The 57671-nt window shown below is 59.1% G+C and carries 36 protein-coding genes, 1 tRNA gene and 2 pseudogenes (1 of these 39 running past the window's edge); 15 read left to right on the plus strand and 24 right to left on the minus strand.

Features of this window, described 5'->3' with window-relative positions:
- Positions 1-119: 119 nt before the first annotated feature.
- Both RO069_RS01200 and RO069_RS01205 read right to left on the minus strand, forming a co-directional pair.
- Positions 120-1334, minus strand: coding sequence for an aspartate aminotransferase family protein (locus RO069_RS01200; protein WP_328184761.1), 1215 nt, complete (start codon positions 1332-1334; stop codon positions 120-122).
- Positions 1335-1420: 86 nt separating this feature from the next.
- Positions 1421-2899 (minus strand): exonuclease domain-containing protein, encoded by a 1479-nt coding sequence (locus RO069_RS01205; protein ID WP_328184763.1) that lies wholly within the window; start codon positions 2897-2899, stop codon positions 1421-1423.
- 240 nt (positions 2900-3139) lie between these two features.
- Here RO069_RS01205 and RO069_RS01210 point away from each other — a divergent pair, with 240 nt between their 5' ends.
- On the plus strand, positions 3140-4240 hold the full coding sequence (locus RO069_RS01210; protein ID WP_328184765.1) for a DcaP family trimeric outer membrane transporter: 1101 nt from the start codon (positions 3140-3142) through the stop codon (positions 4238-4240).
- A 76-nt stretch (positions 4241-4316) separates the two neighbouring features.
- Here the strand turns inward: RO069_RS01210 and aceF are convergent, their stop codons facing one another.
- Positions 4317-6038: a dihydrolipoyllysine-residue acetyltransferase gene (gene aceF / locus RO069_RS01215; protein WP_328184767.1), complete on the minus strand. Its 1722-nt coding sequence runs from the start codon at positions 6036-6038 to the stop codon at positions 4317-4319.
- A 10-nt stretch (positions 6039-6048) separates the two neighbouring features.
- Entirely contained in the window at positions 6049-8718 is a 2670-nt protein-coding gene (aceE, locus tag RO069_RS01220; RefSeq protein WP_328184769.1) for a pyruvate dehydrogenase (acetyl-transferring), homodimeric type, read from the minus strand.
- Between the two features lie 590 nt (positions 8719-9308).
- On the opposite strand from aceE, the gene RO069_RS01225 reads away from it, so the two are divergent.
- Entirely contained in the window at positions 9309-10673 is a 1365-nt protein-coding gene (locus tag RO069_RS01225; RefSeq protein ID WP_328184771.1) for a KamA family radical SAM protein, read from the plus strand.
- 129 nt (positions 10674-10802) lie between these two features.
- On the opposite strand, the gene pnp is transcribed toward RO069_RS01225, so the two are convergent.
- From pnp to rlmE, 14 genes are all read right to left on the minus strand, one after another.
- Positions 10803-12920: a polyribonucleotide nucleotidyltransferase gene (gene pnp / locus RO069_RS01230; RefSeq protein ID WP_442915318.1), complete on the minus strand. Its 2118-nt coding sequence runs from the start codon at positions 12918-12920 to the stop codon at positions 10803-10805.
- Between the two features lie 306 nt (positions 12921-13226).
- Positions 13227-13496 (minus strand): 30S ribosomal protein S15, encoded by a 270-nt coding sequence (gene rpsO, locus RO069_RS01235; protein ID WP_328184773.1) that lies wholly within the window; start codon positions 13494-13496, stop codon positions 13227-13229.
- Positions 13497-13582: 86 nt separating this feature from the next.
- Entirely contained in the window at positions 13583-14509 is a 927-nt protein-coding gene (gene truB / locus RO069_RS01240; protein WP_328184775.1) for a tRNA pseudouridine(55) synthase TruB, read from the minus strand.
- Positions 14510-14512: 3 nt separating this feature from the next.
- Positions 14513-14923, minus strand: coding sequence for a 30S ribosome-binding factor RbfA (gene rbfA / locus RO069_RS01245; RefSeq protein ID WP_328184777.1), 411 nt, complete (start codon positions 14921-14923; stop codon positions 14513-14515).
- Entirely contained in the window at positions 14924-17500 is a 2577-nt protein-coding gene (infB, locus tag RO069_RS01250) for a translation initiation factor IF-2 (protein WP_328184779.1), read from the minus strand.
- 17 nt (positions 17501-17517) lie between these two features.
- Positions 17518-19011 (minus strand): transcription termination factor NusA, encoded by a 1494-nt coding sequence (gene nusA / locus RO069_RS01255; protein WP_328184781.1) that lies wholly within the window; start codon positions 19009-19011, stop codon positions 17518-17520.
- 46 nt (positions 19012-19057) lie between these two features.
- Positions 19058-19519: a ribosome maturation factor RimP gene (gene rimP, locus RO069_RS01260; protein WP_328184783.1), complete on the minus strand. Its 462-nt coding sequence runs from the start codon at positions 19517-19519 to the stop codon at positions 19058-19060.
- Positions 19520-19909: 390 nt separating this feature from the next.
- Positions 19910-19994: transfer RNA gene (locus RO069_RS01265), tRNA-Leu, on the minus strand.
- Positions 19995-20000: 6 nt separating this feature from the next.
- Positions 20001-20402, minus strand: coding sequence for a preprotein translocase subunit SecG (secG, locus tag RO069_RS01270; protein WP_328184784.1), 402 nt, complete (start codon positions 20400-20402; stop codon positions 20001-20003).
- Positions 20403-20467: 65 nt separating this feature from the next.
- On the minus strand, positions 20468-21223 hold the full coding sequence (gene tpiA / locus RO069_RS01275; RefSeq protein ID WP_328184786.1) for a triose-phosphate isomerase: 756 nt from the start codon (positions 21221-21223) through the stop codon (positions 20468-20470).
- A gap of 468 nt (positions 21224-21691) precedes the next feature.
- A complete protein-coding gene (gene glmM / locus RO069_RS01280) occupies positions 21692-23032 on the minus strand; it encodes a phosphoglucosamine mutase (protein ID WP_328184870.1) in 1341 nt (446 codons plus the stop codon).
- A gap of 112 nt (positions 23033-23144) precedes the next feature.
- Complete coding sequence (gene folP, locus RO069_RS01285; protein ID WP_328184788.1) at positions 23145-23978, minus strand: dihydropteroate synthase; 834 nt, start codon at positions 23976-23978, stop codon at positions 23145-23147.
- A gap of 121 nt (positions 23979-24099) precedes the next feature.
- On the minus strand, positions 24100-26040 hold the full coding sequence (gene ftsH / locus RO069_RS01290; RefSeq protein ID WP_328184790.1) for an ATP-dependent zinc metalloprotease FtsH: 1941 nt from the start codon (positions 26038-26040) through the stop codon (positions 24100-24102).
- 101 nt (positions 26041-26141) lie between these two features.
- A complete protein-coding gene (gene rlmE, locus RO069_RS01295) occupies positions 26142-26762 on the minus strand; it encodes a 23S rRNA (uridine(2552)-2'-O)-methyltransferase RlmE (protein WP_328184791.1) in 621 nt (206 codons plus the stop codon).
- A 159-nt stretch (positions 26763-26921) separates the two neighbouring features.
- Here rlmE and yhbY point away from each other — a divergent pair, with 159 nt between their 5' ends.
- The 11 genes and pseudogenes from yhbY to RO069_RS01350 all read left to right on the plus strand — a co-directional run bounded on the left by yhbY (position 26922) and on the right by RO069_RS01350 (position 40974).
- On the plus strand, positions 26922-27224 hold the full coding sequence (yhbY, locus tag RO069_RS01300) for a ribosome assembly RNA-binding protein YhbY (RefSeq protein ID WP_328184793.1): 303 nt from the start codon (positions 26922-26924) through the stop codon (positions 27222-27224).
- 188 nt (positions 27225-27412) lie between these two features.
- Positions 27413-30034 carry a tetratricopeptide repeat protein gene (locus RO069_RS01305; protein ID WP_328184794.1) on the plus strand — a complete coding sequence of 874 codons (2622 nt, stop codon included), beginning with the start codon at positions 27413-27415 and terminating at the stop codon, positions 30032-30034.
- Positions 30035-30858: 824 nt separating this feature from the next.
- A pseudogene (locus RO069_RS22075) lies at positions 30859-30939 on the plus strand (PEP-CTERM sorting domain-containing protein); the annotation flags it as partial.
- 662 nt (positions 30940-31601) lie between these two features.
- Positions 31602-31685: pseudogene (locus tag RO069_RS22080) on the plus strand (PEP-CTERM sorting domain-containing protein); the annotation flags it as partial.
- 160 nt (positions 31686-31845) lie between these two features.
- Positions 31846-33279 (plus strand): exosortase/archaeosortase family protein, encoded by a 1434-nt coding sequence (locus RO069_RS01320; RefSeq protein ID WP_328184800.1) that lies wholly within the window; start codon positions 31846-31848, stop codon positions 33277-33279.
- A gap of 56 nt (positions 33280-33335) precedes the next feature.
- On the plus strand, positions 33336-34091 hold the full coding sequence (locus tag RO069_RS01325; protein ID WP_328184802.1) for an SGNH/GDSL hydrolase family protein: 756 nt from the start codon (positions 33336-33338) through the stop codon (positions 34089-34091).
- Positions 34092-34125: 34 nt separating this feature from the next.
- Positions 34126-35271 carry an acyltransferase family protein gene (locus RO069_RS01330; protein ID WP_328184804.1) on the plus strand — a complete coding sequence of 382 codons (1146 nt, stop codon included), beginning with the start codon at positions 34126-34128 and terminating at the stop codon, positions 35269-35271.
- Between the two features lie 116 nt (positions 35272-35387).
- Positions 35388-38006, plus strand: coding sequence for a hypothetical protein (locus RO069_RS01335; RefSeq protein WP_328184806.1), 2619 nt, complete (start codon positions 35388-35390; stop codon positions 38004-38006).
- The gene (locus tag RO069_RS01340; protein WP_328184807.1) at positions 38003-38602 is read left to right on the plus strand and encodes an acyltransferase; all 600 of its coding nucleotides are present in this window, start codon (positions 38003-38005) and stop codon (positions 38600-38602) included. Before RO069_RS01335 ends, RO069_RS01340 begins: the two co-directional genes overlap by 4 nt.
- Before the next feature lie 9 nt (positions 38603-38611).
- Entirely contained in the window at positions 38612-39988 is a 1377-nt protein-coding gene (locus RO069_RS01345) for a phenylacetate--CoA ligase family protein (RefSeq protein ID WP_328184809.1), read from the plus strand.
- Between the two features lie 14 nt (positions 39989-40002).
- A complete protein-coding gene (locus tag RO069_RS01350) occupies positions 40003-40974 on the plus strand; it encodes a glycosyltransferase (RefSeq protein ID WP_328184811.1) in 972 nt (323 codons plus the stop codon).
- 29 nt (positions 40975-41003) lie between these two features.
- Here RO069_RS01350 and RO069_RS01355 read toward each other — a convergent pair whose 3' ends face one another.
- The 5 genes from RO069_RS01355 to RO069_RS01375 all read right to left on the minus strand — a co-directional run bounded on the left by RO069_RS01355 (position 41004) and on the right by RO069_RS01375 (position 54697).
- Entirely contained in the window at positions 41004-42128 is a 1125-nt protein-coding gene (locus RO069_RS01355; protein ID WP_328184813.1) for a hypothetical protein, read from the minus strand.
- Positions 42129-42273: 145 nt separating this feature from the next.
- Positions 42274-44232 carry a PA14 domain-containing protein gene (locus RO069_RS01360; RefSeq protein WP_328184815.1) on the minus strand — a complete coding sequence of 653 codons (1959 nt, stop codon included), beginning with the start codon at positions 44230-44232 and terminating at the stop codon, positions 42274-42276.
- Between the two features lie 133 nt (positions 44233-44365).
- The gene (locus RO069_RS01365) at positions 44366-45598 is read right to left on the minus strand and encodes a cytochrome-c peroxidase (protein WP_328184817.1); all 1233 of its coding nucleotides are present in this window, start codon (positions 45596-45598) and stop codon (positions 44366-44368) included.
- Positions 45598-46044 carry a FixH family protein gene (locus tag RO069_RS01370; RefSeq protein ID WP_328184818.1) on the minus strand — a complete coding sequence of 149 codons (447 nt, stop codon included), beginning with the start codon at positions 46042-46044 and terminating at the stop codon, positions 45598-45600. The genes RO069_RS01365 and RO069_RS01370 overlap by 1 nt, the downstream gene beginning before the upstream one ends.
- Before the next feature lie 55 nt (positions 46045-46099).
- Positions 46100-54697, minus strand: coding sequence for a malectin domain-containing carbohydrate-binding protein (locus RO069_RS01375; RefSeq protein WP_328184819.1), 8598 nt, complete (start codon positions 54695-54697; stop codon positions 46100-46102).
- Positions 54698-55030: 333 nt separating this feature from the next.
- On the opposite strand from RO069_RS01375, the gene RO069_RS01380 reads away from it, so the two are divergent.
- Both RO069_RS01380 and RO069_RS01385 read left to right on the plus strand, forming a co-directional pair.
- A complete protein-coding gene (locus RO069_RS01380) occupies positions 55031-55993 on the plus strand; it encodes a glycosyltransferase family 2 protein (protein ID WP_328184820.1) in 963 nt (320 codons plus the stop codon).
- 82 nt (positions 55994-56075) lie between these two features.
- Positions 56076-57560 carry an oligosaccharide flippase family protein gene (locus RO069_RS01385; protein WP_328184821.1) on the plus strand — a complete coding sequence of 495 codons (1485 nt, stop codon included), beginning with the start codon at positions 56076-56078 and terminating at the stop codon, positions 57558-57560.
- Positions 57561-57565: 5 nt separating this feature from the next.
- Here the strand turns inward: RO069_RS01385 and RO069_RS01390 are convergent, their stop codons facing one another.
- Positions 57566-57671, minus strand: partial view of a glycosyltransferase gene (locus RO069_RS01390; RefSeq protein WP_328184822.1) — the 3' portion only. 1268 nt of this gene lie beyond the right edge of the window; the window shows 106 of its 1374 coding nt (coding positions 1269-1374); its start codon lies beyond the right edge, outside the window; the stop codon is at positions 57566-57568.

The raw sequence follows: 57671 nt of genomic DNA on the forward strand, positions 1-57671 counted from the left end.
CGGGACACGCCGTAGATACGTCCATGTAGGCTCTTCAAAAACGTCCCTGTTTTTGAAGGTCCCGGAAAGCAGTACCAGACCACCCACCGCGACATCCTGCAATTCGCCACAGGATCCTTCTATGTTGTCAGTGTAGCCACCGCTTTCTCAAATCGCTCAAGCCCTTCCTCGATATCCTGGTCCGGGATTATCAGGGACGGGGCCAGCCGGACCACGTCGGCGCCGGCGACCAGGATCATCAGACCCTCCGCCTGGGATGCCGCCAGGAATTCCTTGGCCTTGCCTTTCCACTGCTCGGTCAGCACACAGCCCAGCAACAGGCCCTCGCCGCGGACGTGGCTGAAGATGCCGTATTTCTCGCCGATGGCCATCATGCCCTTACGCAGTTTTTCGGAACGGGCCTTAACGCCCTTGAGGATGTCCGGCTGGCTGATGGTATCGACGACTTTCTGGGCTACGGCGCAGGCCAGCGGGTTGCCGCCGTAGGTGCTGCCGTGGGTGCCAACGCCGAGACTTTCGGCCACGGTCGCGGTGGTCAGCATGGCCGCCACCGGGAAGCCGCCGCCCAGGCCCTTGGCGGTGGTCAGGATGTCCGGTGTGACGCCGTAGTGCTGGTAGGCATAGAGGTGGCCGGTGCGGCCGGCGCCGCTCTGGACTTCGTCGAAGACCAGCAGGGCGTCGTGGTCGTCGCACAGTTTCCGCAGGCCTTCCAGAAATTCCGGTTCAGCCGGCATCACGCCGCCTTCGCCCTGGATGGGTTCGACCACCACGGCACAGGTCTTTTCCTTCGAGATCCGTTCCTTGACCGAATTCAGGTCGTTGTAGGTGGCGTGGTGGATGCCGCCCGGGGCCGGTTCGAAGCCTTCCAGGTACTTGGGCTGGCCGCCGACGCTCACGGTGAACAGGGTGCGGCCGTGGAAGGAGTTGGTGAACGAGATGATTTCGTGCTTTTCCGGGCCATGGTGCTGCCAGCCATGGCGACGGGCGAGTTTGAAGGCGGCTTCGTTGGCTTCCCCGCCGGAGTTGGCGAAGAACACCCGCTCGGCGAAGGTGAGTTCGCACAGGGTGCGGGCCAGGCGCAGGGCCGGTTCGTTGGTGAGTACGTTGGAGACGTGCCAGAGCTTTTCCGCCTGTTCATACAGGGCGCTGATCAGCCCCGGATGGGCATGTCCCAGGCTGTTGACGGCAATGCCGCCGGCGAAGTCGACGTACTCGCGGTCGTCCTGGTCCCAGACTCGTGAGCCCTCACCTCGCACGGGGATCATGGCACCGGGGGCGTAGTTGGGGACCATGACGTCGTTGAAGAGTTCGCGGGTGACGGGTTCTCTGTTCATAAGTTCCTCTCTGACCTTCCCGGGACCGGCCAACGGACCGGCGTGTAAAGCCCTATCATACGTCAGAGGGGCAGGTGCAGGAAAACTCAGGCGTCTCCGGGATCCACCCCCAGTATGTCCGGCTCCCCCACTGGCGGCAGTTCCAGGATGGTCAGCCCCTTCACCCCCTTCCCGGAGAGCGCCTTGACCACCAGTTTGTAGGAATCCATATCGAAGGTGACGGCGGTGCCACGAAGGCTGAGGTCCTGCAGTTTTTCATCGGAATGCAGGGTGGCCACGTGCATCCAGTTGTAGATCACCAGGATCTCCGTGCGACCGGTACCGGGGTGGTGTTCCCGCACGCCCACCGGCCCCTGCCAGGGCCAGGTTTTCAGGCGCAGGCTGTGGAAGGCGATCTGTACCCGCAGGTTGTAACGGGTGACGTCCTCAAGGCCTTCACAGGCGCCCTTGCATCGCCCCAGGGTGCGCTGGAAACACGGGCCCTCCTGGTCCGACGGCTCCAGGTCCAGTAGTCGGTTGCACAGCTCATTCTTGCCAGCGATGCCGGTCAGGGCCCGCTGGGCGTCGCGCTTGCTGCGGAACAGGCCGTAGTAGTCGCCCAGGCGGTGGGGTTCGATCTTCTGTATCAGCCGGGCCTGCAGGTACCCCCGGTCGCTGGCCGTCAACTCGATGCTCCAGAGGGTCTTGGCCGGGCGCGAGCGGCGGTTGTACATGGGCCGCAGGGTCTTGATCTGGCGCAGCTCCAGCAATAGGGCACCCAGCTCGCCGGCGGTTTCCGTCCACTCGACACGGCGCATGCTCTCGGACAACCGTACGCCCTTGCTGGAGTTGTGATCGCCGGAGAAATGGGAGGCCACCCGCTGGGCGATGTTCGTGCTCTTGCCCACGTACAGCAGTACATTGTTCTCTCCATAGAAACGGTAAACGCCGGGCACCGCCGGTATCTCATCAAGGATATCCGGCGGCATGTGGGAGGGCACACTGGGGCGCTGGAGCAGGGTGCGGACAGCCTGCTCCACGGTGTCCACGCCCTTGTCTTCCAGGGCATGGGTGAAGAAGTCCATCATCGCGGCGACATCCCCCATGGCCCGGTGCCGTTGCACCTGGGCCAGGCCATGGCGCTGGATCAGGGCATCCATGTTGTGGCGACGGTGTTCGGGGTAGAGCCGCCGTGACAGCTTGACGGTGCAGAGCACCCGGGCCGAGAACGGCTGCACCAGGCGCCGGAACTCCGCCTTGATAAAGCCGTAATCGAAGCGGGCGTTGTGGGCAACGAAGATGCAGCCCTCCAGGCGTTCCCGGAGTTCATCCGCAATGGCCCCGAACACCGGCGCATCGGCAACCATGTCATTGGTGATACCCGTGAAACGTTCGATGTAGGAGGGAATCCGGGTCTGGGGATTGACCAGGGTCTGCCATTCGTCCACCACCCTGCCGTCGCGCCAGAAGCGGATGCCGACTTCCGTGATCCGGTCGTGGCCGGCAGAGCCGCCCGTGGTTTCCAGGTCCAGGAAGGCGAGGGTTGCGGAGCCCAGGAAGGCTATCAAAGGGGTGCCGTCTTTCATTCCCGCATTATACGGAGCCCGTGGCGCAATGGGTTAATGTAGTCAAAACCGACATATTCTCCCAAGTCTCTCCATAATTAGTCTAAAAAATCGTACATAATCGCCTATCAACATTGCAGTTTCGTTACTTATTTGCCACGTTAGTGAAGTGTTCTACCCGAACAAGAGGAAGACAGAACAACACACACGTAACGCGACAAAAGAGAGGACGAACATAATGTACTCGCCAAGGCAATTGGCTTGACATCCGCTGCAATGGCACTGGGCATCGCGTCCGGTCAGGCGGCCGCCGTCGAGTTCGAAGCAGGTGACGTCATGCTCGATCTGTACGGCTATGCTCAGATGAACGCGGTTTACGATTTTGATCAGGATATCGGCAGCACAACCCAGGCCGGTAGTTTCCCCGCCCTTTTCACCAACGCAGAGGAAGGTGACGGTCATTTCGATGCCGACGCAGAGCAGTCCCGGCTTGGTGTCTCGGCCACTCACTCCAGCGGTGTCAGCGTTACTCTGGAAGGTGACTTCCGCGGCGGCGATTTCCGTCTGCGTCACGCCTACGGTGAATACGGCAACTGGCTGGCCGGTCGCACCTGGTCCAACTACACCAGCTTTGTCGGCTGGACCCCCACCCTGGACTTCGACAGCGTCGTCGGTTCGGCTGGCGTCCAGGACCGCGTGGCCCAGGTCCGGTACTCAACAGGTGCCTGGTCATTCTCTCTGGAGGACCCACGGTTCCAGAACGTCGGCGGCGACGAGAAGCAAAGCGCCCCGGTGGTGACCGCCCGTTTCGAACGGGCCCTGGCTCCGAACGTCCAGTTCAGTGCCGGTGCCCTGCTGCAGTACCTCTCCTATGATGAAGGGGATGCTGGCGAAGACGATAACGCCGCAGGCATGGCGGGCTATGTTGCCACCGACGTCTCCCTGACTGACGCCTTGACCCTGCACGCCGTGCTTAACGCCACTGAGGGCGCCAACGGTTACCTCTATCGTTCCGGTGATAGTGGCTTCGGCGGCCAGGATGCCTACCGTGACGGCGACAGCCTGGAGACCATCCAGGGTTATGGCGGCACCATCGGCGCCTCTGCTGAGGTCGGTGTTGGTACGCTGAACCTCACCTATGGCATGGTCAAGATGGACTGGGATGACTATGAAAGCGACGTGGGCGCTGCAGCAGCGGATGCCCGGGTTGAAACCAACAGCAACGCCTTCGTGAACTATCAATGGAGCCCCATTGAGCACGTGATGCTTGGCGTTGAATACGGTTACTTCAAGTCCGAGCTCTACAGTGGCGACAGCGAAGATGCCCAGCGGGTGATGTTCGCATCCCGCTACAGCTTCTGATAGTCCCACCTGAAATCAGCGTCCCCCGCTCCGGGGGACGCCTCTTCCTACCGACCTTCGTCGATCAGGCGACCCACTACAGCAACAACTGCCGGATATCCCCCAGCACCTGCGCCAGGTAGTTGGTAAACCGCGCCGCATCGGCACCATTCACCGCCCGGTGGTCGTAGGACAGGGACAGCGGCAGCATCAACCGGGGCTGGAAGGCCTCGCCGTCCCACACCGGCTTCATGGCCGCCTTGGATACCCCCAGGATCGCCACTTCCGGCGTGTTCACAATGGGCGTGAAAGCCGTGCCGCCAATACCACCCAGGCTGGTGATGGAGAAGCAGGCACCCTGCATCTCCGCCGGTTTGAGCTTCTTGTCCCGGGCCTTGTCCGCCAGTTCCTGGGCCTCTTCCGCAAGTTGCCACAGGCCCTTCTGGTCCACATCCCGGATCACCGGGACCATCAGCCCGTGGGGTGTGTCCACAGCGATGCCAATGTGGATGTACTTCTTGCGCACCACCTCCTTGCGATCCATGTCCAGGGACACATTGAACTGGGGCAGTTCCGCCAGGGCCGCAGCGCAGGCCTTGAGGATAAATGGCAGCGGCGTGAGCTTGACGCCCTTTTTCTCGCCCGCCTGTTTCTGGCCCTTGCGGAAGGCCTCCATCTCGGTGATGTCGGCATCGTCGAACTGGGTCACGTGGGGCACGTTGAGCCAGCTCTTCTGCATGTTGGTGGCGGTAGCCGTCATCATGCGGGACATGGCTTCCCGCTCCACCTCGCCGAACTGGCTGAAGTCCGGCAGCTTGATGCCCGGGATGCCTGCACCTTCCACGGAGCCGCCCTCCTGGGCCTTCTTCAGGTTCTGGCGGATGTAGGCTTCCACGTCCTCCTTGAGGATGCGGTGTTTCGGGCCGCTCGGTTTGACCTTGGTGAGATCGGCGCCCAGCTCCCGGGCCACCTTACGCACCGCAGGACCCGCGTGGACCTTGCTGCCGGGGGTGGGCGGCTGATAGGTGCTGTCGCCCTGCCCTTCATCCGAAGTGGAGGCTTCCTCCTTGCCGTCATCCTTCTCGCCCCTGGCAGGCTTGCGTTCCCTGTCGCTGTCGGATTCCTCGGAATTGCCCCTGTCGTCCGCGTCATCGGCCTCGTCACCGCCGGCCTCTTCGACGGTCATCTCCAGCAGGTCATCGCCTTCGGAGAGCTTGTCCCCCTCCTTCACCAGGATCTTGTCGACCTTGCCGGCGTAGGGGGACGGGATTTCCATGGTGGCCTTGTCGGACTCGACGGTGACCAGCGGGTCCTCCTCGCCGACGGTATCGCCTTCGCTGACATTGATCTCGATGACCGGGACATTCTCGAAGCCATCCAGGGCCGGCACCTTGACGGTTTCCTTGCGGCTGCCGCCAGCCTTCTTGCCCGAGCTTTTCGACTTGCCGGAGTCGCTGTCGTCTTTCGATGCCTTCTCCTTATCATCACCGGAGTCCGCGTCCGTTTCCTTCGACTCGTCAGCGTCCTTTTCAGCTTTTTCCGGTTCTTCGTCGCTGTCCTCGCTGCTGCCATCACCGGCATCATCAGCCTCGATGGTACCGACCACATCGCCCTCGCTGAGCTTGTCGCCCACCTTGACGGACAGTTTGGTGATCTTGCCGGCGTACGGGGCCGGCAGCTCAACGGAGGCCTTGTCGGACTCCACGGTCAGGATGGGATCCTCCTCTGCAACCGTGTCACCCTCGCTGACCAGCACTTCGATCACCTCAACCTCGTCCGCGCCACCGAGGTCGGGAACCTTGATCTCCTGTTCACTCATGGCTACCTCCTCAGCTCAGCACCGGATTGGGTTTGTTGCGGTCGATGCCGTACTTGCGCATGGCCTCCAGGACCTGGTCACCCTTGATGTCGCCGTCCTTCGCCAGGGCGGACAGGGCACTGACGGTCACGTAGTACCGGTCCACCTCGAAGAAGTGGCGCAGCTTCTCTCGGGTATCACTGCGGCCGAAGCCGTCGGTGCCCAGGGTGAAGTAGGTCTTGGGAATGTAGGCCCGCAGCTGTTCGGAGTGCAGCTTGATGTAATCGGTGGAGGACACCACCGGCCCCTGCTGCTTCTCCAGGCACTGGGTGACGTAGGCCTTCCTCTGGGTGTCGTCTGGATGCAGGTGGTTCCAGCGCTCCACGTGCATGCCGTCCCGGGCCAGTTCGTTGTAGCTGGTGACGCTCCAGACGTCGCTGGCCACGCCCCAGTCGTCCTTCAGCAACTGTGCCGCCGCCCGCACCTCGTTGAGGATGGCACCGGAGCCCAGCAACTGGACCCGGGGCGTCTTCTTGCGGCCCTTGGTTTCCACCGATTCGAACTTGTACATGCCCTTGATGATCTGCTCGGCCAGGCCTTTGGTCTTGGGCATGGCGGGCTGGTGGTAGTTCTCGTTCTCGATGGTCAGGTAGTAGAAGACATGGCGGTTGTCCTCGAACATCTCCTTGATGCCATGCTGCACCACCACGGCCATTTCGTAGCCGAAGGCAGGGTCGTAGCTGCGGCAGTTGGGCACGGCGTTGAACAGCACGTGGCTGTGGCCGTCCTGGTGTTGCAGGCCTTCGCCGTTCAGCGTGGTGCGCCCGGCGGTGCCACCGATCAGGAAGCCCTTGGCCTGCATGTCACCGGAAGCCCAGACCAGGTCCCCCACACGCTGGTAGCCGAACATGGAGTAGAAGATATAGAACGGGATCAGCGGGAAGTTGTTGTGGCTGTAGGAGGTGGCGGCGGCCATCCAGGCAGCCATGGAGCCATCCTCGTTGATGCCCTCCTGCATGATCTGACCCTTCTTGTCCTCCCGGTAGTACATGATCTGGTCCCGGTCCTGGGGCACGTACTTCTGACCTTCGGAGGTGTAGATACCCAACTGGCGGAACATGCCTTCCATGCCGAAGGTACGGGCCTCATCCGGAACGATGGGCACCACCCGCTTGCCGACACGCTTGTCCTTGACCAGGGCGTTGAGCAGCCGCACGAAGGTCATGGTGGAGGACACTTCCCGGTCACCGGAGCCGTCCAGCACGGATTTGAAGATATCCAGCTCCGGTACCTTCAGGGGCTGACTGTCCTTGCGGCGCTTGGGATAGAAGCCGCCCAGTTCCTGCCGGCGCTTGTTCATGTAGACGATTTCCGGGCTGTCCGGGGCCGGACGATAATAGGGAACGTCTTCCAATTCGTCGTCCTTCAGGGGGATACCGAAGCGGTCGCGGAAGGCCTTGAGGGCGTCCTTGTCCAGCTTCTTCAGGGAGTGGGCGGTGTTCTGGGCCTCGCCCGCCGCACCAAAGCCATAGCCCTTGATGGTATGGGCCAGGATCACCGTGGGCTTGCCGTTGGCCTCGGTGGCGGCCTTCTGGTAGGCGGCGTAGACCTTGTAGGGGTCGTGGCCGCCCCGGTTGAGCTTCTTGATGTCCTCATCGGACAGGCCTTCGGCGAGCTTGGCCAGTTCCGGGTACTTGCCGAAGAATTCCTTGCGGGTGTAGGCCGGGCCCTGGCTGATGTAGTTCTGCAACTCACCATCAACGGACTCGTCCATGGCCCGTTGCATGACACCGTCTTCGTCCTTCTCGAACAGCGGGTCCCACATGCGGCCCCAGACCACCTTGATGACGTTCCAGCCAGCGCCCCGGAAGATGCCCTCCAGTTCCTGGATGATCTTGCCGTTGCCCCGCACCGGGCCGTCCAGACGCTGCAGGTTGCAGTTGACCACGAAGATGAGGTTATCAAGGTTCTCGCGACCGGCCTTGGAGATGGAGCCCAGGGTCTCGGGCTCGTCGCACTCGCCATCGCCCACGAAGCACCAGACCTTGCGGTCACCCATGTCGATCAGCTCGCGGCTGTGCAGGTACTTCATGACGTGGGCCTGGTAGATGGCCTGGATCGGCCCAAGCCCCATGGACACGGTGGGGAACTGCCAGTAGTCCGGCATCAGCCAGGGATGGGGGTAGGAGGACAGCCCGTTGCCATCCACCTCTTCCCGGTACTTGTCCAGTTGTTCCTCGTCGAAGCGGCCTTCCAGGTAGGAGCGGGCGTAGATGCCCGGGGAGGCATGACCCTGGAAATAGATCAGGTCGCCCTCACGTTTTTCATCACCACCGTGGAAAAAGTAGTTGAAGCCGACGTCGTACAGGGTGGCGGCGGACGAGAAGGTGGACACGTGCCCGCCCAGTTCCCCGGGACGTTTGTTGGCCCGCAGCACCATGGCCAGGGCGTTCCAGCGGATCAGTGAGCGGATGCGCCGCTCCATGAACAGGTCCCCCGGCATTCGGGCCTCATCCCTGAGCGGGATGGTGTTGCGGAACGGCGTGGTGATGGAGTAAGGCAGTTCCGTCCCTTCCCGGCTGGCCCGTTCGGACAACCGTTCGAGGATGTACTTCGCCCGCTCAACGCCTTCGTTCTCGATCAGGGATTCCAGTGCATCCAGCCATTCGCTGGTTTCAGTGGGGTCTTCATCCTGGTACATCGAACCCTCCCATGTTTTGTATGGTGCGGCCAGGGCGCCGCGCGAAGGGGTGTTTCAAGGCCGTGCAAACACACCCGAAGAGAAGAGTCGCCACCACAAGCATAGAACAGCCCCACGGAATTCACCGGCATCGGGACGGTATTGTGGCGATAACCCGGGACGCCGTTGCCGCCGGGATTTTTCAGAGGAACTTCAGGACTATAGTCAACGGAGGACGATGACCACAACCCAACCAAGGTCGAAGGAGGGCCTGCGGCCCGATAGGGGATGTACGTATTACCCGGAGGTCAGGGTGCCTCCATCTGCTCAGGGCCATAAAGCTTTTCACACTAAAGAGTTCCGGCGAACCTGTCGCTTACCAAATATTGCAGTTAAAAGACGCCATTTTTACCAAAGACGCGGGCAAAACATGCAATTTACTGAATTCCCATCGAATTGCACCGGAGTCATTCGCGATGACAGGGGATTCTTTTAATTAGACCTGAAAATGTTGTTCCTTTCCGGTATACTTGCCTGCCCGTTTTTTGAACAGTGGTGACTGATACGATCCGGTCAGTCACCGGCCATTTCACTCAGACAGAGGGCGATTCATGAATTCCATCGTCACCTTTCCGAACCGGATTCCGACCGTCGAGTTTGAAGAGCGTCGTTTTCAGGTTTATACCGACCGCCAGCTCGACAAGATCGAGGTTATCCAGAATCTCCCGGAAGAAACCCTGTTCGAAATGAAAGTGGTGGCCAGTGTGCTGCCGTTCCGGGTCAACGAATACGTGATCAACGAACTGATCAACTGGGACAAGGTTCCCAATGACCCGCTCTACCAGCTCGTATTCCCGCAGAAGGGCATGCTGAAGGACGAGCACTACGAGCGCATGGCCAAGCTGCACCGGGAAGGCGCGGACAAGAAGCTGATCCAGTCCGTGGCCAAGGAAATTCGCGACGAGTTGAACCCACACCCGGCGGGTCAGATGGAAATGAACCAGCCCACGCTGGACGGTGAGCCCCTGGAAGGGCTACAGCACAAGTATCGGGAAACCGTGCTGTTCTTCCCGTCACAGGGTCAGACCTGTCACTCCTACTGCACCTTCTGTTTCCGCTGGGCGCAGTTTGTCGGTGACAAGGACCTGAAGATGGCCAGCACCGACGCCGACAAACTGCACGGCTATCTCAAGGAGCATACCGAGATTTCCGACCTGCTGCTGACCGGCGGCGACCCCATGGTCATGAAGACCAAGCACCTGGTGCAGTACCTGGAACCGCTGCTGGAGCCGGAGTTCGACCACATCCAGACCATCCGCATCGGCACCAAGGCGCTGACCTTCTGGCCGTACCGGTTTGTGACCGACAAGGACGCCGACGAGCTGATCGAACTGTTCGCCAAGCTGGTGGATGCCGGCAAGCACGTGGCCCTGATGGCGCACTACAACCACTGGCAGGAAATCACCACCGAGATTTCGGAAGAGGCCATTCGCCGTATTCGCGCCACCGGTGCCGAGATCCGTGCCCAGGGCCCGCTGATCAGGCACGTCAACAACGATGCCGACGCTTGGGCCAGGCTGTGGAAGAAGCAGGTGAAGCTGGGCATCATCCCCTACTACATGTTTGTGGAGCGGGACACCGGCGCCAAGAACTACTTCGAGGTGCCCCTGGCGGAAGCCTACGAGGTCTACCGGGAAGCCATGAAGCAGGTATCCGGCCTCGGTCGTACCGCCCGCGGCCCCAGCATGAGTGCCGGCCCGGGCAAGGTGGAAATCCAGGGTATCGCCGAGATCAAGGGCGAGAAAGTATTCGTGCTGCGTTTCCTGCAGGGCCGCAACCCGGACTGGGTACAGCGTCCTTTCTTCGCCAAGTACAGCGACACCGCCACCTGGCTGCATGAGCTGGAGCCGGCGTTCGGCGAGGAGAAGTTCTTCTTCGAGGACGAGTACGAGCAGATGCGCAAGGGCAACGGCTGATTCAGCCCCCCCTGACGCCGAGAAGGGCAGCCTGCGGGCTGCCCTTTTTTGTGGGTCGGTTTTCTTCGGACCCATAACGCAAAAAACCGCCCCGGCTTCCCGGGACGGTTTTTCATCACAGCGTGACGCTTAGCTGAAGTCGGTTGGCTGCTCGCCTTCCTTAACTTCCTTCATGGACAGCTTCACGCGGCCACGGTTGTCCACATCCAGCACCTTGACGGTGACTACCTGGCCTTCGCTGAGTACGTCAGTGACGTTCTCGACACGCTGGTCGGAGATCTGGGAGATGTGAACCAGACCATCCTTGCCGGGCAGGATGTTGACGAAGGCACCGAATTCCATGATGCGCTCGACCTTGCCCTTGTAGATGGCGCCCACCTCGATCTCGGCGGTGATCTCCTTCACCCGGTTGACCGCCGCCTGGGCAGCAATCTGGGTGTCGGCGTAGATCTTCACGTTGCCATCGTCGTCCAGGTCGATGGAGGCACCGGTCTCGTCACAGATGGAGCGGATGGTGGCGCCACCCTTGCCGATCACGTCGCGGATCTTGTCCGGATGGATCTTGATGGTGGTAATGCTCGGCGCACGATCGGACAGCTCGGCCCGTGGTGCGGCAATGACCTTGGCCATTTCACCCAGGATGTGCTGGCGCGCTTCGTGGGCCTGCTCCAGGGCGAGCTCCATGATCTCGTCGGTGATGCCGTTGATCTTGATGTCCATCTGCAGGGCGGTAACGCCTTCAGACGTACCGGCCACCTTGAAGTCCATGTCACCCAGGTGATCCTCGTCACCCAGGATATCGGTCAGAACGGCGAACTGCTCACCTTCCTTCACCAGGCCCATGGCGATACCAGCCACCGGTGCCTTGATGGGCACACCCGCGTCCATCAGCGCCAGGGAAGAGCCACACACGGAGGCCATGGAGCTGGAACCGTTGGATTCGGTGATCTCGGATACCGCACGGATGGTGTACGGGAATTCCTCAATCGTCGGCATGACCGCAGCCACACCACGCTTGGCCAGGCGACCGTGGCCCACTTCACGACGACCCGGGGCACCCACTCGACCGGCTTCGCCGACGGAGTACGGCGGGAAGTTGTAGTGGAACAGGAACGGGTCCTTGCGCTCACCTTCCAGGGCATCGATGATCTGCATGTCCCGGGCGGTACCCAGGGTGGTGGTCACGATGGCCTGGGTCTCGCCACGGGTGAACAGGGCGGAGCCGTGGGTGCTGGGCAGCACGCCAACCTCGATGTTGATCGGGCGAACGGTCTTGTTGTCACGACCATCGATACGGGGCTTGCCTTCGATGACCTGCTGGCGAACCACGCTCTTCTCGACCTTGCCGAAGTATTTCTTCACTTCGTCCTCGGCCGGCTGGCCTTCTTCTTCACCGGCCAGCTTCTCAACGGCGGCATCCTTGATTTCCTTCAGCTTCGCGTACCGCTCCATCTTGTCACGGATCGCGTAGGCTTCAGCGATATCACCGCCGAAACCGTCCTTGATCGCATTCAGCAGCTCGGTATTTTCCGGCTCCGGCTGCCAGTCCCAACGGGGTTTACCGACTTCCGCGGCAAACTCCTTGATCGCGGCAACCGCGGACTGCATCTCCTGGTGGGCAAACAGTACGCCACCCAGCATCTGGTCTTCAGTCAGGCCCTTGGCTTCGGATTCAACCATCAGCACCGCATCTTCGGTACCGGCCACCACCATGTCCAGCAGGGAGGTTTCCAGCTCTTCGAAAGTCGGGTTCAGGAAGTAGCCACGCTCATTGGTGAACGCCACACGGGAGGCACCAATGGGTCCCTCGAACGGAATACCGGAGATGGACAGGGCAGCAGAGGCAGCCAGCATGGCGGCAATGTCCGGATCCTGGGTCTTGCTGGAAGACATCACGGTCAGGATCACCTGGGTTTCGTTCATGTACCCGGCAGGGAACAGCGGACGGATCGGGCGGTCGATCAGGCGGGAGGTCAGGGTTTCCTTCTCGGAAGGACGCCCCTCACGCTTGAAGAAGCCACCGGGAATCTTGCCCACGGCGTAGGTCTTCTCGAAATAGTTGACCGTCAGCGGGAAGAAGGGCTGACCGGGCTTGGCCTCTTTGGCGCCAACCACCGTACCCAGTACGGAAATGTCGTCAATGGTCACCAGCACCGAGCCGGTGGCCTGGCGGGCAATACGGCCCGTTTCGAGGGTGACGGTCTTGCCGCCGAGCTCGAAGGTTTTCTTGGTTGCTTGTGGAATCACAATCGCTCCTGATTTCGCTTGAGTATCCAATGCACCAGAGCAGGAAGACGCGGTCCCGAAACCCTGCTACCGGAAAGCGAACAGGCTGTTGCAAAACCCCGGAGCCAGGCACCCGGGCCTTTCAACAACCTGCTATCGGCGCTTTCGGTCATGACAGCAGAAGCACTTCGGTAGTGGCGTAACAACCGGTTCTGGTACCGGTTCGGGTGGAAAAGCATACCCCGATGACAGGTGCGGGCCGAGACCCGTCCCAGCCACCGGAGCACAGGCCGGCACCAGGATGGCACCGGCTGGCAGGTCGTCCGCTTAGCGACGCAGACCCAGACGCTGGATCAGCTCCAGGTAACGGTCGGCGTTCTTGCGCTTCAGGTAGTCCAGCAGCTTACGACGCTGGTTAACCATGCGAATCAGGCCACGGCGGGAATGGTGATCCTGCTTGTTGGCCTTGAAGTGACCCTGCAGCTTGTCGATGTTGGCGCTCAGCAGGGCAACCTGTACTTCAGGAGAACCTGTGTCGCTATCGCCTTGCTGGTAGTCCTTGACGATCTGTGCTTTTTCCTCGGCTGAAAGTGCCATAAATCACCTCATTGTATGCGATGCCTGAAATCATCCGGCCGAACCGCGCATCTCTGCAGCCCGGCTAGGCAGCGGTTTCCCGAAGGCTACCGACTGCTTGAAACCAGACGGCGCGGCACGACTCTGGTCGCATCATCGCCATCCGGCTGCCCTTCCCCGAGGCCGACAAAACGGCTGTCGCCGTAGAGCCTGACCGGTCCGGAGAAAGACTGACCCGATATTCTAACGGGTTGTCCGTTCAATATCGACCGTAAATTTTGCCCTTCCAGGGCCAGCTCCGGGAACATGGTCAGGGCCTTGTCCGGCGCCACCAGCAGGCCATCCAGGGACTCCCCCTGCTCCCGCATCTGCTCGAGATCCGCGACCTGGCGGGTGTCGTCCAGCGTGAACCCCGACGCCAGCGTGCGGCGCAATGCGGACACATGGGCGCCGCAACCCAGGGCTTCGCCGATGTCTTCCACCAGGTTGCGGACATAGGTGCCCTTGGTGCAATGCACCGCCAGGTCCAGCTCCCCGTCGCGAACCGCCAGGAGGGTCAGTTCATGGATGGTCACCGGGCGAGCAGGCCGCTCCACCTCAATGCCCTCCCGGGCGTATTCATAGAGAGGCCGCCCCTGATGCTTGAGGGCCGAATACATGGACGGCACCTGCTCGATATCGCCCCGGAAATCCGCCAGCACCGATTCGATATCACTTTCGGTCAATCCGGACGGCACCGGGCGTTCCGATACCACGGCCCCTTCGCTGTCGGCGGTTTCCGTGCGGATACCCAGGTGGGCAGTGGTGACATAGGCCTTGTCACTGTCGAGCATCAACTGGGAGAACTTGGTGGCCTCGCCAAAGCACAGCGGCAGCACCCCGGTAGCGAGGGGGTCCAGCGCCCCGGTGTGCCCCGCCTTGGCGGCACCGTAGAGACGCTTGACCTGCTGAAGGATACCGTTGGACGTTATCCCCGCCGGTTTGTCGATGACCAGGATGCCGTTGACGTCACGGCCCTTTCGTCTGCGAGCCAAGCGTCAGGACTCCTCGTCGGTATCGTCATCCCGACCCACCGCGGGCTTTTTGCCAACGGCCTGGTCGATCAGGCTGTCGATGTGACGGCTCTGGCCCTGCAGGGTGTCGAAGTGGAAACGGAGCTGCGGAATCACCCGCAGTTTCATGGCGCGACCGAGGTGCCCCCGGAGGAATCCGGAGGCATTGCGCAACACTTTCAGGGAGTCCTGCACCTCGCCGGACTCCTCCGTCAGTTCCTCGGTACTCAGCAGGGACACGTAGATATCGGCATAGCCGAGGTCCCGGCTGACACGCACCGCATTGATGGTCACCATGCCCACGCGGGGGTCCTTGACCTCCCGCATGATCAGATGGGACAGCTCCTTCTGGATCTGGTCACCAATGCGGTCGAGACGACTGAACTCTCTTGGCATTTATGATCCCGTGGATTCCAGCTTGCGTTCGACACGAACCCGATCAAACACCTCGATCTGGTCGCCCACCTTCACATCATAGCCCTTGACGCCGATACCACATTCCATGCCGTTGCGTACTTCCGGCACGTCGTCCTTGTAGCGACGCAGGGATTCCAGCTCACCCTCGAAAATCACCACGTTGTCACGCAGTACGCGGATCGGCTTGTTCCGGTAGACGGTACCTTCCACCACCATACAGCCGGCCACCTGGCCGAACTTCGGTGAGCGGAACACGTCCCGTACTTCGGCGATACCCACGATGTCTTCCCGGAATTCGGGCGCCAGCATGCCGGTCAGGGCCGCTTTCACGTCATCAATCAGGTTGTAGATAATGCTGTAGTAGCGAAGATCAACACCTTCCTGCTCCACCAGACGCTTGGCCGAGGTGTCGGCACGAACGTTGAAGCCAAAGACCACCGCATTGGACGCCACGGCCAGGCTGATATCGGTCTCGGCGATACCACCCACGCCAGAGGAAATGATCTTCACCTGGACCTCGTCGTTGCCCAGGTCCTGCAGCGCCTTGGAAATCGCTTCCAGGGAACCCCGGACGTCGGTCTTGAGCACCACGTTGAGGGTCTTGACCTCGTCCTTGCCCATATTCTCGAACAGGTTCTCCAGCTTGGCCGCCTGCTGACGCTGCAGCCGCTGCTCCCGCTCACGGGTCTGCCGGAACTCGGCCAGTTCCTTCGCCTTGCGCTCATCGGCCACGGCGAAGAACTCGTCACCGGCGTCCGGGGTACCGTTGAGGCCCAGGATCTCCACGGGAATGGACGGCCCCGCTTCCTTGACCTGCTTGCCGGCTTCGTCGGTCATGGCGCGGACCTTACCGTACCAGGCGCCCGCAACGACCATCTCACCCTGACGAAGCGTACCGTTCTGGACCAGAACCGTGGCGACGGAACCGCGGCCACGCTCCAGTGACGATTCCACCACCACGCCCTTGGCCGGCGCATCCTTGACGGCTTCCAGCTCAAGGATCTCGGCCTGCAGCAGTACCGCTTCAAGCAGGTTCTCGATGCCATCACCGGTATGAGCGGATACCGGCACGAACTGTACGTCGCCGCCCCACTCTTCGGGAATCACGTCCATGCCGGCCAGCTCGTTCTTGATGCGATCCGGGTCGGCCTCTTCCTTGTCCATCTTGTTGATGGCGATAACCAGTGGCACACCGGCGGAGCGGGCATGATCCACGGCTTCCTTGGTCTGCGGCATAACGCCGTCGTCGGCGGCCACCACCAGGATGACGATATCGGTACACTGGGCACCACGGGCACGCATGGCGGTAAAGGCCGCGTGGCCCGGGGTATCCAGGAAGGACACCATGCCGTGGTCGGTTTCCACATGGTAGGCGCCGATATGCTGGGTAATGCCACCGGACTCGCCCGAGGCAACCTTGGTGCGACGGATATAGTCCAGCAGTGAGGTCTTGCCATGATCAACGTGACCCATGACACTGACCACCGGCGCGCGACGGGACTTCTCACCACCGCTCTCGGCGGCGATCTCACTGATCACCTCTTCTTCGAAGGCATCCTCGCTCACGGTCTTGGGCTTGTGTCCCAGTTCCTCGGTAACCAGCACTGCGGTTTCCTGGTCCAGGGCCTGGTTGATGGTGGCCATCACACCCATACCCATCAGGGTTTTGATCACATCGGCTGCCTTGACGGCCATGCGCTGGGCGAGATCACCAACGGTAATCGTTTCGGGGATTTCGACTTCTCTGACCATTGGTTTGGTTGGCTTCTCGAAGCCATGCCTTTTCTCTTTGGGTTTCTTTTTCGCCCGCAGCGGCTTACGCAGCGTGGTGTCCTCCTCGTCTTCCGAGATGACGATGGGCTCTTCCACCGGGCGACTGCGAGGTCCGCGATGACCAGCGGACTTCTTCTTCGGCTTGCCTTCTTCCACCTCGTCGGAGCGCTCGCGGGCCTTCTCTTTCTTCTTCTTGGCCTTGCGTTCCTTGTCCTTCGCGGTTTCAGGGTCCGGCGGCGGCATCGGCATATCCTCTTCCGCTGCCGTGTTGACCGGTTTCACTGCCTTGTTGGTTTCCTCTTTCGCGTCTTCCTCGCCAACGGCAATCGGCCCGGTTTCCGGGGGCTGCTCCGGCTTGGCCGGCTCAGACTCCTGGGTGGGCTGCTCCGGTGCCGCCTCAGCGGTCGGTTGCGGCTGTGGCGCGGATTCCGCCGGCTCTTCCACCGGGGTTTCCGGCTGCTCGGGCTCCGCCTCTGGCTGCAGTTCCGTACGCTTGACGTAGGTACGACGCTTACGCACTTCCACGTTGACGGTCTTGCCGCGGTTACCACCACCGGTCTTCAGGGTCGTGGTTGTCTTCCGCTTGAGGGTTATCTTGCTCGGTTCGGCGGCGGCCTCACCGTGGTTCTTGCGCAGATACGCCAGCAACTGCTGTTTCTCATCGCTGGTCACGGAGTCATTCTCGGAACGGGCCTTGAGGCCGGCTTCCACGATCTGACGCAGCAAACGATCCACGGGAGCGCCTACATCATCGGCCAGTTGTTTAACGGTTACTTCTGCCATACTGGTCCTCCTCCCGGTTAAGCCTGGTCTTCAAACCAGGGTGCACGCGCCGTCATGATCAACTGACCAGCACGCTCTTCATCCATACCTTCGATGTCGAGCAGGTCATCAACAGACTGCTCGGCGAGGTCCTCCATGGTACGAACACCCATACCCGCGAGCTTGAACGCGAGGGTACGGTCCATACCGTCCATGCCCAGGAGGTCGTCTTCCGGTTCGTTGCCCTCCAGGGCTTCTTCACTGGCCAGGGCCTTGTTCAGCAGGACATCCTTCGCCCGGCGACGCAATTCAGTGACGGTTTCCTCATCAAAGCCTTCGATGGCAAGCATCTCCTCCATGGGGACATAGGCCACTTCCTCCAGGGAAGTGAAGCCCTCTTCGATCAGGACGCCGGAAAACTCCTCGTCCACGTCCAGGTTTTCCATAAAGTGGTTCAGCAGGCGGTTGTACTCCTGTTTCTGGCGCTCACCCGCCTCTTCTTCGGTCATCACGTTCAGCGTCCAGCCGGTGAGGTCACTGGCGAGCCGGACGTTCTGGCCGTTACGGCCGATGGCCTGGGCCAGGTTGTCCTCGGCCACGGCCACTTCCATGGTGTGACTGTCTTCGTCCATGACGATGGACGCCACTTCCGCCGGCGCCATGGCGTTGATCACCAACTGCGCCGGGTTGTCGTCCCACAGCACGATATCGACGCGCTCGCCGGCCAGTTCGTTGGACACGGCCTGGACCCGGGAACCACGCATACCGACGCAGGCCCCGACCGGGTCGATCCGGCGGTCGTTGGTCTTGACCGCAATCTTGGCGCGGGAGCCGGGATCACGGGCCGCGCCACGGATCTCGATCAGGTCCTCGGCGATTTCCGGTACCTCGATGCGGAACAGCTCGATCAGCATCTGCGGGTCGGTACGGCTGAGCATCAGCTGCGGGCCACGGTGATCGGTGCGAATGTCCTGGAGCAGGGAGCGAACCCGGTCGCCCATGCGGAAGGTCTCCCGGGGAATCAGCTGATCCCGGGGCAGCAGGGCTTCGGCGTTGTTCCCCAGGTCGATGATGACGTTATCCCGTGTCACCTTCTTGACCGTACCGGAGATCAGCTCGCCCACGCGGTCACGATAGCTGTCCACGATACGCATGCGCTCGGCTTCGCGCACCTTCTGGAAGATGATCTGCTTGGCGGCCTGGGCACCGATCCGGCCAAAGCTCTCGGACTCGGTCTTCTCTTCGTAGATATCACCGGGCTTGAGGCCGGGGTCGATCTCCTCCGCTTCCTGCAGGGTCAGTTCGGTGCCCAGTGCGGGAACGGCATCGTTGTCCACCACCAGCCAGCGGCGGAAGGTCTCGTATTCACCGGTGCGACGGTCGATGGCGACCCGGATATCCGCCTCTTCGTCCTCGAAGCGTTTCTTGGCCGCGGTTGCCAGTGCCAGCTCGATGGCCTCGAAAATGACGTCTTTCTCAACGCCCTTCTCGTTGGAAACAGCCTCAACCACCATCAGGATTTCTTTACTCATTGAAATGCCCTGCCCTTAAAATTCTCAGACTTGCAGTCACCCGGCCTTACTCGAAAACCGGCACAATGTTGGCTTTATCAATACTTTCGAACGGCAGCAGGTACTCGTGGTCATCCACCACAACCACCACGTCACCACCTTCGATGCCCTTCAGGACGCCCTGGAACCTGCGCCGACCCTCAAAGGCCATCCGCAGCCGGATATTGACCTGGTGCCCGGCCCAGTCTTCGAACTGGTCCAGATAGAACAGGGGCCGGTCCATCCCCGGTGACGACACTTCCAGGGTGTACTCGTTGGCGATCGGATCCTCGACATCCAGCACACCGCTGACCTGCCGACTCACCTTCTCGCAATCCTCGACGCTGATGCCATCCTGCGGATCATCAATAAACAGTCGCAGTAACGAGTGGCGACCCTGGGAGCGGAATTCAATCCCCCAGAGTTCGTAACCGAGCCCCTCGACCACCGGCCGGAGGATTTCCTCAAGTTTGTTCAGCTTCGCAGACAAGTCCGTTGAGACTCCTGTTGTAGGCCACCTGCCACAGGCGGCGCGGATTTTCAGGCCACAAAAACAAAAAAAGGGCTGTCTGGCAGCCCTTTCATGCACCAGGGCCCGACGCGCCAGGCCCCTTAATCAAAAAGCCCCGCCTGCTCAGACAGTCCGTGCGCCTTGCACCGGAACTACCTGCCTGTGGGGCTTTTTGTTGCAAGTAATCGCGGAAACCACAGCGGGCATTCCGCCGACAGACACCTGGCCTGTCACCACGACCTGACGGGAAAAAACCCTACGCGCCAGGCCGCTTCAATAATCGCCGGAGTATAAGGATCCGCGCGACCGTGGTCAAGGACTGACCAAAAAAAACGGCTTGGGGTACACGACTCCAAGCCGTTCCTTGTATGGTGCCGAAGGCCGGACTCGAACCGGCACGGCTTACGCCACTACCCCCTCAAGATAGCGTGTCTACCAGTTCCACCACTTCGGCAATAACTCACTCGAGCTCGGGAATGGCATCGCCATCACCGCTCTCTTCTTCGCTGAGGCTCGGGGCTGCCCCCTCCTCACTTCCACCTTCGTCAGCAGCCTGCTCCGCAGGCGCGGACTCCTGCACCTGTTCCACCACGGGAACACCGGCCTGACCGGCCACTTCGGCACGCTGCTTGGCAAAGATCGCCAGCGAAAAACTTGTCACAAAGAATACCAGCGCCAGAATACTGGTCACCCGGGTCAGGAAGCTGCCGCTGCCCTGGCTACCGAAAACCGTCTGGGAGGCACCGCCACCGAAGGCCGCGCCTGCATCAGCACCCTTGCCCTGCTGGATCAGAATCAGACCCACCAGTGCCACGGCAATCACCACGTGCACGACGACAACCAGTGTTTCCATCCAGTCCATAAATGCTCTCTGTCACCTTGCACAGCCAACAACTGGCTGCGGTATTCATATGATTCTGCCTGGTCTTATGCCTTTGCTGCCTGGCAAATCGCGATAAAATCGTTTGCTTTCAATGACGCGCCGCCTATCAGGCCGCCGTCGATATCCGGCTGGGCAAACAGCGCGCCAGCATTATCCGGTTTTACACTGCCGCCGTAAAGCAGTGACATCTCATCCGCGGCAAAACCCAGCGCCGACAGCCTTGTCCGCAAAGCCCGGTGCATGGCCTGGGCATCGTCGGCGGTCGCGGTCTTTCCGGTGCCGATTGCCCATACCGGCTCGTAGGCAATCACAATGCGCCGGGCGTCCGCCGCCGCAACACCTTTCAGGGCGACGTCAGCCTGTCGGCAGACTACCGCCTCGGCGTTACCGGCTTCGCGCTCTTCCAGGGTCTCGCCTACGCAGAGCATCACCTTCAGACCGCTCTCCAGGATCCGGGCCACTTTTTCGGCGATAACCTCGTCGGTCTCACCGAACAGCTGCCGACGCTCGGAGTGCCCGACCAGGGCATAATCACAACCGACATCCGCCGCCATACCGGCAGATACTTCACCGGTGTAGGCGCCCTCCTGCCAGCGGGCAATGTTCTGGATGCCGAGGGACAGACCGGAGCCCGATAGCTCGCTCTTCACCCCGCCCAGGAACAGCGAGGGAGGCATAATAACAACCTCGACGGCATTATCAAGCGCTACCGCAGATTCCCTGATAGCCGGCACCAGCTCCCGAACCAGCTCACTTGAGCCGTTCATCTTCCAGTTAGCTGCAACGATCTGTCTGCGCATGGCATTCCATTATCGAAGTGGCGGTACCGGGGGTCATCCAGAAACGAGCGCGAACTATACAGCAGCGAAAACGGCCGCACAAGTGCCCGCGCTCCTGGCGCCCTGTGGGCGCTCCCCCTCTCCCTGGCCCTCTCCCTCCAGGGGAGAGGGAATGTATGGCGCAGACATCGGGGGAGTTTAGCCCCTATCCCTCGACGGGTGAGGGTGGAGATGTTAACTCCGCAGCCAGACCGCCCCCACTTCCCTCCAGGGGAGAGGGAATGTATGGCGCAGACATCGGGGGAGTTTAGCCCCCCTCCCTCGACGGGTGAGGGTGGAGATGCTAACTCCGCAGCCAGACCGCCCCCACTTCCCTCCAGGGGAGAGGAAATGTATGGTGCAGACATCGGGGGAGTTTAGCCCCTCTCCCTCGACGGGAGAGGGGTTGGGGAGAGGGTGGAGCCGGCGACTCTATAGCGTGACATCACCTCACGCCCTAGAGCCTCGTACCACCTCAGCTAATTCTTCGGCAACCCGCTCAATCACACCCGCATCTTCCCCTTCCGCCATTACGCGGATCAGCGGCTCGGTTCCCGATGCCCGCAACAGGATGCGGCCCGCCGCGCCCAGGTGGTCCTCCGCCTTGCGCACCGCCTCGGCGATATCGGTACGCTCCATCGGATCGAAACGCTCGGCCACCCGCACATTGATCATGGTCTGGGGCAGCTTGGTCATGCCCTGGCGCAGCTCACCGATGGACTGATCCGCCCGCCAGCAGGCCAGCAGCACCTGGAGTGCGGAAACAATGCCATCACCGGTGGTGGTGCAGTCGCGGATCACCAGGTGGCCGGAACCTTCACCGCCCAGCAGCCAGTCCCGCTGCAGGAGACGCTCCATGACATAGCGATCCCCCACCTTAGCCCGCTCAAAGGGAATCCCCTGGTCCTGCAGGGCCAGCTCAACCCCCAGGTTGGTCATCAGGGTACCCACGACCCCGCCATGGAGGGTGCCGGATTTCTTGCGCTGGGAAGCGATCATGTAGATCAGCTCATCGCCATCAATCTCCGTGCCGTCGCGGTCCACCATCAGTACACGGTCACCATCGCCATCGAAGGCGATCCCCAGGTCCGCATGCCGGTGCAGCACGGCTTCCTTCAGGGCCTCCAGGTGCGTGGAGCCAACACCCAGGTTGATATTCAGGCCGTCCGGGTCGCCGCCGATCACGGAAACCCGCGCACCCAGCTCCCGGAACACCTTGGGCGCCACGTGATAGGTGGCACCATGGGCGCAATCCAGCACGATATGCATGCCGTCGAGCACAAACTCGTTGGGCACCGTGCTCTTGCAGAACTCCACGTAACGGCCCGGCGCATCATCCACCCGGGAGGCCTTACCCAGATCGGCGGACTCGCAGACGGTTACCGGCTGCTCCAGCCAGCGCTCGATCTCGGCCTCCAGACCATCGTCCAGCTTGGTACCGTCACCGGAGAAGAACTTGATGCCGTTGTCATAGTGGGGGTTGTGGGAAGCGCTGATCACGATACCGGCGCAGGCCCGGAAGGTCCGGGTCAGGTAGGCAATCGCCGGCGTGGGCATGGGGCCCAGCAGTTTGACATCGACGCCGGCGGCGGACAGGCCCGCCTCCAGCGCGGATTCGAACATATAGCCGGACAGCCGGGTATCCTTGCCGATGATCACGCTGTTGGGCTGGCCATCCTGCTTGAAGGCCTGACCCGCCGCCCAGCCAAGTCGCAGCATGAAATCCGGGGTGATCGGTGCCTCACCCACACGCCCACGAATTCCATCGGTGCCAAAATACCTGCGCCCCATCGGCGGCTTACTGTCCGTCATTTGTCAGCCTGCTCCTGTAATGAACTGTTTGGCCACAGAATCCACGGAAGAACACGGAAAGAAAACGTCGTGGATTCCGTGGCGAAAAATATTAATAATCCTGCGCCCGCATGGCCTCAACCACCTTCACGGCATCCACGGTTTCCCGCACGTCATGCACCCGTAACACCGATACGCCTTTCTGGGCGGATATTGTGGCGGCCGCCAGGCTAGCCGGCAAGCGCTCACCAACCTCCCTGCCGGTGATATTACCAAGCATGGTCTTTCGCGACATGCCGACCAGCAAAGGGTAACCCAGCACCCGGAGCTGCTCCAGTGCCGCTAACAGTTGCAGATTGTGCTCCAGGGTCTTGCCGAACCCGAACCCCGGGTCCAGCAGGATATTCTCCGCCTCGATTCCGGCGGCCTCGCAGGCACGGACCCGGTCCATCAGGTAGGTGGCGACGTCACGGACCACGTGGCGATAGGCCGGGTCGTCCTGCATGGTTCCGGGGGCCCCCTTCATATGCATCAGGCAGACGGGAAGCCCGGTTTCCATGGCCGCTTCGACGGCCCCTGCCCGCTCCAGGGCCCGGACATCGTTAATCAGGCCCGCGCCCAGGCGGGCGGCCTCGCGCATGACCGACGGGGTACTGGTATCCACCGATATAACGGTATCGACCTCCCGGGCGATGGCCTCCACCACCGGGCACACCCGATCCAGCTCCTCCTGCTCCGACACGGGCTCGGCGCCGGGGCGGGTCGACTCGCCACCCACGTCCACGAAGGCGGCGCCGTCCGCCACCATCTGCCTGGCACGCTGTACGGCCAGGTCCACTGTGTTATAGCGCCCGCCATCGGAGAAGGAGTCCGGGGTGACATTCACAATACCCATGACATGGGTACGCCCCATGTCCAGCTCACGTCCCGCAAACGTCATTCGCATTGCAAACCTGCCTGACAAAGAATGTTCGGAAAGGGAAGTTAGGGGAAACCATATACCAGAGGCAAACAAAAACGCCGCCCTTGCAGGCGGCGCTTCGGGCTACAGCCTCAGGCTGCGGCAATCAGTGCTCACCGGCCGGTTGGCCAGAGGCATCGCTGTCTCGACCATCATCGTCGGACAGGGTACCGGTTTCCGGCTGATCGATGGTCACACCACCACCGGGCCGTCCGTCGTCCCAACCCTTGGGCGGGCGGGGCGTGCGACCGTCCATGATGTCGTCGATCTGGAAACGGTCGATGGTTTCATATTTCATCAGCGCTTCCGCCATCATGTCCAGCTTGTCACGGTTCTCGACCAGGATCTCCCGGGCCTTCTCGTAGCAGGTATCGATGATATTGCGCACTTCCTCATCAATACGCTGGGCGGTCTCCGGCGAATAAACGGTATGGCTCTGACCCGCGCTGCGGCCCAGGAAGGGCTCCTCGCTTTCAGTGTCATACTGCAGCGGCCCCAACTTCTCGGACAGGCCCCACTTGGTGACCATATTGCGGGCCAGTTGCGTAGCCCGCTCGATGTCGTTGGAGGCACCGGTAGTTACACCCTCGAAGCCAAGGGTCAGTTCCTCGGCAATACGACCGCCGAACAGGCTGCAGATGGAACTGATCAGGAAGCGTTTGGAGTGACTGTACTTGTCCTCTTCCGGCAGGAACATGGTCACACCCAGGGCCCGACCACGGGGAATGATGCTCACCTTGTAGACCGGATCATGCTCAGGCATCAGCCGACCGACGATGGCGTGGCCCGATTCATGGTACGCCGTATTGAGCTTTTCCTTCTCGTTCATGACCATGGACTTGCGCTCGGCGCCCATCATGATCTTGTCCTTGGCCAGCTCCAGCTCTTCCATGGTCACCAGACGCTGGTTACGGCGCGCGGCGAACAGGGCGGCCTCGTTGACCAGGTTGGCCAGGTCGGCGCCGGAAAAGCCCGGGGTACCACGGGCAATCACAACCGGATCGATACCATCGGCCAGGGGCACCTTCTTGAGGTGTACCTTGAGGATCTGCTCACGACCGATGATATCGGGCAGGCTCACCACTACCTGACGGTCGAAGCGCCCCGGGCGCAGCAGCGCGGGATCCAGCACGTCCGGACGGTTGGTGGCGGCAATGACGATAACGCCTTCGTTACCCTCGAAGCCGTCCATTTCCACCAGCAGCTGGTTCAGGGTCTGCTCACGCTCGTCGTGACCACCACCCATGCCAGCGCCACGATGACGGCCAACGGCGTCGATCTCGTCGATAAAGATGATGCAGGGGCTCTGCTTCTTGGCCTGCTCGAACATGTCACGTACCCGGGAGGCACCCACACCCACGAACATTTCCACGAAATCGGAGCCGGAAATGGTGAAGAACGGCACCTTGGCTTCACCGGCGATCGCCTTGGCGAGCAGGGTCTTACCGGTACCCGGCGGGCCCACCATCAGCACACCCTTGGGAATACGACCACCAAGACGCTGGAACTTGCTGGGATCCCGCAGGAAATCCACCAGCTCCTTGACGTCTTCCTTGGCTTCATCGCAGCCGGCCACGTCACCGAACGTGGTCTTGACCTGGTCCTCGCTCATCAGGCGGGCCTTGGACTTGCCAAAGGACATGGGGCCCTTGCCGCCACCGCCACCCTGCATCTGTCGCATGAAGAACACGAACAGGGCAATGATAATGAGGATCGGGAAGGCCGCCACCAGCAACTGCGTCCACAGGCTCTGGCGCTCCGGCTCCTTACCGATGATCTCCACGTTGTTCTGGAACAGGTCATCCATCAGACGGTTGTCCGGAATTGGCGGACGCACCGTCTCGAACCGGGAGCCATCGCTCTCCTGCCCCTGGATGTTCAGCCCATCAATGGTGACCTGGCGCACCTGGCCATTCTCCACCATCTGGACGAATTCGGTATAGTTGACCTGCTGACCTGTGGTGGTCGGAGAGAAATTCTGGAACACCATCAGCAGTACGGCTGCAATAATCAGCCACAAAACCAGATTTTTAGCCATATCGTTCAAGGATCGTCACCTGTGAATTGCAGGATAACCGGAGTGCGCACCCTCGGCCGCCTGTTACCCGTAACCTTACACTAATTGTACGCCCGACCACCAGAAACCGCTCATCCGCGAAAACCCCTGCACACCTGGTAGATTTCCCTCGAACGGGCACGGGAAGAATCCGGCTTGCGACTGACGACGGATGAGAAAGACTGCTTCATATCCGCCAGCAATGCATCAAACCCCTCTCCCTGGAACACCTTGGTGACCAGGGCGCCTCCGGGACGCAGCACCTGCTGCGCCATATCCAGCGCCAACTCCACCAGCGCCATGGCCCGGGGAATATCCGTGGCGGGATTACCACTCATGTTGGGGGCCATATCTGAAATCACAATGTCTACCGGGCGTCCATCCAGTACGGCCATGAGTTCGTCGAATACCGATTGCTCGGTAAAATCCCCCTGCACGAAGGCCACACCGGCCACCGGATCCATGGGCAGGATGTCGCTGGCAACGACAACACCCTGGCCCCCCACCTTTTCAACCGCCACCTGAGTCCACCCACCGGGCGCGGCACCCAGATCAACCACGGTCTGGCCCGGCCGGAACAGCCGATCCTTGCGATCCAGCTCAATCAGCTTATAGCTGGCCCGGGAGCGGTAGCCATCCTGCTGTGACTTTCTGACCCAAACGTCGTCAAAATGTTCCTTCAGCCAGCGATCACTGGATTTCGAGCGTGCCAACGTGCCTCCCGGATAAAACTGTACGTGCAATCGCCCATCCAACCGACAGGCTTCTCTGTTATCATGCCGCGATTATACGGTCTGGCGAGCGTAATTTCTCCCAACCGTCGCCGCATTCGCCCTACTATCTTTTAATAGCACCGATCAAGAGATTTCATCATGAGCCTTTCCGCCGCCCAGCGTCGCGAATACCGAGCCATTGCCCACAACCTGAAACCGATCATCATTATAGGCGACAAGGGCCTGTCAGAGGGCCTGATGCAGGAACTGGACCGGGCGCTGGACGACCACGAACTGATCAAGGTCAAGGTGGCCAGCACCGACCGGGAAGTCCGCAGTGACGTCATTAACGAGCTTTGCCAGCAGTCCGGCGCCGAGCTGGTCCAGACCATCGGAAAGATCGCGGTTGTGCTGCGCCGTGCAAAGCAGCCAAACCCGAAGCTGAGCAATCTATCGAAGTAGTCACGACGGTATCCTCGCAAGCCCCCAGCCCGCCCTCTCCCACCCAGCGGAGAGGGAAAGACAACGCCCTCCCTTTAAAAGCGACACGTACCAAATCCCACCCAATCCCCAAAAACCCGCTATCCATCACGTTTCAATGGCGCTAGGATACGACTAAAAACCAAACTGCTGTTCGAAGGACCGATACGATGAACACCGCACTCAGGCTCCTTGCCATATCCGCCGCTTCGTCCATGATCCTGCTTGCCGCCGGCTGCAGCAGTTCGGACGATGCCAGTTCAGAGGCTGCGGGCCATATCACCCGGGCCGAAACCTACGCCGACCAGGGCCAGTACCGGTCGGCCATGCTTGAAGTACGGAACGCGGTACAGAAACACCCGGGTAACGTGGAGCACGTGATCCTGCTTGCCGGCATCTACAACGATATCGGAGCCGGCGAGCAGGCCACCGAACTGCTGGCACCATGGCTGGAGGACCAGCACCAGCAAGTGGCGCTCCCCCTGGCGCGGGGTTACATCCTTCAGAACAAACACCTGTCCGCCCGTGAGGCGCTGGAGGGGTTCACCCCACAGACTGATGCCGAAGAACGCCAGTTCCAGCTCCTGCTTGCGGAAAGCAAGCGCCTGGCCGGCAACACCGGCGAAGCCATCAGCGACCTGCGCTCCCTGCAACAGTCCGTCCCCGACAGCCCGCAGGTGACCGCCGCCCTGGGCAAGGCGCTGCTGGCCGCTGGCGAGAGTAATGCCGCCATCAACGAGCTGACCCAATGGACCTCGGAACATGACGAAAACGCCGAGATCCTCTACCTGACCGGTCTGGCCCATTATCGCCTGGGCGAGGTGGACGAAACGACGGAGATTCTCACCAGGGCCACGTCCAGCGTTCCCACCTCCGACATCTTCCTGCCGGTACGACAACAGATCCTGACCCTGCTGTCCCGGAGCCTGACCGAGCAGGGACGCATCACCGAGGCCCAGGTCTACAACAAGATCCTGGCGGAGAACACCAACTCGGAAACCCGGGAACGGGCGGAATCCGCCATCGAAGCCATCAACAGTGGCGATCTCGATACCGCCCGTACCACCCTGGAAGAACTGCTGCAGCAAAACCCGGATAACGAACGGGTGGCCTTGATGCTGGGCGCGCTCAACCTGCAGGAAGGCCGTGCCGAAGACGCCCGGTCGCTCCTGGTGGAGAACATCGACGCGGAGACCACGCCGACCCCCTTACTGCGCGCGGCCACCATCGCCCAGATCGACACCGGCAAGCGCGAGGATGCCCTCAAGACCCTGTCCCGGGCCATAGAAGCACGCCCCAAGGACGTGGAACTGCTGGCCCTCCACGGCCTGCTGGCCCTCTCCCTGCCGGACCGGGCGGATGAAGGCGTGGCAAGCCTGAGCAAGGCACTGGAACTGGACCGCTCCCGCTCACGCCTGAGACTGGCCCTGGCCCGCCATTACATGGAGGACGGCCAGGCCGAGCAGGCCCTTGCCCAGATGCGGGTGGCATTTACAGAGACCCCCACGGACTGGTCGGTCACGCAGTATTACCTGGCCCTGCTGCTGCGCACCGACCGGGAGAAGGAAGCCCGGGAGGTCACTGAATCACTGCTGAATGGCTTTGCCGATGAGCCCCGGGCAGTAACGCTTGCCGCGATGACCGAACACCGCCTGGGAGACACCGACTCCGCTCAGGCCCGCCTGGAGGAACAGGTCGGCGAACGACCGGATGACCTGCTGACCCTGGTGGCGCTGGGTACGGTGTACCAGGGCAAGGACATGAACGGAGAGGCGGTTGAAACCTTCCTGGACGCCGCCCGGGTCCAACCGACCAATATCCGCCTGCTGCAGGCAGCCGGACAGATCTACGCCCGGGACCACAACCCCGACGCGGTGGCGGACTGGCTGAACCGGATCGGACAGGACAACGAAGTCATGGCCCCCAATGCCTACACCCTGGCCGCCCAGATACGCATTCAACAGGGCCGGCTCGACGAGGCACGACAGATCCTGGACCGGATCCCGGAAGCGGAGCAGACCGACCAGTCGCGGACCATCAGGGGACAATTGCTGATTGCCGAAGCCGAGCAGGCCGCCGGCCAGGAAGATTGGCCCACCGCCCGGGCCAAGGCGGCACAGGCGGCTTCCCTGCGCCCGGATAACCTGGCGTTCGCCCTGATCCCGGTGCGCGTGTCCGCCGCCGAAGGCAACTTCCAGGAGGCCCGTACCAGCCTGGATGAACTGGAAGGCACCTTCGGCGAACAGAGCGCCATCGACCTGGCTCGCGCCAGGCTGATCACAGCCACGGATGGCGAGAAAGCCGCCTTTGATTACTTGCGGCAACGGTGGCAGGACACGGCCAACGCCGACCTGTTACCCCCCGTGGTGGGACTGGCCAAACAGCATGCGCCGGACCGTCTGGGGGAACTGACGCAAGCCTGGGTGGAGGCCAGCCCGGACAGCGCCGCCGCGCAACTGACCCGGGCGGAGTACCTGATGACCAGCGGCGACGAGCAGGCGGCTATCACCAGCTATGAGACCGCCCTGGGACTGCGCCCCGACAACCCCGTTGCCATGAACAACCTGGCCTGGCTGCTGAGGGAACGCGATCAGGATCGGGCACTGGTCCTCGCGCGCAACGCCCGGGACCTGGCCCCGGAGAACCCCGCCATACTGGACACCTACGGCTGGCTGCTGCACCTTTCCGGCAATCACCAACAAGCCAAGGCCGTGATGGAAGAGGCCCTGGCACTGGCGCCGGAAAGCCAGGAAATCAAGGACCACCTGGACAGCATCAATCAGGCCCTGTGACCCATAGCGGCCTGGCCAAAAAATAAACGTCAGATCCTTTGACACCTATTTCCCGTCCCTGAACGGCAACCACCGCCCCCAGTCGGTGGTTGCCCGATCTCAGACAGACGGTACTGTCGGAACAATTTACACCCGCCAATCACGAAATTTGTATCTCCTTGTTTTTATTATTTATTCCTTATTGGCTCGATTTTCGCTTGGTATATGGAGTAATGGCAGGGCAACGGCCCCGTCAGCCGCTACCATTCAGCGAGTGACAGCGGCACGTAGTCGCGCTACCCGTTCCAGCCCGGAATGGATGGTGCGTAAAGGAATTCATCGGATTGAGATACGGAGAGAACTACATGAATCGTGCGATCAAGGTTTTGACAGGCTCAGTGTTATTGACCCTGTCCTCCCTGAGCTTTGCGGTACCCACCACGGGCGGTGCCAGCTTTTCCGCCTTCGGTACCGGTGCGGGGTTTGACGACGACGAAGTCTGGTTCGGCACGGGATTTGACGAAACAGCGCCGGAGAAGAACGCTCTGGTGACTGATGTTTCAGACGATTTTGCCAACTACTTTACCGCTGGTGACAAAGTTGAGTTCACCGATTTCCTCTATGACCCGCTCAACTCACCGCAGCTGGTGTGGAGCGGAACCGGTTCCAGTTCCGGTGAAACACTGTCCTTCTTCCTGGAAACCATCAAGGGCGTTGACTATCAGGGCAACAGCCTGAAGCTTGATGGCGTTGGGTACATCACGGACGGTACCGATTCCTCGGAACTGACCTGGGTTTACACCGGTAATACCTCTGGCGGAACCTTCAGCTGGTCTGCCTCGTCGGCCGTGCCTGAGCCCGGCACCCTTGCCCTGCTCGGCCTGGGCCTGCTCGGCCTGGGTGCTGCACGCCGTCGCCAGGCGTAACAGCGGCCATGCCCGGACCTCGGGCAGCACAAAAAGCCGGGAGCTTAACCGCTTCCGGCTTTTTCTTTGCACGTCAATGTACTTTACACAAAATACATCCCGCCTTCGAAGTTATGCCGTAACCCATTGACTGAAAAGACATAAAAAAACTGGCCCGATCCATGCTTATCTAAAAACTGCTGGACATAACCCAACTGAAAAAAGGAAGCGTAGTAATGATCAAGAAACTTGGACTGACCCTTGCCGCAACAGTGCTCTGGGCATCAGCGGCCTCCGCCGGCTCAATCACTGATACGGTTTACCAGAACGAATACATGAACGTTATTTCCAACCCCGTTCACTGGTATCAGCACGATCTCAACGACGATGGTTTCGACCTGGGAAGTGCCATCAGCGGCAACCTGACCATCGACATCTACGATGACAACGAAGGTACCCGCATCGGATGGATCACCATTCCGGATCTGCTGGAAGGCGGGCTGGTTATCGTGGAAGATTTCGACTTTGATACCGGCGGTCCTACAGACGGTAATTCGGACTTCTACAGCGAGCTGCAGCTCGAAGCCCTGGCTTCACTCAATGCTGACGGTTTCCTGGACATCACGGTGAAAGCGCTTGTTGGCGATTTCTACGTCGGCAAATCCGTGCTTGAAGTCACCACTGAGAACGTTCCCGAGCCTGGCACCCTGGCTCTTCTGGGTCTCGGCCTGGTCGGTCTGGGAGCAGCACGCCGCCGCGCAGCCTGATTTTCCATCCGGGTACTGGCGATAGGACCGGGCCCCTGGGCCCGGTCTTTCTTTCTGGAGCGCCCTGGTTCCGCTTGAGGAATAACCCGCGCACCCCTCCCTGTTTTTCGATACACTCATCATCGAACATGCCTTGATCCCAACGAGAAGTCTGGCACCGATGTTAAGGAAAACATTCCAGCAATTCCCGCTCGCCCGCCCGTACCTGATTGCGACTGCCGTCTGCATTCTACTGTTCTGGCCCACGTGGTTCCGGCTCATCCAGGAATGGCTGAAGTGGGAACAGGTGCTGGCTCATGGTCTGCCGACGTTTCTCATCTTCCTGGGACTGCTTGTTGTCCACCCGCCCCGCCCCCGGATATCCGGGCCACGGGGCTCTCCAATCGTGGGAGGCAGCCTGTTGCTATTGGCGGTCGTCGGCTGGGCGTTGCTGGAACTGGTGCGGATCGACACCCTGGCCTACCTGATGCTCCCACCCGGCCTGCTGCTGGTGTGCTGGACCCTGTATGGGCTGAGGGCCGCCGTCGCGTTCCTGCCCCATGTCCTGCTGCTTTCGCTGTCGCTCCCCATCTGGGCGGACATGGTGCCCTTCCTGGTTGAGCTGGCGTCCGTGGTGGTGGGCGACCTGGTGGGCCTCCTGGGTATCACGGCGCTGATCGAAGGCGCCAATATCACCTTGCCCTACGGTCGACTGGTTATCGCTGATGGTTGCTCCGGCATTCGCTACCTGGCGGTGTCTATCCTGCTTGGCATGATAACCGCCATCCTCAATGACTTTCGCTGGAAGGGCTGGCTGGCCGCGATCACCACCAGTGTGCTGCTGGCCCTGATCATAAACTGGGTGCGCATTACTGCCCTGGTCCTGATCGCCTATTACTCGAATATGGAAAGTGACCTGGTAACGGAGCACGAAACCTTCGGCTGGCTGGTGTTTGCCGCGTTCGTCATTCCCGTCATGCTGCTGGCCCCGGTGCACCGGCGGACACCGGCTCCCGTGGGCGCTACCATGCCCACATCCGGAAAGCCCTTTATCTTCATTGTCGCCGGCCTGCTGATTGGCCCACTCGGCATCAGCATCGCCCACTCCGCGGCAACCCAGTCGCCCCCCTGGGCACCCTCCAATAGCGATCTGACGGCGGAGGACCCGGACCGACTGCCGCTGGCGGTTCGCCTGCCAGCCCACATGGAACACGACGTGTGGCGCTCCACGGATGGCCACTGGATCTCGCTGGGCCAAAGCGTACGATCAGCCTCCAATGAAAAGCTGGTGCCCTACCTGCCCAGGCCCCTCGATACCGGCAACTGGTTCCTGGCGGAGGAGCACGGGCAGCCGCCGATCCGGATCTACCAGAACCTGGCCTCCCGACAGCAGGTCGCCGTTTACCAGCACTACCTTGTGGGCCGCTATCGCGCCAACAGCTACTGGACCGCCAAGCTGTTGCAAATACCAGCCACGTTACAGGGCCAGGGGCGTTTCGCCTTCCTGACACTACAGGCGCCCTGCGGACCCCGCGATTGCGCACAGGCCATTGACCGGCTGACGCGACAGATTGAAGGTGGCGTTGTTACCACGGATATTCGAAGTGCTCCGTAGGGGGGCCGTTGGCTCTCTCTAGAGTTGATGCCAGACAATACCCTGGGCGGACAGAAATGGAGGCAGAATTGCTGTCAAAAAAATGGACAATCATCGGCGTGGTTATCTGCCTGCTGGCATTCACCGCTGCCGCCATGGCCTACAGCCCGCTGAAGCGACTCTGGTACAGCTACCTCAACGGGTACGCCACCGAGCACTACGTTCAGCAAATGATGGCTTTCAATGCCCGGAAGGACCGGAACATACCGAACCATTCGGTACTGTTTTACGGCGACAGCCTGGTACAGGGCCTGAGCGTTACGGCGGCGTCGCCCATGGCGGTTAACTACGGAATCGGCCACGCGGGCTCTGCGGAGATTCTCAGTCAACTCGAAAGTCACCATAATCTCGACAGGGCTGCCGCCGTTATCATGGCCTTTGGCATCAACGACATTGCCCGTGGTAACCCCGAGGTGGTCTCATCGGCCTACCGTAAGTCGCTGGAGCTTATTCCATCTTCAATTCCCGTTATTATCAGTTTGATAATGCCTGTCGATGAGGAAAATCTGGGGCGCACAGGTATCTCAGACACCGTGACATCGGTAAACCAGTCCCTCGACGTCCTTTGTTCGGAGAACAAGAGGGTTCTGTGCGTAAACGCTGGCCAATTACTTATGGAAAGCGGCGACCAGCTTTCAGACCAGTATCACGTGGGAGATGGCCTCCACCTCAATGCCAGGGGCAATGCCGTCTGGCTGGAGCAACTGGGTATTGCCGTCGATCAGGCAACGCAAAAGGCCGACGCCGATAACGTACAGACTCCGCCCCGTTGAACTGGACGGTACGGCTTATACGGATGGGTAAGATGTGAGAGCTTCTGAGATAGAATCCTTAACCTGGCTGCGCGGCCTCGCCGCCGGTGTGGTTGTTGTATCCCACAGCGTTCGCGCGCTGGAAGTCGGGTATAACCCACAGGATGAGATACCAGGTTTCAATATCCTGAACGCCTTTGATCTGGGATCACTGGGCGTGGCCCTGTTTTTCGTGCTCAGCGGATGTACCCTGACGCTTAGCAACTATCGGCTCCAGGTTGGCTCCGGCAGGGAACTCACCGGCTTTTATTTCAAGCGATTTTTCCGTATCTGGCCCGCCTATGTTGTCGCCCTGGCCGCGTACCTCGCATTCAGGCCAGTTTTCCAGATGCTCTATGGTCAACCCCTGGGCCACTGGGTTGAACACCAGTTCTTTGCGCCATCGGACTTCAATGATCTGCTGATCTACCTGGGGCTGACCTTTAATATCACCGGCCCCTCGGGGCTCTATAACAACGCCTTCTGGAGTTTGCCTGTCGAATTCCAGTACTACCTGATGTTCCCACTGTTTTTGCTGTCCATTCGTTTCACCTCCATATTCGGACCGGCCATCATAGCGGCAGGCATGTTTTTTCTTGCCCGGTTCGATGTGCTTCCTCTGGATAGCAAGCTGGTCCTTGTTCTGGCCTTTACGTTCGCTGCGGGCATGGCATTGGGGCACCTCTACTCGACTCGGAAACTCCGCCTGAATCGGGCTTTTGCGCTGGTTATGGTTGTTGTAATAGTCGCCCTGGCGTCCCTGATGGCAAATAATATCGTCAGAATAGAGTTCTATCGGATTATCCCAAGCGAGTGGGTTTTCTTCGGCCTATGTGCGGTGGCACTGGTTACGCTGATACTCTTCAGCGACCTTCGATTACCGGGATTCGCGCGGTCGCCTGCCCTGTATCTGGGGAAGATTTCCTACAGCCTCTACCTCTACCACAACCTGCTCATTGCCATTGCCATACTTGGACTGATCCACTTTGGCATTCATAGTGAGTGGGCAAGAATCGCCTGGATCTGTAGCTGGGCCTTTGCCGGGAGTATTGGACTGGCGGCCCTTTCCTATCGCTGGATTGAGTCACCAGGTACTCGCCTTGGAAAAAAATTCGCGCAAATGCTCATGCCGGCGACAAAACCCGGGAAAGAACCCACATGACCACGACATAAACCGGCTCAAAAAATCGGCTGAAACCACGCCCACAACGCACGAATGTTACTTTATGTTACCCGGAAAAGGTCGTATGCTATCGCATACAGGAGTTGGCAGTAGGCATGATCATGGACCCCATCGCCGTTTATCTCAGGGAAGACGCTGGTATCATCCGACAGGATGAGCCGGTCACCATTGGTATTCCCCTAAAACAGGGTGGCCTCCACCCCGGGCAGGTCCCCCAACTGCGGCTTCTTAATCCGGCTACGGGCCACGTCATACCCTGCCAATCCACGCCCCTTGCACACTGGCACGACGGCAGCGTGCGCTGGCTGTCCGTCCAGCTCCTGGCCAGCCTTGCGGCCAATGATAGCGCCGAACTAAGGCTTGAGGCGGCCCCGGCGTCACCACCAGCTCCTGATTCATCACCGGAAATCAATCAGCAGCCAGACGGCACCCTGACTGTGTCCACGGACACCCAAAGCCTGCAGTTCACACCGGACCGGATTGAGTGGACTCGGACGAACCGCCAGGGCGACGGAACAGTGGATAACACAGCGGTCGTCCGACATCAGTTGCGATACACAGATGCCCAAGGCCAGCCCTGTACCCTGACAATGGACAAACCCTGGCAGGTCGTCAGCCGTGGCAATGTCAGCGTTACCCTCGAGTGCCATGGGCAGTGGCTGACGCCGGATCAGGTCCCCCTGGGGAAACTGCAATGCCGGCTGGAGGTCTACCAGGGCAGTGGCCACGTTAAAGTGGACGTGTGCCTGCACAACCCCAACCGGGCCCGTCACTCCGGCGGGCTCTGGGATCTGGGCGATCCCGGGTCCGTCCATTTCCGGTCACTGGAGCTGGTTGTCACATCGCCAAAAACCGGAACCGGCTGGCTTCGCCCGGGAGCAGAGCACCAACCGATTACCGCCGATGAGGGGCAAGAGCTCCACCTGTACCAGGATTCCAGCGGCGGCGACGCCTGGCAGAGTCTCAATCATGTGAATGCCGGCGGGCAACCTCTCCCCCGCTTCCGGGGTTACCGGCTAACCTCGGATGGGCAGGAACTGGCCTCCGGCAACCGGGCCCAACCAAGCGCGGGTATTCGCACAGGCGATCATGGCCTGCAGGCAACGCTCAGCGCTTTCTGGCAGAACTTCCCATCGTCCATCAGCGCCGGCAACGCCAGCCTGACCGTGGGACTTTTCCCCGGTGACGCCCCCGAGCCCTACGAGTTGCAAGGCGGTGAACGCAAGACGCAAACCCTGTGGCTGAAAGATTCAGCGGATCCGGACGCCCTCGCCTGGGTATCCCGTCGGCTACGCCCAACCCTGTCCCCGGACCAGTACCAGCAAGCACAGGCCTTTCCCTGGTTCCAGGCGAACGCGGAACCCGGCCCCCTGGAGGCACTGATCCAGGACGGACTGGAAGGACAGAGCAACTTCTTCACCAAGCGGGAGATCATCGACGAGTACGGGTGGCGCAATTTCGGCGACATCTTCGCCGACCATGAAACCCTCTACCAGGCACCGGGAGAACCGCCCCTGATCTCCCACTACAACAACCAGTACGACGCCATCTATGGTTTCGCTCGGCAATATGCGCTGACCGGCGACAGGCGCTGGTTCGAGTTGATGGATGACCTGGCCCGGCATGTGGTGGACATTGACATCTACCACACCACCGAGGACCGGAGCGAATACAACAACGGCCTGTTCTGGCACACCGACCACTACCTGCCGGCCCATACCGCCACCCACCGGACCTTCAGCAAGCACAACAGCACCAGTTCGACACCCGGGCAGACGGGGGGCGGGCCAGCCTCCGAGCATTGCTACACTACCGGGCTGCTATACCACTATTACCTGACCGGTGCGGAATCATCCCGTCAGGCGGTACTCCAACTCGCCGGCTGGATGAAGGCCATGCATGAGGGACAGGGCGGCCTGCTGGAACAACTGCTGGCCATGAAGAAACAGGACCTGCCCAAGGCTCGGGCCCTGATCCGGGGAGAGCGCCCATCCCGCCACACCTATCCGTTCACCCGGGGAACCGGCAACTACCTGAACGCCCTGCTGGATGCCTGGCAACTGCAACCGGACGAGGACTGGCTGGAGCTGGCCGAGAACGTCATCCGCCAGACGATCCACCCGGCCGATGATATCAGGCAACGCCAACTGCTGGACGTTGAAACCGGCTGGTCCTACCTGGTGCTGCTGACCAGCATCAGCCGTTACCTGTGGCTGAAGTCAGCCTACCAACAGGTCGATGAGAACTACCGCTACGCCCGGAACGCCCTCGTCCGGTACACCCGCTGGATGCTTACGCACGAGCGCCTTTTCCTGGAGGACCCGGAACAACTGGAGTTCCCCAACGACACCTGGACCGCCCAGGATCTCCGCAAGGTGATGCTGCTGCGCATGGCCGCCGGCATCGACCCGGAAAAAGCGGACGACTACCTGCACCAGTCCGACCTCTGGTTACAGGCAACCTGCCACAGGCTTGCCGCCAGCGACGAACGTCACTATGCCCGGATCCAGATTATCCTGTTGCAGAATCATGGCCCCCACCAGTCAATCGTGCCGGCACCTGAGACATCCCCCCTGCCGGACATACCGGAAGTACCGAGACTGACCTGGGGCACATTGACAGCCAGGGTCATGATACGCCTGGCACGTGCACTGGCAACCTTCCGCCCGGCCCGGGAGCGCGCCTGGCTCAACGCAAGGCTGGACCGGCCATGACAGCAAGACAGGTGATCAAGAGAACCATCAAAACGGTATTCCTGATACTGGCAGCGCCCCTGTACCTGCTGTTTCTCGGACTGGCCGCCATCACCCAGGAGGACTCAACCTTCCAGGGCTTTTCCCAGGCCCTCAGCCTGATACCCGGCAAGATTGGCACCTATCTGCGGGCCGCCTTCTATCGCCTGGCCTGCCCGGACACATCCGATGACATTTCCGTGGGTTTCCTGACCCTGCTATCCCACCGGGATACGACAATCAAGCGGGGCGTCTACATCGGCCCCCAGTGCAATATTGGCAAGTGCACCATTGGAGAAAATACGTTGATCGGTAGCGGGGTGCATATTCTCAGCGGCAATAAACAACATAATTTCCAAGATGCCACAAAACCAATCAAACAGCAGGGCGGAATTTTCAAAAAAATAACTGTTGAAACAGATTGCTGGATTGGCAATAACTCAGTAATTACCTGCTCTGTTCCTGAAAAAGTGATAGTAGCTAGCGCCAGCGTCCTAACGACGTCCCCATCTAAGGGTGATATTGTTGCCGGGAACCCTGCGTACACTATCAAAAATCGCTTGTATAACAGAAAATAGAGCCCATATATGAGCAAAGCCGAAAAAATCTATCTCAAATCACCAGAGTGGGCAAAATCTCTGGCTGTGTCCATGTATGGAAAAATTCAATACAGAAAAAGATACTCCGGATCATACCAACAGCTATTGGAAACGGTTAGAAGCACACATACTTGGACAACCAAAAAGATATACGATTACCAATGCGAGCGTATGCACAACATGCTTGCGTATTGTTATGAGAAAATCCCTTATTATCACAAGCTTTTTATTAATCACGGCCTGACAATAAACGATATAACAAACCTCGATGACCTAAAAAAAATTCCCATCCTGAAAAAGGACGTATTACGGTCATCCCCACAAGAGTTTCGGCCAGCAAATAGAAAACTAGTTCATGCGTCACATAAAACGAGCGGAAGCACCGGCACACCGGTTGCCATTGATGTTGATGAAGAGACTTATAAGCTCGCTATGGCGCTATTAGTCGATTTCGAGGAGCGAAATGGCGTTCCTTTTGGTGCCCGCCGCGCCACCTTTGCCGGTAGAATAATTAAATCAACGGATAACCTAACTCCTCCCTTCTGGAAGTATAATAGCGCAGAAAATCAACTTTTATTTTCAAGCTACCACCTAAACACCAACACATTTCCTCATTATAGGGAGAAGCTACGACAATTCGCCCCTCTAGAGCTGATTGGATACCCCTCAGCCATCTATGAAATAGCGAACCACTATCACTTGAAAGGTATAGTTCCGGAATTCAGGCCAAAACTAATAGTTACGAACTCCGAAAATCTATTAAACTGGCAGAGAGAAAGAATTGAGGCGGTTTTTAACTGTAAAGTAAGAGATTACTACAGCACTGCGGAATATCTGAACTTTGCCGGAGAAGATGATGAGGGGATATATCATTCAAATCCGCTCCCGGGAATTACCGAGCTAGAGCCACTGGAGTCGGGTGAAGGACAGCATAAACTGATCATGACGTCACTCACCAATACTGCAATGCCACTGGTGAGATATGATGTTGGTGACCTGGCAGTTCCTGCGCCTGGGAACGAGCTCTCCTCTGGGATTCCCAGGCTCTCAGAAATTGAGGGTCGAATAGATGAGTATATTGAAACGCAAGATGGCCGGAAAATCGGCCGCGTGAGCCAGATATTCAAAGGTGTTCCGGGTATTAAAGAAGCCCAGATCGTTCAACATAAATGCGGGGAAGCACAGTTTAATATTGTTTCAGAAACAGAAAAGAATACACTGGCCGAGTCAATGATCATCGAAAACTCCAAATTAAGGCTAGGAGAAGACTTCAAAGTTACTATAAATTACCAGTCGCGAATCCCAAGACAAAAGAACGGAAAATTCCGTTTCGTCTTAAAGACCAAGCAAAGCTCACCAATGTAAGGCACCTGACAACCATGGGCGTAAAAATATCAGTAATAGTGCCGGCACACAACGAAGAACCCTATATAACTCGCTGCCTTAACTCTTTGATGGCTCAGGATCTACCAAAGGAAAACTACGAGGTAATTGTTGTAGACAACGCGTCTACAGATAATACCTCACGTCATGTCCAAGAGTTCGAAGACGTCAAATACATATACAAAGAAAGCGGGCCAGTTGGAGCAGTCAGAAACTATGGAGCATTATATGCCTCAGGGGAAATTCTCGCATTTATTGACGGTGATTGTGTAGCCCCCAAGAACTGGCTTGCATCAGGAATCAACCTATTACAATTACACCCGGAAACCGTCCTCGGTGGCAAGTACTCGTTAGACAGCGAGGCATCTTGGATAGAACGATACTGGCTTTTAGGTCTAAAAGACACAACCTCTGAGAAAATCGATTTACTTGGAGGAACTATATTTATCAAAAAAGAGCACTTCAGCTTGGTTGGAGGATTCAACGAAAACGTTTCATCCGGAGAGGATTCTCAGTTAGCTAGCGACTTAAGAAGATCCGGAATTTCGGTGAAGATCAACCAGGCTCTAAACGTCATTCACCTGGGAAATGCAAAAACAGCTCAAGATTTCATAAAACGTCAAGCATGGCACTCAGAGAATTATATAGACAGAATTGGAGAATCAACAAAAGACCCAATCTTCCTTATAATCATAGCATTTGATATATCGGTTATTACCGCAATCTCGATGCTGATTACCGGGAACTTGATTTACTTTTTACTATGCTTGATCTCGGCAACCGCATTGACGACCATTCTATCCATAAAAAGAATATCCAGATCCAAGAACCCGCTAAAGCTGTCCAGAAAACTCCACAAAATACTCTATCTGGACTTACTATATTTAATAGGGCGAACAATCGGTGTGGCAAGAGGCATTAAAAAGAGCCTGACCACAAACACAGGCGCAGCTCAAAAAGGCGGCTGAGCAATTTTTAAGCACAGCCGCCTCTTTCTCTATTCAATCGAAATATTTGATGGCGGGTTAGGAATGGCCACAAATTCAGGTATTTCCGTAGATATCACAACATCATCTATAGAATACCACTCTTCATAACGCTGATCGTTAGGGTATTCACGGAAGAAATCGTTTCCTCCCAGTGCAACTGCATTCCACTCAACCATCTGATTTCCGGAATTTTCCCCAACCCAGTTGACCGTGTTATTTCTGAAAACAAGTTCATCATTAATCCATTGCATTACTACGCCGTCATTAGCACCCGGCGCTGAGTTCATCTGGACGTAGAAGGCCATTTTTGTCCAGTTACTGCTATCGCCAAAAATCTGCTCATGCGTAACCGTTTGGTTCATATTATCCGAAATGAAACCGCCGTTGACTTGGTCGCGAATTTCCGGCGTCCCACCGTCCAACGACATTCCGACCGTGTCTTTGGTGTAGTTCATAGATATATCGCCTTGATTTATCAAGCTTCGAGGCGTACCAGGCATATCGTTGCCGTCAATTTTATAGTTCTCTCCATGAGGCCCTCCTCTAAAAGTCAGGAAATTCCTCACACCGTAGGAACCGCTATGAGAATATTTCCAATCGAAAAGTGGCCCGGCGTTACCATCAGAAAAGAATACAAATGGACTTTCTTCTCCATTCCAACTGAAGATTCGAAAAATCTTTGAGTTTCCACTCTTGGTCCATTCTGGGCTAAACCTAATATAGAAACTGACATACAGCTGATCATATCCTTCTGGCATATATTTCAGTAGTATTCCGTCACTATTCCATTGCTTCCAACCAGGATCATAGGATTCCCGCCACCCAACAAACGATTTCCCACTACCACCTCTTGCCTTATCGGCATTTCTTTCAAGGATCTCAAATGCATCATGCTTCTTGGGATATCCGCTACTTGGCGACCAGCTTACTTCGCCATTTCTTCGATAATCCCATCCTTCAAGATTCAGTTCTTCAGAACTGGTATAGTCAGGCAAGTCATCAAAAGACTCCTCGAAAAGCACACGGGACTCAGCGACAGCTGGAATGATTAGCAAGGACATTATTGATATAACTAACGGGTTGCGAGCCACTTTTGGTTCTCTTCTTACTGGGTGAAGACTTTTAACTTTCATCTGACAGCCTCAATACTCAGGGTGATTATCGTCGGTCCGGCAATCGGTATCTTATGTATCGGTCAAGGCTAGATCTTACGCCACCTCTTTGCCGGACGAACATCTCATTCCTGCAATTCATAACAAACCGTAACGCTGGCCAACTCTAGGGGACACTGTGCGTCACCACTTCCGACGGTTCACTGACAAGGCCACTGTTGTCTACCACCTGAACCGTGAAGTACCATGTTCCGGATTCTAGGTTACTGAACTGGTAACTGGTGTCGGCACTATCCACTTCGACCTGTTGGTCAAGGGTCTCCTCCTGACCATAGCGCACGATGTAGGAGTCGATTTCGCTCAGGGCTATGGATTCCCCATCCACCCGGGTTGATGGCGCGGTCCAGGTGAGCAGTACACTTCCTTCGCCGGTGGCGGTCTCTTCTTCCTCATCCGGCAGGATACCCGGCTCTCCGGCCGCCGGCTCCAGGGTTCGTGGTGACAGTCCACTGGAATAGGCCTCCAGGTTGGAGACTCCCTGGTCATTGAGCACTTCTCCCCCATCGGCTACCCAGGCGTTAGTACCATTTGCCAGTTCCCAGGTGTCCGGTATGCCATCGTTGTCTGTATCCATTGTTGATGTGGATGTCGGATCTGGTGAGCGGAAGGCTTCCGTAAAGTTAACTCCCGTTCCGTCAGCGAGATCTATGACACTCATTTGAATGGCTGCGTCAAGCTCGCCCTCGAAGTACTCAAGTGTCACAGCGACAGGGTCTCCAGCAGGCAGAGAAGCGATATGGGTAAAGCTGGTTACAGCCTGACCCTGCCATTCATCTATGACTAGGTCGCCATCTAGGTAAAGTCGAACACCATCATCAGAAGAAACAGTAAAGCGGTAATCCCTCGTACCGGAGCTGTGGGGCGGCACAAACTGGCTAAACCAGCGTACGCTAAAATTGTCTAGAGGCAGCCCATCGGGCGCACTATTCCGGCCCCAGTCAAAGTCGACAATGTCGTCCAGGCGGACGTAGATTAGTTCATCAAACCCAGTGCCGTCGAAGTACTGGCCAACAAAACCGGACACAAAGGCGGTCTCCGGCTCCTCGGGCATATCCTCCGCTGACCGGATGTCGGTACCGGCCTGATACTCCTGGAGGTTGGTATAACCGTCCCCATCAAGATCCTCCCGGGCGTCTGCCGGGTCGAGCGGGTCCAGCTCCATGGCGAACTCCTCGCCATCGGGTATCCCATCTCCGTCGGTATCGGTATTGCCCTCTTCAGTGCCCAGGAAGAACTCCTGGGAGGCGCTCAGGAAATCGCCGTCCGGATCTGACCTGGCGTCGTCGGGATTATTGGGGTCCAGACCGTGGACCACTTCCCAATTGTCGTAGATGCCATCGCCGTCATCATCTTCGGGAGGGTATTCCGGGTTGAAGTCCAGTCCTTCCTCACCATCAAGGTAGCCTACCCGGTAGCCCAGATTATAGGCTTCGCCCACGGCCATACCGGCCTCGTCGTCCAGCTCGGATGGCGGCGCCCATGAATGGAGAGCAGACGCAGGCACGATACTGCGCGCAAATCCCGGCCCTTCCCAAGCCACAATGAAGTGATCGTCACCCCAGCGCTCCTTGAACAGAATTTCGAAGTAGTAACGTTTATCGCTCTCCAGATCAATAATGCCGGATGCTTGGGATGCATACTTGTCGAACACCCCAGCGTTTGCCCAACCCGTTACGGAGGCGATCAGTTCCTTGTTATCCTCGCTGACATTGGAGCTTAGATAGAATTCCGACTGGTCGTCACTGCTTATAAAGAAACGGTATTCGCCAGCCAGGGGCGGTTCGATAAAGCCCCTGACCCTGGCACCATATTGGCTTCCCCGCTCCCTGGGACCATCCAGGCTATTGATGGATACGGTGTCATCCGGATTGTCCGGATAACCGGGGGCACTGGTCAGGTCGGACACACTGACACCTTCGATGTTATCCCAGTATTCGACATAGACGACCCCGGGTTCACTTATCGCGGATGGAGCCTCCTTTCGGTCCAGATCACTTTGCCAGACCTGACAGCCAGAAAGGGTGACAGCCAATAACATCAATGCCGATATCTTTGTGACGGACATAATCCACCTATATCCATTGATTGGAGACTGTCTTTAAGTATTGAAGCTGTCCGGGACAAACGCTAGCCGGGGTATAAATCGTTTTGGCATGTTATCGACCCTATTATGCCCCGATAACATGTGATCGATTCTGCTAGTTCAACATGTTCAAAAATGCAATCAGGGCATTTTTCTCTTTTGCGGTCAGGTCCAGGTCCTGTAATTCATGCATCCCGTTCGGGCCGCTATCCGGTGGATCCTGGTAATAGTCGATAACCGCTTCCAGGGAACGGAACCGACCGTCATGGAAATAGGGGCCCGTCTGCTCAAGGTATCGCAACGTGGGGGTCTTGAAGGCGCCATGCAGGCTCTGGTGGGCGTCCTGTGACACATGGTTGAGGGCGTCGCATTGATCAGCGCTGGCGTCGCTGTAATCCCCCAGACAGTTGAATTCATCCATGAGCACGGCCTGCAGCCCGAATACCCGCCCGAAATCCATGTTCTCCCCGGAAAACTGACCGGTGCCGATATTGTGGAAGCCACCATTACTGAGCAGCGGGCCATTGTGGCAACGAAGGCACTGGGTGCGCTGGTCATCGGTATACAGTTTGATGCCGGCCAGTTCCTGGTCGGTCACCAGCTCATCGGCCTGCGCCATATTGCCCTGGCTCAGTGCCGACACAAAGCGGTCAAACCGGGTTTCCGGGGGATGGAGGGTGCGTTGGAAGGCCTCCAGGGTCTTGCCGATGTTGGCGAATGCGGTGTTTATCTTCCGCTGGACCGGACGCGCCAGGCGGTACCAGGCATTCTGCTTTTCCACTTCCCCAATGGGCGTTGCCTGTTCCGGCAGGTTGTCCCAGTCCAGATTCGGCGGGGCACCAAACAGCGCCTGGTAGGCTTCCCGGTACTCGGGATCGGATAGCACGCGACGCACGACGGACACCCTGCTGGCCCCCATTTCACTGGGTGCCTCGAAGGGTATCAGCGCCTGGGACCAGAGCGAGTCCCGGCGACCGTCCCAGTAGAGCCAATCCAGGTAGGCGGCGCCATACAGGGTGGGAGTGTTACGAGCCGTGCGCCCGACACCTTCGGCGAGGGGTTTGCCGTCGGTATACGCCTTGTCCGGCTGATGACAACTGGCACAGGAGAGTGAGCCGTCCAGGCTGAGGGAAGTATCAAAGAACAGGTCCTTTCCCAGGGCCACCGCCCGCTGGCTGTCCGCCACCCGGTTCGACGGACTGGGGGGAACGGGCCCCAGCTCGGCCAGGCTCAGGGACTGGAGGATGCGGAGGTCACGATCCGTGAGTCCACCCGGTCGTTCCGCCAGTGCGGCGGGGGACGGCGTCATCAGGATCAGCAGCAGGACGAGGGCACGACGGATAGCCATCAGTAATCCAGGGTCAGTTCCAGGTCCGCAACATCCTGGACGCCCTGCCTGACCAGATGGAAACGCAGTATCCAGTCGCCATGCATGTTGAACAGGAACCCGGTCAGCCGGTAACGCCCTTCCCCCAGGTACTCCGACACCCTGGGCTGGCTGGGCAGTCCGTGGCCATGGCCAGGCATGCCCCCGGTAATGGACAATCCGTCCAGTTTCACCGGATTGTTATTGGTATCCCACACGTCCAGGACCCAGTCGTGATGGTCCCGCAGCGGCACCTCTCCTTCTACCGGGGAGACGGAGATCCGGAAGTGCCCCTCCCGGGAGACCACCTCACAACCGCTATTGCAGTCCTCGGCGATCACGATGGCCGGGGACACCATGACAGCGATCAGGCACCCGATCTTCAATCGCTCCAGGCACCTGACGAGAACACCATGGGTGTATCGCACCTCTGCTTCCTTCTTTTATCGTTTTCTTCCATTTCAATGGGGGCGACCGCATTCGTCACGGTCGCCCGGCATCGCTCTCCAGCAGGTAGAACTCCAACTCCACCGCTTCCTGTTCCGTGACGGTCAGGTTGTCATGGGCCAGTATGGCTTCGGCAATACTCAGCGCGGCCCCGTTGTGCAGGTACGGTGCGGTTGCCCAGAGGAAATCCAGGGTGGGCGTATCGATACCATACACCGGGCCCTCATGGCTGGAGCCGGTGGCAGCGGTCAGTGTGCCGACATCATGCACCACGCCGGCCGCTGAATCCGTGCGGCGGTCCCCGCTATGGCAACCGGCGCAGTTTTCCCGCTGGTACACCGACTGCCCCGCCGTTGCGGTCGTCGACAGGCTGCCATCGTTAAAGGGCGAGGCCGGGTGCCCGTCAAGGGATGCCAGGTAACTGGCAAGGGCGTCCAGGTCCGCACTAAGCCCGGCGCGATCCGTTGACAGCGGATCGTCAGCCAGGTCGAACTCACTGTCGTCGACCAGGCCGGTGCCACCCGCCAGCAGGCGGATCTGGGATTCGAAGTCCTGCACCTCGTCGAAGTTACCGGTCCAGTGGATACGGCCATGGCCCGCGCCCTTGCCGGTAAGGTCGATGGTATTGCGTACGCCCTCTCCCAGGCTGGTCAGGTCCCAGACCCGTCCGTCGTGGCCACCATCATTGTGGCAGGAGGCACAGCTCATGTAGTTGTCCCTGGCCAGGCGGTCATCCGCGGCATCGTAGAAAAGCTGCTTACCCAACAGTACGTCCGGCGACAGCGCTTCGCTGGATACCAGATCCACCACATTCAGGGCATTGGCCTGCGGCAGGTTATCCAGCAGGATCGGGCCGAGGTCGTAGCTCTGCAGGCTGCGATCCATGAAGTTGTGGATCAGCAGCCGCTCGCCATCGGCGCTCAGTGCCAGCCCCTGGGGCGCAATGCCGGTCGCCAGCCTGGTGAGCTGGTAACCGTCCTCCAGATTATAGACCGCCACTTCACGGCTGGTTTCCAGGGCGACGAACAGGTACCGGCCATCCGCCGTTACCACCGCACCTGTCGCCATACTGGCGTTATCGTGGTCGATGCGCGCCCCCGGGTTCTCAGTGCCGGCCACCAGGTCCACCCGGGATGTCACGGCCCGTACGGTCTGATCGAAGGTCATGCCGGGACCACCACGGGCCGCGCCAGCCAGGATATTGTCCTGCTTCGACGGCACATAGGCCCAGTCGCCGTCGGGTCCGAGGAGCGGGGCGCTGAGGTAGTTGGGCATACCCGGGCCGGTGCTTTCGGAGACGCCCCGGTTCCGGTAACCCAGTAGAATGGTGTCCACCACTGACAGGCTCTGGGCATCCACCACCCACAGCTCACCACCACCGGCCGCAACATCCGGTGCCAGGCCGTCCTCGCCCGGCAGGGGCGGTGTGATGAAATTGGTGACATAGACGGTGCTGCCATCCTCGCTGATCGCCAGGTGGCGGGGCCGTCCGTCCAGGGTTCCGGTGGCGTTGACCTGACCGGTGTCGGTATCCACCCGAACCAGTTGCGCCGTGGCCTCCAGTACCACCAGCAGATCATCACCGCCAGGCACACGCACCAGGCCATGGGGACGGCTGTCCGGGGGCAGTTGGATAGTCTCCACCACGGTCTGGGTAGTGGTATCGATTACACTCACGGAGGCATCGGCCTTGTTGGTCACCCAGACCCGGGCACCGTCCGCCGCCAGTGCGATGGACGATGGCTTGCCACCCACGGGCACCTCGGCAATCCGCTGGTCACCCACCACCAGCGAGACGGTGTCGTTATCCGGGTTGGCAACCCAGACCCGATCCTCACTGGTCGAGCTTTCCACGGCCAGGGTGGTGGAGTTGAGTACCGGCAGCGGCGGCCTGGCGTAGAGGGACGGATTCGCCGGATAGAAGTCGGCATTGTCGCCCACACCGTCACCATCGCTGTCGGCCCACTCGGTGGCATCGTCCGGGAACGGGTCGCTGTTGTCACCCACACCGTCGCCATCGGTATCCACCGAGTTGTCCGGGTCGTTCGGGAAGCTGTCGGCATTGTCACCGACACCGTCGCCATCACTGTCGATGACCTCCGCCGAGTTATCCGGGAAGGCATCCTCGTCGTCGATGACACCGTCATTGTCGGTATCCGCCGGGGCCACCCGGGGGGCCAGCCCCATCACTTCCTGGCTGGCCAGTTCGGTGTTGCCGTCACGGCCCGCCACAATGAACAGCTCGTCGCCGTAACGGGCACCACCCGGGGCATTGCGGCCCGTAATCAGGCTGGGCAGCTCCCGCCAGCTTCCGGTACGAACATCCAGGGCCTCGACTTCCGTATGGTCACCGGCCGGGCTCTCACCCGCTGCCACAACCAGTTCCGGCCCGTGCTTGATCAGGGCCACACCGGCACGGGGGGTGGGAATGTCGTTCTCCAGGGTGGTCCACTGGCCGGTGTCGAAATCGTATACATCCACACTGGGCTCGGTATCGCCCACGGCGTTGCCAAGATTGACGCTGGAGCGGCGACCGGCCACCACGTAGAGCTTGCCGTCCACTACCGAGGCTCGGTGGTGGTCACGGGCATGGGGCGCATCGGGTAATGGGGTCCATGTCTTCGATACCGGATCGTAGACGTCGAACCAGGGCACCCAGCCGTCGTTGTGGCCCTTGGTATTGCCACCGACCACGTAGATCCTGCCACCATAGTTCACCGCCGCGGCGGCACCACGACGACGGTCTTCCGGAATCACCGCTTCCTCCCGCCATTGGGCCGGTTCATCGGGATCAAAGCTGTAGATCTCCGCCACTGGGGTTTCCGACGGGAAGCCACCACTAAAGGCGCCGACGATGTACACCCGGCCACCCACTTCCACGCTCTGGAAGTGATGCAGTTGCAGCTCGTTGAAAGCGCCGTCCCGGGGCACGCCCTGGTCGGACCAGCTATTGGTCAGGGCATTGTAGACGTTGACTGCCCGGCTGTCCCGGCCACCGATCAGGTACATGCTGTTTTCCACGGCGATATAGTCGCTCTCGTGGCGGGCATCCGGTGTGCCAAAATCGGGCTGGCGGACAGACCACTGGGTAGCGCCGTCGCCCCACTGGTTGGGATCATTCGGATAGACGTCGGCATTGTCGCCCACACCATCGCCATCACTGTCGACCCATTCAGTCGGGTCGCCGGGGAAGGCATCATCGACATTGGGATAGCCATCACCGTCCCGGTCGGAATCGCTGTTGTCGCCAATGCCGTCACCGTCGGTGTCGGCCCACTCGTTGGGATCGTTCGGGTAGGCATCGCCGTTGTCGCCCACGCCGTCGCCATCGGTATCGGTCCATTCAGTCGGGTCGTTCGGGAAGGCGTCCTCGGTATCGACGACGCCGTCGCCGTCGGTATCCAGACCATCGCCCTCACGCACCACCTGGATTGCATAGCCTTCCGATGGCACGCCTTCGTCGTTGACGGCGAACAACCAGTAGTAACCCGGAATCATGACGTTCGGGTTGGGATTAACCTCAACCGAATAGGAGCCGCTACCACCATCGAACGCCAGGGGAACAAAGCGTTGGTCCGTGTTGATGGAGTGCGTGGTTCCCTGCAGGCGGATCATATTGAACTCAGCGACGGTTCCACTGGTATTGATCGTCATCTCAGCACCAGCGACAACCTGCTGCGGCCCCTGGAGGATCTCGGGCCGGCTGGCAGGTGAGCCATCCTCGTTGAACAGGTAGTCCGGCGAGTAGAACTGGGCGTCCTTATGGTTGGCATCACAGGCGCCGCAGGCGCCACCACCGCCGGTGAAGACCCGGCCGTCCTTCATGAGCAGCGCGGTTGAGTGGTAGTTGCGGGGCACGGTCAGGCTGTTGACCGGCGTCCACTCCCCAGTGTCCGGGTCCCAGATTTCCGGTTGCAGGATGCTGCCTTCGTCGTTGAACAGTTTAGCGGCCGTGGTACCACCGATCACCATCACGCGACCATCCGGCAGCACCACGGAATCCTGGAAGGTACGCCGGTGTTGCATGGGCGTGGTTTCCTGGATGACCGGGGCAGCACCGTTCAGGTCCACGGTAATGGCCTTGTTGGAGGAAGGCTCTTCCTGGGAGGCATCGTTGCCGCCGGTGATCAGGATCTTGCCGATGTCGTACATCACCGCGGAGCCGAACATCCTGGCCTGGTCACCACCCAGGCGGGCGCCAATCTGCTCCACATCCCCCTGGCCGACGGTATCGAACCAGTGCATGGTCTGCATGGGGCCGGACTGGAATACCCGGCCATTGGGCGCCACATGCATGAAGGCGTACCACTGCATGTCGGTGCTGCCATTGCCGGACTGGTTGCTGTTGATCAGGTTCTGCTCGTCCACCAGGCTCTGCATGGTGGCTCCCGGGGTATCCAGCCATTGCTGCTGCCCGGTGGCGTAGATTTCAGAGGTGTTACCCGCCCCTTCCGCGAAGGCCGTGAAGATACGGTTGTCCGGCATGGTCAGGGTGGTCGGGTACCAGCGCGGATAGCTCATCTCGTCCAGGGTGACCCACGACATGGTTTCGATATCGAAACGGCTGGTCTTCTTGGTAGTGGGGTTACCGCCGGAGTTGAAGATGGAACCGTCCTCCATCTGGGCGATACCGGAGCAGAACTGGTTATGGGTGGCGTGGTCCTTCGCCATGAACGTTCCCGTCTCCGGATCATAGACGCTGGCGGTGGACTTGCTGCCGGTATCGGTAATCTCGGTACCGCCCACCCAGGTCAACAGTTTGCCATCCGGCAATTGTGCGGCGGACACGGGGATCTCCGCCCATTGGACCACATCACTCCACTGCCCGCCGATATGGCTGGCGAACTCCGTCGGCGGTGTCAGGATGGCGTCCACACGGTCGGTGATCGCCGCCATATCCTCAACACCGGAGAAGTAGAAATCGTTCTCGGTTCCCCGGGCGGCGGCCAGCTCCACGACGGCACCACCGGAAGCTTCGTAGTAGAGGATTTCCACCTGCTTCATGCCCGCCTCCAGATAGACGGTGGCGTCCGCGTTGTTGACCGGGTGAGGCTCGTCATCATTGATCACGACCTGTCCGTCAATGGTCAGGCGCACGCCATCATCACTGCGGGTCAGGAAGGTGTATTCCCCATCCTCGGGAATAAAGACCGAGCGTGTGGCGACCATGGCGAAATGGTTGTCGAAGGGGAACGCCTCGGAGTCGGCGAAGATGCCGGTGTTGCCTTCGCTACCGTCACTGAAGCTGATGATGTCCGAGCTCATGGAGACGGTCTGGTACTGGTCCTGGTTATCGATCAGTGCCTGGGCCTTGGCCATGGTATTGACCGATGCGGTTCCCTTGACGAACAGTACCTCGAAGGGCTCACTGAGCAGCCAGCGGCTGGCGTCATTCGGATAGGCGTCGGAGTTGTCGCCGTAGCCGTCACCGTCACTGTCCGTCCACTCGGTGGGATCCTGGGGGAAGGCGTCTTCGGCATTGTTGTAACCGTCGCCGTCGGAATCCAGGGCGGGGTCGCTGTTATCGCCGATCCCGTTGTTGTTGGTGTCTTCCCAGTTGTCGGGGTCGTCCGGGAACAGATCAACACCATTGGCATAGCCGTCGCCATCCCGGTCGGAATCGGTGTTGTCGCCGATACCGTCACTGTCCAGGTCCGACCACTCGGTGGGATCCAGCGGGAAGGCATCGTCTTCGTTCAGGTGACCATCGCCGTCAACGTCCGGGTCGGCATTGTTGCCGATACCGTCGCCATCGGTGTCAGCCCATTCGCTGTCGTCCGAGGGGAAGGCGTCGGCGTTGTCACCGATGCCGTCTCCATCGGTGTCCTGCCACTCCGCCGGATCGTTCGGGAAGGCATCACTGTTGTCGGGGATGCCATCGCCGTCGAAGTCGCCGTTGCTGTCATAGACGCACAGCGCGGAGAGTTTCGGTGCATCGTTCACAGCGCCAAAGCTGATCTCGACATTGCCGTCACGCACTTCAGCCAGGTAACGCTCGATGATGGCGGTCTGGCTACCAGCTTCGGCGATCATGTCAAAACCGGTGCGCACTTGCTGCCCTTCCACATAAATGTCGAAGACTCTTGAACCGACGCCTCCGGGAGAGTTGGCTGTCTGGAAATAGATCTCGCCGAACATAAGCACTACGTTGTAAGGGCCATCGTCGGACACTGGGATTTTGTAGCTGAAGCTACCCCAGCGCTCGCTCTGGTAGAGCACATCGTCTTCGGTATTGGCAACCTCGACGTCGTAGCTCTCAGTCTTGCCTCCCGAATAGTGCTGGTCCGCGAGGTAATCCACGCCACCGGTACTGGTATAGCCCTGGCCACCCACGTTAATGCACATTTCGAAGTCATTCACCGGCTCATTGGGGGTCGGGTCTGCGTTATCACCGATGCCGTCACCATCGCTGTCGAGCCACTCTTCCGTGTCGTCAGGGAAGGCATCCTCGTCATTGGAGTAGCCGTCACCGTCCCGATCCGAGTCGGTGTTGTCGCCAATGCCGTCACCATCCAGGTCAGACCACTCGTCCGGATCATTGGGGAAAGCGTCAGCGTTGTCGCCAATCCCGTCACCGTCGCTGTCCTGCCATTCGTCGGCATCCAGCGGGAACTGGTCATTGGTGTCCGCCAAACCGTCACCATCTGCATCGCCATAACTCTGATGCAGGCAGACCGCGGACAGTTTCGGCTGGTCCGACTTCGCGACGAAACTCACCTTGAGGGAATCGTCACTGATCGGCACCACGTAGTCCCTTGATAACGACGCCTTGCTGGACACCAAGGCCAGAATATCGAAGTCTTGCTCCACGAGAGAGTCTTCCAAGTAGATATCGAACACGCGGCTGCCTGTCCCCCCGGCACTGGCCGACGCCTGGAAATAAACCTCGGCAAAATGCAGGGTTGCAATGTAATTACTGGCCTCCGGCACCGGTATCTCGTACACGAAGTTGCCCCAGCGTTCGGTCTGGTAAAGGGGGTCATCCTCGGTACCGGCAATGTCGTGGACATGATTGCTGACGGTACCGCCGGAGTAATGCTGGTCTGCCTGGTATGTCAGACCACTGGCCGTTACCAGTGCGTCGCCGCCGACATTGACACAATAACCCCAGTCGGAGCCCGGCTGGGGTGGCTCTTCCTCCCAGCGTTCCGGGTCATTGGGGTAGACATCGTTCTCATTGGCGATACCATCGCCGTCCAGGTCCGAGTCGCTGTTGTCGCCGGCACCATCGCCGTCCAGGTCGGCCCACTCATCGGCATTGTTGGGGAAGGCATCCGCGTTATCGCCAACACCGTCGCCATCGTTGTCCGCCCACTCGTCCCCATCAAAGGGGAACGCATCCTCATTGTCGGCGACCCCGTCACCATCGGTGTCACCGAGGCTCTCACGAACGCAGAGAGCCGACAGCTTCGGCCAGTCCTGGATAACACCAAAGCCGATGTTCGCCATACCATCATCGACCGTGGTCATGTGAGTCAGGGTCAGGGCGGTGGTACTGGGCACCTGGGTCAGGATGTCAAAATTATCGGCAATCAGCTCGTCTTCCACGAAGACATCGAACACCCGGGTACCCGGGCCGCCACTGCTGGACGTGGCCTGATAATAGATCTCGGCGAACTCCAGCTCGATGGTGTAGGTACCGGACTCCGGCACGGGAATGGAGTAACCGAAGGCACGCCAGCGCTCCGACTGGTAGATCAGGTCGTCGTCGGTATTGGCAATATCATGGGCATGGGTGCTGGTGCGGCCACTGGAGTAATAGCCATCCGCCTGGTATTCGGTGCCATCGACGGCGGTGTAGGCAGGCCCGCCGGCATTGATGCACATTTCATAGGCGGAGACTGCCGGCAGCGGGGTCGGGTCCGCGTTATCACCGATGCCATCGTCGTCGCTGTCCAGCCACTCGTCCGGATCATCCGGGAAGGCGTCCTCGTCGTTGAGGTGGCCATCACCGTCGCGGTCGGTGTCGCTGTTGTCGCCGACGCCATCATTATCAAGGTCGGACCATTCCGAAGGGTCGTTGGGGAACACATCGGCGTTATCACCCACACCGTCGCCGTCTGAGTCGGCCCATTCCCCGGGGTCCAGAGGGAACTGATCGTTGGTGTCATTATAACCATCGCCGTCGGAATCGCCGGTGCTGAGATGAACGCACAGCCCCGAGAGCTTGGGATAATCAGCCACCCGGGAAAAACTGATCTTTAGGTCGTCATCTTCAACCGTGGTCGCATAGGTACGTGACAGGGCCGTCTTGCTGGGCACGTTGGCAAGGATGTCAAAATTATCGTCAACCAGCTGATCTTCCAGAAAGATATCGAAAACCCGACTGCCGGGTCCTCCACTAGAACGGGTCGCCTGGAAATAGATCTCGGCAAAGTACAACGTCACAAGATAATCGTCGGCGCTCAGCGGAATGAAATAGTTGAAGTCACCCCAGCGTTCGCTCTGGAACAGGATGTCGTCAGTCGTCTGTACAATATCATGAGCATGGAAACTGGTGCGTCCTCCCGAGTACAGGACGTCCGCCTCGAACGTGACATTGTTAGCGTCAACGAATTCGTCTCCACCCGCATTTATACAGATCAGCGCGTCGTCGCTGGAAAAGGGTTGCGACGCCGCCAGCGGGGCGCTCAAGAGGGATACCACTCCCAAAAATACAGACCAATACCGTCCCTGATTCATACGTGCTGCCTCTGGACTATTACATATCGTTGAAAGCAACAGCAAATAATGAACCAAGCATTGGTAACTTATTAAAATTCGGCAACAAACAGCGTTCTCAGCAGCGGATGTAACCTTTTTTTTAACACTAAGTGTAAAGAAAACCGACATCCGCTTACCGGTAATGGCCGGAGAATTCAGGGGCAGGGAAGCCCGGATCCTTGACTTGGTTGCAGGAACTCCATTAATTTCCACTGTAAGGATTCGTTTACAGGAAACGTCGCCAGGAATGGTGGTAGGTGAGGAATGGCCAAAGTCAGTGTGGTAGTACCGGTTTTTGACGCCGAGGAATATCTGGATGAAACACTGACCAGCCTTTGCCGTCAAACTCTGGATGATATTGAAATTATCTGCGTGGATGACGGCTCTACGGATCGGTCCCGGGATATTCTCCGGGCAATGGCTGACGGGGATCCCAGGATCCAGGTGATCGAAAAGGCCAACGGCGGCGTCGGCTCTGCCAGAAACCTCGGCATTGAAAGCGCCACCGGCGAGTACCTGTCATTTATTGACTCGGACGATGTTGTCAGTGATGACTACCTGGAAGAACTCTATTCCAGCATCTTGCCCGAAAAACCCGATATCGTGGTGACCGGAAACGTGCTTGAGTACTGGCCCGATGGCCGCAAGAATTCTCGCAATGTCGGCGTTACCGGCGACGCCCTGCTCACCTCCCCCAGCGAAAAGGCTCCGCTGATCACATCCACCGGGCTCACCCAGAACAAGCTCTACAGGACCGCCTTTATCAATGGGATCGGCTTAAGGCACTACACCGGCAAGAGCGTATCGGAAGACAACTACTTTACCATCTGCGCCGTTGCGCTGGCGGAGTCTATCAAGACCGTGCGCAAGGGCACTTACCTCTACCGCCAACGCCCCCAGTCCATCACCAAGGCCAGGAAACGGCCGGATGATGTGTCCATGTATGATGTCTATGATCAGGCAAGGGCCTTTGTTTCAAAGACACTCGGTAGCGAGAAGCTCGCCAGCGAATGGGAGTGGATTATCAGTACGCGGCAACAGACGGATCTGACCAACTATCACTTGGAACTGGCCCCGCCCGACCGAGCCGGATTCCGGGAACAGACCGCTCGCCTGACCGGGGACAGGATCCGGATTCCAAGGCCTGACAACGAGCGTCGCGCCATCATAAAGTTCCATATAAAAAGTGCGCTGGCATCGATCGGGTTATATCATCCCCCCCGGTAACCGGGGGATCTGACACTCCCAGATCAGGACTCGTTGATCACATTGCCGTGATCGCCACTCTCTCAACCATTGACCACCATCCATGTCGACTACCGCCAACCGGGTGCTCAAGAGTTCCGCCTTTCTCCTTATGGCAAAAGGCGTCCAGCGATCCATCGGACTGGTCAGCATTCTGGTACTGGCCAGGATACTGACCCCCGATGACTTCAGTATCGTCGCCATATCAGCCCTGCTGCTGTACTTCTGCGAGACCCTGGCCGCCACCGGTAGCGAGTCCTACATTATTCATAAGGACGATGTCGCCCCCTCTGACCTGTCCACGGCCTGGACGATCGACATGATCATCAAGTCGGTCATCTTCCTGCTGCTGGTGATCGCGATTCCCTTTATCGCTGATTTCTACGAGGACCAGCGGTTGGTTCCGGTACTCTATGCCACCTCGTCAATCCTACTGATCAACGCCCTGAAGAGCCCGGGGCTCATCGCCCTCAAACGGCAACTGGACTATCGTCGGATCTTCTTTGTGATGATTAGCCAGAAGGTCTGTGCCTTCACGGTCACCCTGTCCATTGCTCTCACCACCGAGTCCTACTGGGCTCTCATCATTGGCGATATCACCTCCGCCAGCGTGCTCTGCCTGGGCTCCTATCTGATCCACCCATTTCGTCCACGGCCCTGCCTCGCCAACTGGCGCAACCAGTGGCGCTTCTCGAAATGGATACTGTTCCGGGCCAGCGTGGGTTTCAGCAAGTCGCAGATGGATTCGCTGCTGATCTCCAAGTTCTTCTCGGCGCAGGAGTTGGGCGCCTTTTATATGACCAAGAACCTTTCGGTACTCCCAAGCACCGACATTATTGGACCGGCCGTAGAGCCCTTGCTGGCATCACTGTCACGAGCTCGCAATAATATGCCGGAATTCAATCAGCAGCTGTCGAAGGCCATCTTTGTGATCAATTCAATCATAATGCCTATTGCAGTCTTCATGTGTTTTTTCCCCGACCACATCATAAATTTCTTTTTTGGGGCCAAGTGGACGGTCGCTTACCCGATGCTGCCTCCACTGGCGATCGTGCTTGCCACCATCGCCTTTGGCCAGGTTATCAACCAGGCCATCTTGTCACTGGGCCGGGTCAGGGCCCTTTTCATCTTTGAAATTATCGGGTTACTAACACTGGCAATCGCCCTCTTTCTATCACGTGATATGGAGATCAAACACTTTATCGAGGTGCGGGCCATGTTTGCAGTAGCCCTGGTGACGGGCATAACTGCCTTTCTGCGATATTGCACCGGCATCAGGATTCTCCGTCTTGCCGCCCTTATTTCGCCAACGATCATACTAACGGTGCTGGCCGCCTGGCTGACTGGCAAGGTGGAAATCCTCTTGTCAAGCAATGTTCACAGCCTTTCCGTCTTTCCGGTAGCGTCCCTGTATTTTGCACTGTTTATCCCCGCTTTCCTGCTGACCCTGGTTACCTTTTATAGTCGTTTTGATGAGGGTGTGTTCGCCCTGAAGATACTTAAAAATACAACAGCAGGAATCAGAGGGCGGGTCTCTCGAAAAATTTAATGACATCAACCTACTGGCGACATCCAAGTGACTCCGGAAACATCGTCGTTCGTGGCCAGCAGGTTGCGAACAAAACGAACAACCTGTTCGTCTCCGTTCTCGGCTTTCAGC

The sequence above is a fragment of the Marinobacter sp. OP 3.4 genome, from assembly GCF_036224885.1.
Classification (GTDB): domain Bacteria; phylum Pseudomonadota; class Gammaproteobacteria; order Pseudomonadales; family Oleiphilaceae; genus Marinobacter.

Bases quoted from the DNA above. Each gene is read 5' to 3' on its own strand.
- RO069_RS01200 (WP_328184761.1), bottom strand. From the start codon at position 1,334: ATGAACAGAGAACCCGTCACCCGCGAACTCTTCAACGACGTCATGGTC.
- RO069_RS01205 (WP_328184763.1), bottom strand. From the start codon at position 2,899: ATGAAAGACGGCACCCCTTTGATAGCCTTCCTGGGCTCCGCAACCCTC.
- aceF (WP_328184767.1), bottom strand. From the start codon at position 6,038: ATGAGTGAACAGGAGATCAAGGTTCCCGACCTCGGTGGCGCGGACGAG.
- aceE (WP_328184769.1), bottom strand. From the start codon at position 8,718: ATGTACCAGGATGAAGACCCCACTGAAACCAGCGAATGGCTGGATGCA.
- RO069_RS01225 (WP_328184771.1), top strand. From the start codon at position 9,309: ATGAATTCCATCGTCACCTTTCCGAACCGGATTCCGACCGTCGAGTTT.
- rpsO (WP_328184773.1), bottom strand. From the start codon at position 13,496: ATGGCACTTTCAGCCGAGGAAAAAGCACAGATCGTCAAGGACTACCAG.
- rbfA (WP_328184777.1), bottom strand. From the start codon at position 14,923: ATGCCAAGAGAGTTCAGTCGTCTCGACCGCATTGGTGACCAGATCCAG.
- infB (WP_328184779.1), bottom strand. From the start codon at position 17,500: ATGGCAGAAGTAACCGTTAAACAACTGGCCGATGATGTAGGCGCTCCC.
- nusA (WP_328184781.1), bottom strand. From the start codon at position 19,011: ATGAGTAAAGAAATCCTGATGGTGGTTGAGGCTGTTTCCAACGAGAAG.
- secG (WP_328184784.1), bottom strand. From the start codon at position 20,402: ATGGACTGGATGGAAACACTGGTTGTCGTCGTGCACGTGGTGATTGCC.
- tpiA (WP_328184786.1), bottom strand. From the start codon at position 21,223: ATGCGCAGACAGATCGTTGCAGCTAACTGGAAGATGAACGGCTCAAGT.
- glmM (WP_328184870.1), bottom strand. From the start codon at position 23,032: ATGGGGCGCAGGTATTTTGGCACCGATGGAATTCGTGGGCGTGTGGGT.
- folP (WP_328184788.1), bottom strand. From the start codon at position 23,978: ATGCGAATGACGTTTGCGGGACGTGAGCTGGACATGGGGCGTACCCAT.
- yhbY (WP_328184793.1), top strand. From the start codon at position 26,922: ATGAGCCTTTCCGCCGCCCAGCGTCGCGAATACCGAGCCATTGCCCAC.
- RO069_RS01305 (WP_328184794.1), top strand. From the start codon at position 27,413: ATGAACACCGCACTCAGGCTCCTTGCCATATCCGCCGCTTCGTCCATG.
- RO069_RS01320 (WP_328184800.1), top strand. From the start codon at position 31,846: ATGTTAAGGAAAACATTCCAGCAATTCCCGCTCGCCCGCCCGTACCTG.
- RO069_RS01325 (WP_328184802.1), top strand. From the start codon at position 33,336: ATGGAGGCAGAATTGCTGTCAAAAAAATGGACAATCATCGGCGTGGTT.
- RO069_RS01335 (WP_328184806.1), top strand. From the start codon at position 35,388: ATGATCATGGACCCCATCGCCGTTTATCTCAGGGAAGACGCTGGTATC.
- RO069_RS01340 (WP_328184807.1), top strand. From the start codon at position 38,003: ATGACAGCAAGACAGGTGATCAAGAGAACCATCAAAACGGTATTCCTG.
- RO069_RS01345 (WP_328184809.1), top strand. From the start codon at position 38,612: ATGAGCAAAGCCGAAAAAATCTATCTCAAATCACCAGAGTGGGCAAAA.
- RO069_RS01350 (WP_328184811.1), top strand. From the start codon at position 40,003: ATGGGCGTAAAAATATCAGTAATAGTGCCGGCACACAACGAAGAACCC.
- RO069_RS01355 (WP_328184813.1), bottom strand. From the start codon at position 42,128: ATGAAAGTTAAAAGTCTTCACCCAGTAAGAAGAGAACCAAAAGTGGCT.
- RO069_RS01360 (WP_328184815.1), bottom strand. From the start codon at position 44,232: ATGTCCGTCACAAAGATATCGGCATTGATGTTATTGGCTGTCACCCTT.
- RO069_RS01365 (WP_328184817.1), bottom strand. From the start codon at position 45,598: ATGGCTATCCGTCGTGCCCTCGTCCTGCTGCTGATCCTGATGACGCCG.
- RO069_RS01380 (WP_328184820.1), top strand. From the start codon at position 55,031: ATGGCCAAAGTCAGTGTGGTAGTACCGGTTTTTGACGCCGAGGAATAT.
- RO069_RS01385 (WP_328184821.1), top strand. From the start codon at position 56,076: ATGTCGACTACCGCCAACCGGGTGCTCAAGAGTTCCGCCTTTCTCCTT.